The organism is Sporolactobacillus sp. PKPK-6, from assembly GCF_056678885.1.
In genome coordinates this window covers 2,016,680-2,074,350 of the sequence record NZ_JBWXPA010000001.1, presented here as the reverse complement: position 1 = coordinate 2,074,350, position 57,671 = coordinate 2,016,680, and the positions used below count along the sequence as shown (strand labels likewise).

Sequence of the window (57,671 nt, the reverse complement as noted above, 5' to 3'; positions counted from 1 at the left end):
CAGAGTCGGCAAAATGTACGGACCCATCACCAGAAATTCCGAACATCTCTGGAAAGTCATTTGGGATATCACTTCCGTTAAGGTGCCATTTGTTAATCATTTGATTGAGATGAAAATTCGAACCAAATTTCTTGCTCTACTTGACAAAGTTAAGCCTGATCTCATTCTGACCGTCCATCCGAATTTTAACGGTTCTATTCTCAATATTCTCGAAAAAAATGACATCCATATACCATTCGTCACACTGATCGCCGATTTGATCAGCATTACACCGCTTTGGGCGGATGCTCGTGCCGATTATGTGATCAGCCCGACACAAGAAGCCAAGGATAAATGTATTGAATTTGGTGTGCCGGCTGAAAAGATTAAAGTGTTTGGGTTCCCTGTGCGCGAACGCTTCTATAACCACGCTCAGAAAGATGCCGAACATTATGCACCGAACAAACCATTGAATTGCTTGCTCATGAGCGGCGGCGAAGGCGTTGGCAATATGGGCAAAATGGCCAAAACATTGATCGAAACTTTTGGTTTCAACATTACCATTGTTGCCGGAAGAAACGAAAAATTACAAGCACATCTCCAAAAAACTTTGGGTAAAAAATACGGTGACAAAGTCAAAATCTACGGATTCACACGAAATATCCAAGACTTGATTGCAAATTCCGATATCGCATTTATTCGGAGCAGCCCAAATGTCATGATGGAAGCTGTTTCCTGCAACACGCCAATCGTGATTACCGGAGCTCTTCCCGGACAAGAAGCAGGAAATCCAAGATTTGCTGAAAAATATCATTTGGCAATTACATGCGATTCAATGGGCAATCTTGTTCCGACAATTAATGAACTGTTGGATAACAACGTCGCGATGCTGAAAGAAATTAAGAAATCACAGCAGCAGTACGTTGATCCGCAAATTCCGGAAAACATCGTTAACTTTATTTTGAAGATCCCAAATAAAGAACTCCAGCCGGCCGGCGTGGCGCGCGATGTATCGTTTAATAACATTAATTACGAATCTTAACCTTTTTATACTAGCGATGGAAAACCCAAGCGGTTTTTTATCGCTTTTTTTATTTATTTCTTGCCAAAGCGCGTCAATGTAAAAAATTTCGCATTAGCTGTATAATAATGAAAGAAACTTTCTATTCTGTTAAGCGAATAAATTTTGAACATTGGGAGTGAGATCAACGAAAAAAATATTAGCTCCTGTCATTGGTACATTAGGCGCCGGCGTTATCATTGTTTCAGGCATGTCCCAATTTGCTCATGCTGATAACCCCTTTTCTTTGTCCCAGCCTTCTTCCGACAGCTCAACCTCATCTGTCTCGTCATCTGACACTTCTGCAGTCCATGTCCCTGATGTAAAAACGCTCGGTCTTGTCGCTATAAACTATCGACTGTTTCACTTGGATCAGTTGGCAAGCAATCAGATCGCCTTCTGGATCGAAGATGAAAAAGGCCATTATGTTAAAACGCTGCGTGCCTCAAGCTTCACAGCAGGCGGAGGCTATAAAATGCGGGCTGAGGCATTGCCGGAGTGGCGCAAGGCATCAAACTGGGCCCATGCGTCCAAATCCGAAGTCAATCAAGTCAAACTTCCGGAACAAGACGCCGGTAACCATACTGTATATTGGGATTGTACCGACGCCGCGGGAAAGGCGGTAAAACCCGGCACCTACGTCTACAAAGCTGAAGGCAACATTTACTGGCAGAACCGAGTCGTGTTCACCGGAAAAATTACCATTGGCAAAGACAACACACAATCGACCGCTCAGGCCGTTTACAAACCATCCGGCGCAAAATCACACGGTGTTCTCCTAGATCATGTACGTGCAGGATTTAATACTGGCAAAAGTATTGCTTCGGTCAAACAAGATCCAACGACAAGTACACAAGGATCGTAATTTTGCCTGAATTTCACAGTTTTCATATGAATACTCAGGTACATATCTCTGGATTAAACGCGCCGGACGCGTCTAGAGTTTTTAAACGAATGACCGAGACAGAAGAACAATTTTCCAGATTTCTAACGAACAGTGAGCTTTATCGGGTAAATCAGAGCGCTAATATGCCTGTAACCGTATCTCCGCGATTTGCCGAACTGCTATTTGAAGCACTGCGTTTCTATTCGGAAACAGATGGTATCTTTGATCCGTTTCTCGGCCGCCTTATCCAAGAACTTGGCTATGATCGTTCATTTGATGAAATCGATCGTTTACATGCTCAGCGTACCCGTCGTGTTATTTCTTCCCCAATCCAAGCAGCTTCTTTTGAATTTGATCTTGAACAGCGGAGCGTAACACCGCATTCAGGCTGTACTTTGGATTTCGGTGGTATTGCAAAAGGCTGGGCAGTACAAAAATCGGCCTTGGCTCTTATTCATGATGGTCGCTCGAAAGGATTAATCAATGCCGGCGGCGATATCATGGGCTGGTCCGACAAGCAACCATGGGTCATCAACATTGCCCACCCTTTTTCCGATGACCAAATCATTGGGAAACTTACTGTCAAAGACCGTCGCTTCGGCATCGCTACGAGCAGCAAAATCAAACGCAGTTGGAGCGACGGGAAGCACCGGCTTCATCATCTTATTGATCCACGAACCGACTTGCCCTCAGAATCGGATATTATTCAGGCAACCGTTGTGGGGCCGGAACTCCTGCCATGCGAAATCTATGCAAAATGCCTTCTGATTATGGACAGCCATAAAGGGCCCGCGTGGCTCAAGGCGAAGCGTCCGGATCTTGCCTACCTGTTCATTAAAAAGGATGGTCAATTGACCATCTCATCCAATTTGAAGAATTTGTGCAGCTATAAAAATTTCCCAGAAAAAATATCCTTTCCACCAAATAAGGAGAGATGAACTGTGGACCAAAAGCATAAGGTTTTAAAGTGGACCGTTGGATTTTCATTGATGATCATCATCAGCTTATTTATTGAATTCGAACGCCGGACAGGCTTTTTATCTGCGCATGCACCGACCTGGCTCATTGTCCGCGTGCTCGGCATCAGTGCGTACCTGCTCCTTTTCTGCGGCATATGCTTAGGTATTATGGCCGGCATGCCCATTTGGAGAGGAAGAAAAAAAGCTCGCGACCTGCTTTTAAGCATACATTTTTTCTTCAACACAACCGGCGTATTTGTTGCCATGCTGCATCCGCTGCTCCTTGTCATTGATCCCTATGTTCCTTTCTCTTGGATGCAGCTGCTTGTTCCTTTCACAGCACCGCGTGAGCCGTTTCTTTACGGACTCGGAACACTCACACTTTATGGATTGCTGTTCGTACTTCTGACGACTGACCTGAAAGAGAAAATGCCGAGAAAAATCTGGCATAGTTTCCATCTGATTGCGTATCTGCTTTTTCTGCTGGCGCTCACCCATGGCATCATGGGAGGAACGGATTCTAAAAACATACTGATCTTTTCCATGTACGTCCTCACGTTCTTAGTTGTTATGGTGCTCATGGTTGCGCAAATCCAGATGATGAGTGCTATAAAGAAAAGAGCCTTGCGAAAGCAACATGCCGCCCAAAGCAGCGTGCATCAATAATTGTTGGAGTGTGGTCTCTGGTGGAACATTATCTGCTTTTTATTATTGTCTCTATTTTTTTGATTCTGCTCCCCGGACCGGACATGGCGCTTGCCACACGGAATACACTGCTTTACGGTCGATCAGTCGGCTTAAGTACTATTACCGGGACGTCTCATGCACTTTTCATTCATACGACCGCGGCAGCACTCGGTCTGTCCGCCCTACTTGTCCAATCCGCTTTTTTCTTTTCCATTTTCAAATACATCGGCGCATTGTATTTGGCTTATCTTGGCATCCGAACATTATTTAGTCTTAGAAATCAGACCGCAACGCAAATGAATGGACAATCTGTGCTTTCGAAAAAATACCTTTCAAAAAAAATGGGCTACTTCCAAGGATTTCTCACCAATTTGACCAATCCTAAAGTCGTCGTTTTCTTTTTGACGTTTTTGCCTCAATTTGTTCGGCCGGACAATCACTCAATTGTCCCCTTTTTTATACTTGGAATAACGCACATCCTCATCAATTTTCTCTTGTTCAGTACCTATGTGTTCCTCATCGGAGCATTCAATCAATGGCTGCAGAAACCTTCAGTCCAATTTATGCTCCAAAGTGTGACCGGTTCAATCCTAATTGGGTTCGGCATCCATCTTGCACTGTGGGCTCAGAGATAAAATCGATAACAATTACTAACTTGAGAACGAATTGTCGTTCCATTCTTTCCATTTTGGAAGCTGAGAGTTACATAGAATTTATGTCTGAATAAGAAAAACCGGCAGAAAGGAAACGTCCTTTCTGCCGATTTAGTACTCTTTGAGCCTTATCGCTTAACCACGCGTTCTTTCTTGATCTGCTTACTGCGCAATTGACCGCAGGCGGCGTCAATGTCCGTACCGAATTCTTTACGAACAACGGCGTTTATGCCTCGCTTTTTCAACGTTTCATAGAAGGCAACCACAGCGTCTTTCTCACTCCGTTGGTATTCCGAATGTTCTTCGACCGGATTGTAGGGAATCAGGTTGACGTACGCCAGATGACGTTTCTTTTCGAGCAGTTTGGCAAGCTGCAGAGCTTCTTCTTTGTGATCATTAATGTCTTTAAGCATAATATATTCAAACGTGATACGCCTATTGGTTTTTTCTAAATAATAGTCGACAGCTTCCATCAACTTTTCAATCGGATAGGCACGATTAATTTTCATGATTCTACTGCGCAGTTCGTTATTTGGTGCATGCAGCGAAATGGCCAGATTAATTTGCCAGTCAATATCGGCAAATTCATAGATTTTCGGTACAATACCGCTGGTGGAAACGGTAATATGGCGCGCACCAATGGCGAGACCTTTGCCATCGTTAATAATCTTGAGGAAATCCATAACCGGTTCAAAATTATCAAATGGTTCACCTATGCCCATGACAACAATATGACTGACACGTTCATCTTTCTCACGTGCATCAAGGCTTTGCTGAATTTTAACCAACTGCTCCACCATTTCCCCGCTTGTAAGGTCACGGTTTTTCTTCAACAATCCGCTCGCACAAAAGCTGCACCCGATGTTGCAGCCCACCTGAGATGTGACACAGACGGATAGTCCATATTCATGCGGCATCAAAACGGTCTCAATTAAATTACCATCAGAAAGCTTGAACAGAAATTTTGTCGTTCCGTCCTTCGCTTTCTGCTCAATCTGCGTTTCCAGTGTTCCCATAACGAAATGGTTCTCAAGCAGCTGAATTGTCTTTTTGGAGAGATTGGTCATTTTCTCAAAATCATCGACACGTTTGACATAGATCCAATCCCAAATTTGTGCGGCTCTGAATTTTTTCTCGCCTTGACTCACCAGCCAGCCTGTTAATTTATCCAATGTTAATCCATAAATGGACGTTCTGCTCATATAAAATACCTCTTTTTAAAGATTGCGTGATGCTTCAATCATACTGAATTCGTGACGATCGTGCAAGGAGCGATACCTGTAAAAGAAAAGGCAGAGCGCTCCCGCCCTGCCTTATTGGGTCTATCATTTATTTTTTTGATCGGTTCAATGACAGTTTTTTGATTGGTTTTTTGTATTCAACACCGAGCACATCAATAAGAAAGACAAAGACCGGCAGACCGACAATAAGTCCCCAGATGCCAAAGAAATGTTCGGAAAAGATCAGGACAACAAACGTGTAGAAAACCGGGAGTTCCGTTTTCGCTGACATCAGCTTAGGATTCAGTACATAAGCTTCGACCGTATGCACAGCAAGAATCGTCAGCACCATATAAATAACATCCTGTATTCCACCGATCGTATAGCCAATCATACAAAGCGGAATCAGCGAGATGACAACGCCGGCAACCGGAATCAGACTCAGAACAAAAACCATCAGAATCAAACTGAACAGCTGCGGGAAATGCAGCAACGCAAGAATAATCGCTGTAATGGCCGTATTGACAAGTGCGATGACAAATTGAGCTTCAATCACCTTGCCGAAGGTCTGTACGAAACGAGACCCGAAGAAAGCAACCTCATCATATAGGAACCCGATTTTACTCGTTTTAAATCCTCTTGAGAACTTAAGCAGCCGCTCTTTTTCCAGAGAAAAGAACAGGCTGAGCAGCAATGCCAGAAACAGGTCGATCGTAAATGAACCAAAGGAAGAAAACGAATCAATCAGAAATTTGACACCCGATTTCAGATAGGATTCGACATTATACTTTTGCAGCTGATCCAAGAACGCATTGACCACGACGGATCCGCGAAATTCCTTAATTGTCTTCATGATCGAGTCAAACAGCTGTACCGTCTGATCGGCAATAATTGGTAAGTAAATGGTCAGTGCCGCATAGATGCCTAGCGCAATTAACAAATAAAGAACAATGACCACAAACCGTCTGGGCAATTTCAATTTTTGGTGGACAAAGGTTTCTAAACGGTCCACAAGAAAACAAAAGATAAATGTAAGCAAGAGCAAATCAATCAAACTTCGACACAGGTAAATAATAAATACCAGCAGAGCAAAAATAAGGACGCGTCTGACTGATTGTTTTTGCAAATAGCCGATCAGTAAATTCATAGTTTCTGTTTCCTTTTCTCCTTTTATTCCTGCCCCAAATGTATATCTAGTATTAGGAACAGATTATATTTTCATTTTAGTGTTTTTCTAGTGCAGATGCAAAGGATAATCTGTTTCAACCATATATTTACATCCGGCAAGAAAAAAAGTTTCAATAAAAAAGGTGTCCAAACAGCTGAAAAAGCCGTGGGCACCTGTCTCATCCTTTTATTTATTTTTCAATATACAAATGATGATCTGCAAATCCGATCACTAACTTACCGTCCATCATGGTCAATCCTTCACTCTCCTGAGGAGTTCCGCCATTCGGAATGGAGAAATGGAAACGATCCGCAATAGTCCAATTGTCATTAAGCACAGTCAAATAATTGTTTGCCAGGAAGTATAGTTTTCCATCCTCATACTGCATACCTTGAACAATACCCATTTTCTGCATGCTGTGTCGTTCAGAAAGTTTCCCTGTTTTCAGGTTATAAGTGAAGAAAGAATCATCACCAAACGATTCGGTCAGTAAAATCAGCGTATCCTGATCCCTCACTGCCATCATGGCAACATATGGAATACGATTTGTATCAAGAGATATACCAGTTTCCGATCCCTTTTTCGGTCCTGTCATTTCAAGAGAATCCGGATCAATCGTGTAAATTGTTGGTGCATCTCCCGCACTACTTACTTCATATAACTGATCATTATAAGGATTATAGCTGAGTGCACAGGCATGACCTAAAGTCATTGACCCTGATTCGTTCACTTTTTTCCCGCCGCGATCATAGGCTGCGATCTTACCCAATCCGTTTCCAAGGTCGTATCCGACATAGTAATAATCTCTCTTGGAGTCATAGGCAAGCCCTTGCTGTTTGCCGTCAGAGGCATTGCCTGTTTGCATATGATACTGAAAGTCGTCTGTTCGTGTCTGGAGTTCACCAAGACTTGCATTGTTAACCCAGCCGATGTCAATATCCTTATCCGCCTGTCCGAACCAATCGTTATATTTAATAAACGACCAATCATTCCATGTCTTCGTGACTTCCAACATGCGCCTGCTGTAATTGGATAAATTGCCGATGCGCGCATTACTGTCAGGAGCATCTCCATTACTTTGACCATTGTATATGCCGAATGTCGTATTTAGGTCACGCGCCTGCATATACGCTTTTGTTGGGTTCACAAGATTCATCGCATTGCTGCGCACCCAGCCAATGACATGATGATTGTACGAAATGCGGTACATTTCCTCATTCTCTACCTGCTTCTCTTCGTTAATTTGAACGACACGATTGTCCGCGTTGTACTGGCCGCTATACCCGACAAAGCTTGATTGATCATCAAAAATCGGTGCGGTACTGCTGGAGATGGTTGCGTTGTAATTCACATTGATTAATCCGGACGCATTGGCTTCCTGAATCGTCAAGTCATCACTCTTTACCCAACCGAGACTCGTACCTGCCGTATATTTCTTAATATGAACCCATCGGCCATTGTCCGCGATTTGATCGATTTTCAGCTTAAGGTTTGCATAGATGTTCAGAAATACCGGGAGCGGAGAATCATTCACCTTCGCATAGAGTTGTCCGTTTGTATTGTGTACATTGGCCACTGCCACATGCGGGATGCTGCCGTCCTCGGCTGCTTCAGAAGTCACTTGAACCGTATCCTTATGAATCCATCCCAATGTCTGTCCATCGACACCTATTTGGAACCATACTGTACTGCCTACCTTTGATTCTCGAAGAATATTAAGCGGCAGACGTTCATAGTCCGCAATTCTTCCAACAGATTTGGCTCCGGCAATTCCATACGGCTGATCCCAGATTCCATGATTTCCGCCGACTGAAACCACTCCATAAGTATTTGACGGAATAGAATTGTCATAGGAATAATTCAATGGTTGACTTGCTAAATTAGAAGCATATACGTAACAATTGACGCCATTATAGTTCACCCAGTAGAGTTTATTCGACTGAGGGCTCGTTGTCGTGAGCACAGTATTTACAGGTATGTTACCCTTATAATTTTTGGTATGCGCATAATTTTTATAACGTTTCGACGCCTTTATAACATATTTTGTGATCGGAGTTTTTTTAGTAGACAGATTAACGGCATAAACATAGCCGCGTTTTCCTTTATAATTCACATGATACATCTTATTGCCGAGACTGCTATCCGTTGTAAGGCTTTTGTTAATCGCAATTTTCTGCACACGTTGTTTTGCCGCATTTGAGCTTGTATACAAGTACGAGGTCTTTTTAATATATCGCGTTACCGTTGTTCGCCTAGTCCACAAATTCGACTTATATACATAACCCGTTTGGCCTGCATAGACTACCTTATACATTTTACTCTTCGTTTTACTGGCCGTTTTCAGCTGTGCATTAATTGGAATGAACCCCATCACCTGCTTCGATGAACCTGAAGTAGAATACAGCTTGGAGGTCTTATGTACATAATAAGTACGAGAGGCTTTTGCACTTGTCGGATAATAAGTCAATAAACTAAATATGAATACACATACAATTAATAAGGTGGTCGACCTTACTCGATTTTTCACTGTAAATTGTGCTCCCTTCCCGCCCTTTATCTAAATATAAAAATTCTCTATTCTCTGCATTCGCTAAAAATCATAGTTTGAGTATAGCCTCACTTCACGCGGCAAAACAATAGTTGATTCGTCATTTCAAAAAAAGATGCCCAAATGGCCGTATGAGCCACGGGCACCAGTGATTGTGTTTAATTTTGAATGTAGATAGTATGATCTGCGAATCCGATCGCTAACTTACCGTTAACCATCGTCAACCCTTCACTCTCTTGAGGCGTTCCGCCATTCGGAATGGAGAATTGGAAACGATCTTCAATGGCATAATTTCCGTTTAAAACAGTTAAATAGTTATTTGCTAAGAAATAGAGTTTTCCATTCTCATAATGCATGCCCTGAACAATACCCATTTTATTCATTTGCGCCGTCTGAGTCAGTTTTCCTGTGGAAATGGTGTATTCATAGAACGTATCTTTCCCGCCGACCGATTCAGTCAGTAGAATTAACGTGTTGCTGTCCTTCGCCGTCATCATCGCCACATAGTATGGAAAACTGGTAAGGGTCGTCGTCTTTGTAATGCTTAGATTATTTGGATCAGGGTTAATTTCATGAAGAATCGGCTTTTGTCCGGCACTGCTGACTTCATAGAGTTTACCGTCTATATAACTGAGTGCACAAGCATGACCAAATGTTGTCACTGCTGATGAACCTTTGTAGTTGCCGTTTTGATCATAAGCAACAATTTTTCCGGTCCCGTCTCCGGTATCATAACCAACATAGTACAGTCCCAAATCAGGATTGTACGCCAGTCCTTGCTGATTGCCTCCGCCAGCTGTAAATAAATGGCGAAAATCGGCGGTACCCGATCTAAGACCAGACAAATCGCTGCTGCGTACCCAGCCAAGGTCAATATCCTTGCCCATCTTTCCATACCAATCGTTGTACTTAATAAACGACCAATCACCAGATGTTTTAATGACTTCAAGCATGCGATTCGTGTATGCAGACAAGGAGCCGAGTGCCAATCCTGTATCAGGAGCATCCCCATTTGATTGTCCGTTGTATATTGCGCCTGTGTTCTTCACGATTTGATAACTCATGGTCGAGTTATTCAGATTCAACGCCGTGCTGACGACCCAACCGATCACATGGTTATTGTAAGAAATACGATATCTTTCTTCGTTCTCTACTTGTTTTTCCTGATTAATTTGAACATGTCTGCCGTCTGCATTAAACTGTCCGCTGTATCCGACAAAATGATCTTGATCATCAAAAATCGGCGCTTTGCTGCTGGCTATGGTCGCTCCGTAGTTGACGTTCAAGGCTTTACCGGCACTTGTCGACTGAATGGACAAATCACTTGCTCGGGCCCAGCCGAGCGATGTTCCTGCCGTATACTTCTTAATATGAACCCACTCGCCATTGTTCGCGATCATATCAATTTTGAGTCTCAGGTTAGCATAGATGTTAAGACTGGTAATAACCCCATTGCCCGGCGATTGATACAGGAATGAATTAGGCTTCGCCACACTTGCTACAGCCAAATGTGGAATGCTCCCGTCACTGGCCGTATTTGATGTCAATTGAACAATACTCTTATGGATCCAGCCAAGCGTCCGTCCGTCAACGCTGACCTGATACCAAACCACACCGCCGACTTCCGACTCGCGCAGTACATTCAGCGGCACACGCTCATAATCAGCTATGTTGCCGACTGATTTTGCATCCTTGATTCCGTAGGGTTGATCCCAAATTCCATGATTTCCGCCTGTCGAGACCACGCCATAGGTGTTAGCTGCAACAGGATTGTTATACGTGTAGCTTAATTCGGCATTAGTCAAATTGACCGCGTAAACATAACTCTTCCGTCCTTTATAAGAAACCCAAAACAGTTTATTTGACTGTGGGCTTTGCGTTTCCAAACGGGTTCCGAGCGGAATCGTTCCTGAATAACGTTTCGTCCGGCTGTAATTTTTGTATTGCTTAGACTTCTTTTTGACGTATTTAACAATGGTCGTCTTATACGGAGACAAATTCGACTTGTATACATAGCCGCGTTTGCCTTTGTAGTTTACATGATACATTTTATAGTTTAAATTGCTGTCCGTGGTCAGTTTCTTATTGATTGCTATTTTCCAGGTGCGTTGTTTCGATGCATCTCGGCTTGAGTAAAGATAAGATGTTTTATGAATATATCGGGTTTTCGTGGTTCGCTTTGTCCATAAATTCGACCGAAAAACATAGCCGCTCCTTCCGCCATAGGTCACCTTAACCATTTTACTTGTCTTCTTACTTGTGGTCTTCAGCTTGGCGTTAATTGGAACATAACGTATGAATTGTTTGGCACTATTCGAGCTTGTGTACAGTTTGGAAGTCTTATGAACATAGTATGTATAAGATTTCTTCGCTTGCGCAGGATAGTAGGATAATAGACTTAAAAACAAAACAGCAACAAGTATGATTGAAAATTGCGTGTACTTAATACGAGATTGACCGTTCACTGTGAAAAACTCCTTTCGAGGTAACTGCTCCATGACCTATGAGGCAAATAATTGAGGAAGAACATTAAATTTGTATCTCATCTATGTAAATCAAAATTTATTTTAAGCTTATGTCTAAGTATAACGCTATTCTTAGATTACGAACAATAGATTCGCAACAAACCGCCTGTTTTTTTTCTGCCTTTTGCCATCCAAAAGACCTCCGATTTGCTAAAAAAACAAAAACCGTTCTGAACGATCAGAACGGTTTTTTTAAAGTTCATATTGCATAGTCCTTATTGCATGATTGCAAGAGCACCCATCGGATCCCAAGGTTTCAGTTCAATTGGCTCTTGTTCAAAAGCGGACTTTAACTCATCGGAAAGATACTTCTTATTGATCACGACTTGATAAGTATATTCATCCATCCACGGATCACTCATGACAAAATAGCCTTTTGTGCCCCATTTCTCGCCCCAGCTGTTCTCCACTTTCCAGCGGTTTGGTTTACCATCAACAAGATTCACGCCAGTCAGTACCATCGCATGGGTTAGACAGCTGTGCTTGTAATCGAGCCGTTCCGCTTTCGTCATCTTGAACTCTGTACCGAATGCCGTATCAAAGTCATACAAAGCTGTATCCATAATGCCATGTGTATTGTCCGAATATTTGCCTACATCGCAGCCGAACCATACGGATTCATTATCCTTGATCTGGCTGACGGCGAGTGACTTCAGCGTCTCCATATCAACATTCAAATATTTAATCTTGTGACCGCCGACAACGGTACCGAGATATTGTACTGTATATGTTTTCTTGTAGGGTTTATCTTGTGTCGGTGCGTTGATAATTGCAACATAATCATTCAGATCAAGGCCGACATATTTTTTGAAAAAGTCTTGTGGTGTCATGCCAAGATCTCTGTGAAACTTCTTATCTTCATCCCTATATTCAAAATCAAAGGCTTTCGGCGGTTCACCTAGTGAGAATGCAAGAATACGATAGATATCGCCCAGCATTGCTGTTTTCGCTTCTTCAAGAGCATCCCTTGACTTTCCGTCCGCACTCATCGTGCGCAAGACACCGGCATCCTCGCGCAGCTTTGTATTCAATATGCCGTTCAGTTCAAGTGTCCGGCTGCTTTGGAACGTTTCCGGCATCGCTTGCTTCGGAACCACACCATATTTCTCAATAATGGCTACGAGCATATCCCATTGTCCGCCATCCTGCTGCGGCGTATCCATTAGCCACGAAACGAGCCGGCCATCTAGTGGTTCAGCAGCCGTATCCAAAATACTTTCGAGAAAATAATTGGATTTCTCAAACTTATCCCAGAAAAGCGTATAATTTTGTGAGAGTTCGAAGTCTTTAAGATTAAAAGCATCGCTGAATTTATGACGGAATGTATTCAAAGCAGCGAACATCCAGCATCTTCCGCTTTGCTTCTGGTCAGCAACTTTGCCCGTCTCAATTTCTTCTGAAAATACTGGATTCATTGATACAATTGCATTGCTGTTTAAAGTCGCCGCTTTAATTCCGCTTTTCATTACCGCGTCTTGAACAACCTTATTTTCAGCAACACTGTGGATTTTGTCTGAAAATGCGTCAATCATTGATGTCGAAATTTCCTTTGCCACTTCAATGTCCCCCTTATAAAAAGTAGGCTTTGTTAAAAAATTATGTTGTCTGTCACTGTTTATTGGCTCATTCGTGAAAAGCCCTGCATTTCACGCCTTCCAGCTTACTGAAAGATCCATCGATTTGATGAAATGATGTGTGAACGCTTGCTTTCACCCTCCCGACGTTCAATAAACCGGCGGTAGAGGAGCCACTAAACAACAACATTGTTTAACATCACCTATAAGTAAAACCGTAACAAAACCATTATAGGTCTTAAATGACGGTCCGCAAAGGTCTACGCATGGTAATGTTATTTTTTTTAACATGATTTTTGAACATTCATCGCGCAATCCTGTCTAATTGCATAGTAATTATGTTATGAAGTAATTCAAGATTTTTCACTTGCCGCACGAATTGTTTCTCCGCTTCCTTGTTCGAAATCAGCTGAAACCTCAACTTGCTGTTCGGCGGCAGTTGTGAAAGCAGCGGCACATCCACCGATGCTACCTGAGCAATTCTTGGATAGCCGCCGGTCGATTGGTGATCGGTCATCAAGATAATCGGCTGTCCGTCTCTTGGCACTTGAATAGAACCGTTTGTTACTGCTTCCGAAAAAAGCTCAATAGGTCTGTCAAGATCTAATCCCGCACCTTCCAGACGGTAGCCCATTCGATCTGAAGATGCAGTAATCTGATAGTCGGTGTTCAGGAACACCTGCCTGCTCGTTTCAGAAAAACGCGGCCATAATGTATCCGGGATGACGCGAATGGGCTGGACATCTCGATAAGTTCTTTGTATTGCAGCGAACCATCTGATCACAGATTTCTTTTCAGCCAATGACGCCATAACATGTTTTGCTCTTTTAGAAGGTTCACCGACCGGGATTCGGTCTTGCTCTTTCAGAAATCGCCCCATGAATCCTCCTTGTCCTGCCTTTTCAAAGGTGGACCGACTGCCAAACCACAAAGGTGTATTCACTCCGCCGGCCACAGCCAAATAGCCCCTGCTTCCGGAGACCAAACCGCCGATCGTTAGGATTTGCCCTTCACGTGCGAGGTATGGCTTTCCGGTGCCGATTTTCTGTCCGTCGAGGCTTGGATGGCAGACAGCCCCTGTTATAGCAAACAAGGCATCTTCGGGAAAAAGAATACTTGGTCCGAGAAAAGAATACTCAATGACCGCATCTGATTCATCATTACCAACCAGCCAGTTTGCCAGTTTTGCCGATGGCGGATCCATCACTCCACCGACAATCATGCCGAATTTCTGATATCCCAATCTCCCCAGGTCCTGCACAGCAGAGGCAAATCCTTTTCGAATTAAGATCAAACCCATGACTGCCCCTCCTTAATACCCATGTACTCTTGTCTCGATATCGGATCGAATTTCACGAGATCTCCGGCAGCAAGCAAAGTCGGCGGATCTGACTCCGGCATAAAAAGAGGCAGTGGTGTGCGCCCAATAATTTGCCATCCTCCAGGAGAATCAAGCGGGTAAGCTCCTGTCTGTTTTCCGGCAATACCGACCGATCCGGCAGCGATTTTCAATCGCGGAGTCGCCCTCCTTGGTGTGGCTAATTGTTCCGAAAGCCCACCCAAGAATGGAAAGCCCGGAGCGAAACCAAGCATGTAAACCAAATAGTCCGGAGCAGAATGCATGTCAATAACTTCACGGACACTCAAGCCGCGAAGTTCAGCCACTTCGTCCAAATCCGGCCCAAAGTCTCCCCCATAACATACCGGTATATGCACAGTACGTCTTTCCATTTTATGATTGACGCTGCCGCTCACACGTTTCGCCATGTTCGCTAAATAATTGATGACTTGCTGCTGCGCCGTGATCTCTTTTCTACCGCCACGCAGCACCTCTATTGGATTATAGAAAAACACGATATTCGTGTACGAAGGTACATATTCAATAAATCCAGCAAAAGGCGCCAGGTCAAATTGTTCCGTAAACCGTTTAATTTTCATTTGGATTTCAGGTGCTATTTGATCGCCGAAAATGACACGAACCGCTTGATCGCCAAATGGCTCGATTCTAAGCATAGGGCACCTCCGACCGTAATTTCTTTTGTCCTGTGAAGCGATTCAGGTCCAGGATTTAATCTTAACTCCACAATTCTGCAACTCTTTCCGTATGGTCGCAGCAAAAGCAAGCGCTGAAGTTCCGTCTCCATGAACGCAAAGGGTTTCAGCACGCACACTTACCTTGCCGCCATTCACCGCTGTCACTGTTCTGTCTTGAAGCATTTGCATCACTTGTCTCAGCGCCTGATCCGTTTCAGTAATGAGTGCCTTTGGTTCCGATCTTGGCGTCAGCGATCCATTGGGCTGGTAGGTACGATCCGCATAGGCTTCATAAATGACATGCAGCCCCACCTCCTCACCTGCAGATGCCAAAAAAGTTCCGTCCATAGCAAATAAAAGCAGATTCGGATCTACATCAGATACTGCCTGAACAACTGCTTTCGCATATTTTTCCTGATCTGATGCCATATGATACAGCGCGCCATGCGGCTTCACATGATTCACTCGAATATTTTGTGCTTTAGCTACCGCTTGGAGCGCGCCAATTTGATACACAACCATGTCATAGACTTCAGTAGGTGAAACGTGCATCTCTTTCCTTCCAAATCCTTTTAAGTCTGGAAGACCGGGATGTGCGCCGATGGCCACAGCATTCTTTTTTGCACGAGCGACTGTTCGGTGCATTTCAGAAAAATCCCCCGCATGAAAACCGCAGGCTACATTAGCCGATGAGATGAGCGGCAAAATTTTTTCATCATTTCCAATCACATAATGCCCGAAACTTTCTCCTAAATCACAGTTTAAGTCAATTTGATTCATCGAACGATCAACCCTTTTCCAAGGTCATGATGTGAACGTCAACAATGCAATTGCGTTCCTATATTTTAGAATAATCTAACAAATGAATTCAGGCAAGAAACAACCAAACCATAACTCTTCTAACTAAAAAAGCAAATCCAGATTTATCCTCCCAGATTTGCTTTAATATAAGTCCTATTAATTTTTAATTATGTGCGCTGCAAAATTCGGCTCAGAAACCGGCGTGTTCGTTCATGTTGCGGATGCTGAAACAGTTGATCAGGAGTCCCTTCTTCCGAAATGACTCCTTGATCAACAAAAATCACTTTATCGGCAACTTCCTGAGCAAACTTCAGCTCATGAGTAACGATAACCATCGTCCACCCTTTTGTCGCCAAATCTTTCATAACCTTCAGCACATCAGTTACAAGCTCAGGATCCAGTGCAGAGGTTGGCTCATCGAACAACAGCAGCTTCGGTTTCAGTGCAACGGCACGGGCAATGCCCACGCGCTGCTGCTGTCCGCCGGAAAGTTGGAAAGGGTATTGATTTTGATAATCGATGAGCCCGACCTGATCCAAGATTTCTCGTGCCTCATCAATCGCTCGGTCTTTGGGAATCTTTTGTACAATGACCGGGCCTTCAATCACATTTTCGAGCACGGTTTTGTGAGGAAACAAATTATGGCTCTGAAACACCATTGCTGACTGACTTCGAATATCGCGTGTTTCTTTTTTTGATAGTCTTTTGCTAAAATCCACGTGTTTTCCATTGATTTCAAGCGTTCCTTGTTCCGGAAGTTCAAGCAGATTCAAGCTGCGCAGCAGGGTCGTTTTACCGGAGCCCGAAGGTCCGATAATGACGAGGACCTTCCCTTCATCCAGAGTTAAATCAACGCCCTTTAAAATTCGGCTTTCGCCAAATGATTTGTGAATATCCATAGCTTGAAGCAACATCTACCTGCCTCCCTTCATTAATGAGTTGCCACATAACGATCAAGTCTGCTTTCAATGCGTCCCTGAATAATTGAAAGGATGAAACAGAAGACCCAATAAATGAATGCCGCTTCTGAGTAGAGCAGCAGAAAATCATAACTTGTGGCGGTAATTTCCTGTGCGCGCCGGAAAAGCTCCGTCACCGTAATCGTTGATGCCAATGACGTGTCCTTGACCAAGCTGATAAATGTGTTGGACAGCGGCGGCACCGAAACACGTGCGGCTTGCGGAAGAATGATCCGCCGCATGACCTGTGCATAGTTCATGCCAATTGTATAGCCCGCTTCCCACTGTCCCTTAGGAACAGAGAGGATTGATGCGCGAATCGTTTCCGCCGCATAACCGCCGACATTCATCGACAGCGCGACAACGGCTCCGGCAAACGGACTGACTTCAATACCGAGATCCGGCAGGCCATAAAAAATAATCGCCAATTGAACAAGCAGCGGCGTACCGCGAATAATCGAGATATAGACGCGAGCGATTCCTTGTGCCACCTGCACTCTCGACAAACGCAAGAGTGCCATCAGCATGGCAAGTGCAAGGCCAAAAATAAATGAAATGATGGCAAGCGGAATCGTGTAAATCAGACCGCCTTGGAGAATCGGCCAAAACGAATGAAATGCAAGCGGCCAGTCAATCGTGATTTCTCCTAATACAAAGGGTGCCATTTATTTACTGATGTCCTTTCCAAAGTATTTCTCAGATATTTTCTTTAGTGTACCGTCTTTCTTCATTGCCTTGAGCTGCTTCGTAAATTCTTTGTCCAAATCGCTTCCCTTAAGCACAGGAAAAGCGATGTCTGCCGCATTGGACTTAACGAGTGCCGCAATTTTGAGATTGCTGTCGTTCGTTTCTTTGAAATATTGCAGCACCGCTCCTTGGTCATTAACGGTTGCATCGACACGTCCCTGGCTCACAAGCTTCAAGGCTTTGGACAATTCGTCCTGACCCACAATGACCGCCCCTGCCTTTTTCGTCATTTCCCCATAGTTACTGGAGAGACCTTGGGCAACCTTAACTCCCTTCAAATCGCTCAGTGCTTTAATCTTATTATTATTCTTACGTGTGACAATGACGGACTGGGATGTTGAGTAGACACGTGAAAAATCATATTTCTTCACGCGCTCGGGTGTCACACCGACATCATTAGAAATCGTGTCAAATCGTTTCGCATTCAGGCCCGCAAACAGTGAATCCCAATTTGATTCCTTAAATTGTACTTTTACACCCATTCGTTTGCCCACTTCGCGAATCACATCAACATCGAAACCGACCAATTTATTTGTTTTGCTGTCATGATAGGTATAAGGTGCATAGGTACCTTCAGTTCCAACCTTCAGCACACCTTTTTCCTTAATCTGATCAACTGCGCTTTTGTTTTTGGATGAATGACCTGCCGCGCTGCATCCAATTAATGAAAATGCAAGTACCGCCATTAAAAAACCCATCAATAATTTCTTCATTGTTTTTCCTCCTGCTACGTATATCCTTGCTCGTTTCATCAAGCCGGATTTGTTTGTCTCCCGTTGCCTATTTTTATATCCGAGTAATTGAATATGTTTTAACGGAATTTCATTCTAACATTTTTCCGAAAAACAAACAACACAATTAAAATATGCTTCATTAAAGGTCTTTTATTCACTTCTGGTTGTCAGATCAAATCAGCACAATAATTTTTTCACTATTCTGCTTCTGCCGAGGACTATTGTTTGAACAGTACATTTAAGCATGGTATACTTAAGCCATTAAATAGCACATATTCTTTATATTCGCACATATGTGCGATCGGTGGTGATGAAAACGAGCGCTTTTGATATTAAGAAAGAATGTGCCAAAGAAGCTTTGGCGATCATTCCCAATCATTCGATCATTGGCTTAGGCGGAGGCAGTACGATCAGTCATCTGATTCATTTTATTAAAGAAAAAGATAATTTTGAGGTGCAAGTTGTCACGCCCTCAATGCAAACAAAGCTACTCTGCTTAGAGAATGGTCTGCAGGTACTCCATACAGAGTGCGTCGATCATATTGATTTGGCCTTTGACGGATGCGACCAAGTTGACCAGCAGCTTTTTGCCCTAAAAAGCGGCGGAGGGATTCATGCATTAGAGAAACTCATCGGTTCAATGGCTGATGAGTACATCCTTCTCGTTGATGAATCCAAATACGCACAGACATTAACCTTCGAAAAGCCAGTTGTCCTAGAACTTCTGACCGAGGCTATGGCCTACGTACGCAGCAAGGTTGAACAATTAGGTGGAAGACCGGAGATGCGCCGCAGTGCGGCAAAGGATGGATTCACGATCTCCGATAACGGCCATCTTTTAATGGATGTCTATTTTGATCAGGTTAGTGATATTCGAAAACTGGACGACGATTTACAAGCTATCCGCGGCGTCATTGATACATCTCTTTTCGTCGATGTTGCAACAAAGGCATTGATCGCCGGCGAAAACGGCATGCGCTGGCTAAGCAAGACATCTCGTGAGGTGAACCATTAATGAGTGATCGAAAATGGGCGATCATCGGTCCCGGAGCCATTGCTGCTGAATTTGCGCAGACGCTGCATGCGAGCGGCCGCAAAATATATGGGGTCGGTTCGCGAAGCTTGGAACGTGCCCAAGCCTTTGCCGACAAGAATCATATTGAGAAAGCTTACGGAAGTTACGATGAACTTTTAAGTGACCCTGCCATTGACATCGTTTACCTTTCAACACCTCATTCCAATCATTACAGCTACCTGCTTAAGTGTTTGGAATCAGGCAAACACGTCCTATGCGAAAAGGCAATTACAGTCAGCAGCAGGCAACTGGATCCTGTCATTCGTTACGCAAAGCAAAAGAATTTGATTGTTGCCGAGGCAATGACGATTTATCACATGCCACTTTATCAAAAGCTGAAGGAAGTCGTCGAGAGCGGAGCCATTGGCGAAGTCAAAATGGTGAACGTTACCTTCGGCAGCCTAAAACCATATGACGTAAACAATCGTTTCTTCAATATGAATCTCGCAGGAGGCGCACTTCTTGATATTGGTGCATACGCCCTGTCCTTTGCGCGTTTCTTTCTCAGCAGCCAGCCTAATGAAATCTTGACCACAGTCAAACAATTCGAGACCGGTGCCGATGAACAATCCGGCATTATTTTAAAAAATCCGGATGACCAAATGGCTGTTGTTACACTCACGATGAGAGCGAAATTGCCGAAACGGGGAATTGTCACCGGAGATAAAGCTTATATAACTGTGGACAATTTTCCGCGAGCTGATCAAGCGACCATTACCTATCCGGATGGTCGCACGGAAACACTTAAAGCCGGAAGCACTGATCAGGCAATGGTTTATGAATACGATTACATGAATGCTGCAGTAAACCGAGAAATTGATGAACAAACACTTCCGCTGACCGACAGTGTGATGAAAATTATGACCAACGTGCGTGATCAATGGGGCATCCGCTATCCATTTGAGTAACAGTCGCATCCGTTACAATTAGCATTTTGCATTTGTTTTAAAAATAGAGAGCGTTTTCTTTTTATTTTTTGAAACTCTGCATTACAATAGACATGTGATATTAATTACACTAAATTTTGAAGGGAAGATGTGCAATGAGTATTAAAGACACAGTCCTGGAACACGCAGTAGATACTGAATACAAACTATATATCGGCGGTAAATGGGTTGAAGGCTCTGAAGGTAAAAAAATAGCAAGCTACAATCCTAGCACCGGTGAAAAGCTGACTGAATTCACTGACGCGAGTCATGCCGATGTAGACGCAGCTGTGGAAGCAGCTACAAAAGCATTTGACACATGGAAGGATGTCAGCGTTCAAGAGAAAAGTACTCTGTTGCTTAAGATCGCTGATTTAATTGATGAAAACGCTGATCACCTGGCACTTGTTGAAACATTAGATAACGGCAAACCGCTTCGTGAAACAAAGGGAATTGACGTTCCGGCAAGTTCAGATCACTTCCGCTATTTTGCCGGTGTTATCCGTTCCGAAGAAGGCACGGCTAACGCACTTGACGAAAATACATTGACCATCAATCTAAAGGAACCTATTGGTGTCGTTGGGCAAATTGTTCCTTGGAACTTCCCATTGCTGATGGCCGCTTGGAAGATTGCTCCTGCAATTGCAGCAGGAAACACGGTTGTCATTCACCCATCTTCTTCAACATCACTGAGTCTGCTCGAATTGGCTAAAATTTTCGATCAGGCACTCCCAGCAGGAGTCGTGAATGTTATTACCGGACGCGGCTCTGATTCCGGCGATTATATGCTGCATCATCCCGGCTTTGCAAAGCTTGCGTTCACCGGCTCAACCCAAATCGGTTATGAAGTTGCCGCGGCAGCTGCAAAGCGCTTGATTCCGGCAACCCTTGAACTCGGCGGCAAATCGGCCAACATTTTCTTTGATGACGCTCCATGGGAACGTGCCATTGAAGGCGCACAGCTCGGCATTCTATTCAATCAAGGCCAAGTATGCTGTGCAGGTTCACGAATCTTCGTTCAAGAAGGCATCTATGATAAATTCGTTAGCGCACTAAAAGATGCATTCGAGAAAGTTAATGTCGGTTTGCCTTGGGAAGACGGCGTTCAAATGGGTGCTCAAGTCAACAAACGGCAACTGGAAAAGATCTTGGAATATGTTAAGATCGGCCAGGATGAAGGCGCAAAGCTTGTGACCGGCGGATGCCAGCTGACGGACAACAACCTCGATAAAGGTGTCTTCATGGCCCCAACGCTTCTTGCAGACGCAAATAACGACATGCGAATCGCTCAGGAAGAAATCTTCGGACCGGTTGCAACGGTTATCAAATTTAAAGATGCAGATGAAGCAATTAAACTCGCAAACCAATCGGATTACGGTCTTGGCGGTGCGGTATGGACACAAGATATCAACAAGGCACTCCGTGTCGCTCGCAGCGTACGTACCGGTCGTATGTGGGTCAACACCTACAACCAGCTTCCTGCAGGTGCTCCATTCGGCGGCTACAAGAAATCCGGTATCGGCCGTGAAACGTATAAGAGTATTCTTGATGCTTATACGCAAACGAAGAATATCTACATCAGCACAAAAGAAACAGTTGACGGTCTCTATTAATCAGGTCTGTCATTCTATCAGAAAGAGACGAATGCTTCACGCATTCGCCTTTTTCTTTATTTTTGATTAAACATATCAAATTACTTGTATTTATTGCTTGACAAATAAAACACAGCACGATAAACTGTACACAATTAAATAAATCTTATCAAGAGTGGCGGAGGGACTGGCCCGACGAAGCCCGACAACCAGCACGTTTGATGTGTATGGTGTTAATTCCAGCAGATTAAATTCTGGCAGATAAGAAAAGAACCGGCGAATAAGGCCGCTTCCCTATCTACTCTGCGGGAAGCGGTCTTTTAATCTGCGCACCCTTTTTTCTAAGATTTTATTTAATGTAAAACTTAAAGAACATAGGGAGAGATGAACATGGCAGAGGAAAGAAAATATGGTTTTGAGACTTTGCAGGTACACGCAGGTCAAGTGCCTGATCCTGCAACAGGTGCACGTGCCGTACCAATCTATCAGACTACTTCATTTGTATTCAAGGATGCAGACGAAGCAGCAGACTTCTTTCAATTGAAAAGGCCGGGCAATGTGTATGCACGCATTATGAACCCAACTGAAGATGTCTTTGAACAGCGCGTTGCTCAGCTTGAAGGCGGATCCGCAGCTCTTGCCACCTCTTCAGGACTTGCGGCGATTACGTACGCCATTTTGAATGTTGCAAATGCCGGTGATCATATTGTTGCTGCCTCTACCTTGTACGGTGGTACGTATGAATTGTTCAATGTCACTTTGAAAAAACTCGGTATTGATGTCACATTCGTTGATCCGGATGATCCGGAAAATTTCCGCGCAGCAATCCGTGATAATACAAAAGCACTCTACGGTGAAACGATTGGTAACCCGAAAATCAATATTCTCGATATCGAAGCCGTTGCCAATATCGCACACGAAAATAAAATTCCTCTCATTGTTGACAACACCTTCGGAACACCTTACCTCGTTCGTCCAATCGAATTCGACGCAGATGTCGTTGTCCATTCTGCTACGAAATTTATTGGTGGCCACGGAACTGCTATCGGAGGCATTCTCGTTGACGGAGGAAAATTTGACTGGCGGGCAAGTGGCAAATTCCCTGATTTCACGACACCGGACAAAAACTACGGCGGCTTGGTCTATGCTGATCTCGCACCTGCTTCATTCGCTGCAAAAGCACGTGTTCAGCTGCTGCGCAACACAGGCGCAACAGTCAGCCCGCAGAATGCATTCCTGTTCCTGCAAGGCTTGGAATCTCTTTCCCTGCGTGTGGAACGCCATGTTCAAAATGCACGCAAAGTTGCTGAGTTTTTAAACAATCATCCGAAAATCACATGGGTAAACTATCCTGAACTTGATGGCAACCCATACAAAGAACTGTCAAAAAAATACTTTCCAAAAGGTCCCGGATCCATTTTCACATTTGGCGTGAAAGGCGGACTACAAGCGGGTAAGACATTAATCAACAATGTAAAGCTGTTCTCATTGCTCGCCAATGTGGCCGATGCAAAATCGCTGATCATTCATCCGGCAAGCACGACACATGCTGAATTGACTGCGGAAGAACAGGCCTTTACCGGTGTAACACCCGAACTGATTCGTGTATCCATTGGTATCGAAAGCGTTGACGACATCATCTATGATCTGGAACAGGCATTGGCAAAAGTTCCGGACGCGGTCGCAGCTAAATAATAGAATAGACAAAGAGTAAAGCTATCGGGGGTTATTAACTAGAAGGAGCCTGCAAATGATTTAGTTTGCAGGCTCCTTATTATTTTTTATTTGTTCAGGCTGAATCTCCCTTTTTTTATCATGGTTTCAACACCGCCGATTTTTGCCAGCGATCGGTTTTCAATCACTTTTTTCATAATGGATGCCGGTCGGCCTTTGAGATTTCTGCCCATAATTTCTCCGACCGCATCATTGCGGCCAAGCGAACACACGGTGCCCATAAATTTAAAGACAAACGGCTTTGTCGACGCTTCCTCAATCCTTGCATTCAAGTTATATGCCGCACAATCCGCTTGCTGCATCGCAATTTGCGCGGTGGTCGGATAGGGACGACCATCTTCCGGATTAATGACAGCTGAACAATCGCCTATAATCAGAATTTCCGGATGATCAGGAACAGATAAGTCATCGTTAACAATCACGCGACCGCGGCGCTGCGCAAATCCCGATGCACTGACAACAGAACTTCCGCTGACTCCCCCGGTCCAAACAAATGTACCGGCCTGAAGCGTTTTGATTTGATCACCTGATTTGTAATAGATCCGTTCAGCATCAATACCGCTGACCCTGCCGATTATAAATTCAACACCGTTCTCGCTCAGCTTATGCGCGCCGTATTCCGCCAATTTTCGATTGAACATCGGAAGCGCATGAGGCGTTGGTTCAATACACAGGATACGTACTAAACTCCGATCCACTTGGAACTGTTCAATAAGTTTCGGAATGCGATGAGTCAGTTCTCCTAAAAATTCAAAACTTGTAAACCCTGCACCGCCGACTGCAATCACCAAATGCTCCGGACGGTGATCATTACTCCATTTTTCAAACTGATTTTCAATATGATCTTTTATTTTCGTTACAGAAGGAATATCTGCGATGGACAGACCATAGCGATTCATGCCTTTGATACCGAAATATTCCGGTTCAAAACCCAATCCAATCAGCAAATAGTCATAGGAAACAGGATCATGATCCTTCAGGAAGACCTGTCTTGCTTCCTTGTCCACATGCAGGACAGTACCCTGAATAAATGTTGTCTGCTTCTGATCAATAACAAGATTAAGTGAATAGCAAATTTCATCTGAATTCGATGTCCCGGCTGCAACCTCATGAAGTGAAGTCGTTTCACAATGGTAATTGTTCTTATCAATAAGAATAAGGTCTGCATTTGGTTTCATTTTTTGCAATTTCTTTAATGTGCGCAATCCTCCATAACCTGCTCCAAGAATGACAATTCGTTTTTTAGCCAAAATCATCACGTCCTTTCATTATTTTTTTATATGCTCAAAAATTACTCATTGCATCGTCACATTCTGTTCACATTTTCCTTCTTTATTGTAGCTCAATATGTAAACGCTTACAATAACGAAAGTAAAAATAAATGCCATCCGTCTTAACCGGATGGCTGCTTTTCGTTTATAGAGGGCGTACGGGAATTGAACCCGCGATCATGGAATGAGAATCCATTGGCTTAACCACTTGCCCAACGCCCTATAATCATCGTGCAACAGTTGAACGGGAACAATCCCACTCATTCGGCACGACAAAAAGTATACCACACTATACACAATTAATTCAAGTCTTTATTAAAGCGTATTCCCGTTTCCGTTTGCCTCAGCAATGATTTTAACCCCTGAGCTTGCACCAATCCGAGAAGCACCAGCAGCGATCATTGCTTCGGCATCTGCTTTCGAATGAATGCCGCCTGCCGCTTTGACGCCGACATTTTCACCCACCGTCTGACGCATGAGCGCAACATCTTCAACGGTTGCACCTCCGGTAGAAAATCCGGTTGATGTCTTCACATAATCCGCTCCCGCCTGAACAGCTAACTGACAAGCACGTGCCTTCTCATCATCGGTTAACAAACAGGCTTCGATGATTACTTTAACAAGCGCCTGTTTTTCGGCCGCTTGCACAACGGCATGAATGTCTGCCTGAACTTTTTCTTCTTTTCCGCTTTTCAAAGCGCCGATATTAATGACCATGTCTACTTCCTCAGCGCCTTTGGCGATCGCATCCCTTGTTTCAAATGCCTTTGCTTCGCTTGTTGCCGCTCCGAGCGGGAAACCGATAACCGTACATACCTTCACTTCAGAGTCTTTGAGTTGTTCTGCGGCGAGCGGAACCCAGCATGGGTTCACGCATACGGAGGCAAAATCGAATTTTTTTGCCTCCTCAGTCAGCTTCAGGATATCCTTCTCCGTTGCATCTGCTTTTAGTGCTGTATGATCAATATATTTTGCGAGCTGATTCATGTCTGTCTCTCCTTTTAGTGAATGATTCTGTGGATGAGCGCCGGCTTGTCTGCATGGCCGGCAATGGTTATATTTTGATTCAGTTTCTCTATAACTTGGTCGATACGCTTAGAATCCGAGTGAATGGTGAGCAGAGTTTCTCCCTCGGTCACAGAGTCGCCAACCTTTTTGTGCAGAACAATGCCTGTTGCATGGTTGATGGTATCTTCCTTCGTCGCTCTTCCGGCACCAAGCAGCATGGCCGCAAGACCGATCTGGTCCGCCTTCATTTCAGCGACCACCCCGGATGATTGGGCGGGAAGCCGGATCTGATATTCGGCCTTCGGCAATCGCTCCGGATAATCAGCGATGCTCGGATCCCCACCTTGATTTTTAATAAATTGTTTAAATTTATCAAATGCCTTGCCCTGTTCCAGCGCTTGTTCAAGCAGCTGTTTTGCTTCATCCGGATGCGATGCCTTGCCGGCAAACAGAACCATTCGGCTGCCTAGCTCAAGCACAAGCTCGCGCAAGTCACTGGGACCATGTCCTTGCAGCGTATCGATGGCTTCTTTCACTTCAAGCGCGTTGCCAATTGCAAAGCCTAGCGGCTGATCCATATCCGTAATCACAGCCGCCGTCCTTCTGCCAACATGCTTGCCGATCTGTACCATCGTTTCCGCAAGGCGGACGGCATCTCCCTCGCTTTTCATAAAAGCTCCGGAACCGCACGTCACTTCTAGAACGATCGCATCGGCACCTGCCGCGATTTTTTTGCTCATGATTGAGCTCGCAATCAGCGGAATGGATTCAACCGACCCGCTGACATCACGTAATGCATAAAGCTTCTTATCTGCCGGAACAAGGTCGCCGGTTTGACCAATAATCGCAATATGGTCACGGTTCACATGCATGACAAACTGCTCACCGCTCATCTCAACAGAAAAACCGGAGATCGATTCCAGCTTATCAATGGTTCCGCCGGTAAAGCCCAAACCGCGTCCGCTCATCTTGGCCACAGGAACTCCGACTGCGGCGACAAGCGGCGCCAGAACCAGCGTGGTTGTGTCGCCAACACCACCGGTCGAGTGTTTATCGACTTTTATTCCGGTAATCGCTGACAGATCTACAGTTTCTCCCGAGTCAACCATTGCCCGTGTCAGTTCAGCAATTTCCTGGTCGGTCATATCCTTGAAATAAATAGCCATAGCCAGCGCACTCGCCTGATAATCAGGAATGCTGCCATTGACATAACCATCGATAAAAAAACGGATTTCTTCCGGGGACAGCGCAAATCCGTCCCGCTTTTTCGTAATGATGTCGACCATTCTCATTCCGCTCACCCCGGATTCATTTTAGATCATTTAAAAAGCTTGCTCCTACTTTTGGTTTCTCCGTATTAAAGTTATCAGCGATTGTTGCGCCAAGATCCGCAAAGGTTTTGCGAACCGGGAGTGCCTTGCCTGCTGCGAAGGAAGGTGAGTACACCAACAGCGGAACGAACTCGCGTGTATGGTCTGTTCCTCGGAACCCGGGATCGTTGCCATGATCTGCGGTGATCATAAGCAGATCGTCATCTTTCAATTTATCAAGTGCCTGGCCAAGCTGCCGATCAAAGGTTTCGAGTGCTTTGCCAAAGAGCACCGGTTCGCGGCGATGACCATATTTCGCGTCAAAGTCGACAAGGTTGGTAAAGCTTAGGCCATGAAAATCTTGATCTAAAAGAGCAATGAACCGTTCCATGCCGTCCTCGTTGCTGACCGTATGCCAGCCATCCTTAATTCCTTTTCCACTGAAAATATCATTGATTTTGCCAATTGCTAATGTATCAATACCTGCATCCTGCAAGAGATTAAGCACAGTTTTTTCCGGCGGTACGAGTGTGAGGTCGCGTCGATTAGCCGTACGCTCAAAATTATCGGCATTATCGCCAACATAAGGGCGAGCGATCACGCGTCCGAGATGATATGGCTCAGGAATCGTCAGTTCACGTGCATATTCACAAATTTTGTACAGTTCATCAAGCGGTATGATTCCTTCATGAGCGGCAATCTGCAGCACGGAATCACCGGAAGTATACACGATCAGTTCTCCCGTCTTCATCTGGCGCTCACCGAGTTTTTTGAGAATCTCCGTACCGCTCGCCGGTTTGTTCCAGATCACCTTTCGGCCGCTGAATGCTTCAATTTTATGAATCAGTTCATCGGGAAATCCGTTTGGAAAGGTATGAAGCGGTGTACGCACGGGAAGACCCATCATTTCCCAATGCCCGTCCATACTGTCTTTCCCAGCTGAAATTTCGTGCATCTTCGTATAATAGGCCAGCGGTTTTTCCTGAACCTGCACACCTTGAATGGGTTGTTCGGGCCGAATATTAGCTAAGCCTAACTTTTCCAAATTCGGAACAGCTAAACCGTTCATCGCCGCTGCCGTATGTCCGATTGTATCGCAGCCCTCATCATTATACTTTGCTGCATCGGTTGCTTCGCCAATGCCCACCGAATCGAGCACAATTATATGAACACGCTTAAATTTTTCAGTCATTTTATCCTCCTATGAAATCAAGTGATTGTTCCGCTCATTTTTATACGCACAAAATCTATAGTCCATTTTACCCCAACTGATAAAAAGCCGCAAAAAACTCCGGCGCATGCACAAAATAGCATCATATCCCGGAGTTTTTATCTTATATTTATAATTTATCGATGCAAAGAATCAAGAAATGGATCAGATTTTTAATTATTCTTCGTTATATTTTCTCGATTCTTCTTTCAGATGCACAAGGTCAACGAGTATTGAGTGGTACGGAGCCTCCAGTCCGTTCTTCTCAGCAAGACGGACAATGGCGCCGTTGATGTAATCAACCTCTGTAGGACGGTTCGTACTCATATCCTGATGCATTGAAGGATAGTGCAGCGGATTGCTGACTTCGGAAACGTACATGACTTGATCGACAAGTTCATCACGAGAGACTTCCAGTTCAAACCCTTCCGCGTCAATTGCATCATAAGCTTCATAGATCAGCTTGCGTGACATTTCCTTTGCATTCTTATAAGCCGCAAATTGACCCATCTTCATATTCATGAGTGTACATAACGTGTTGACAACAGAGTTGAACACGAGCTTCGTCCAAACAGTACCCATATAATCCTTCTGAACAGTCGGGTGCATCAGTGCCTTTTCCATTTCATCAGCGACTTTATAAATAAAGTCATTAGGTTCACCCGCTACGCGGACGATATGCACATGACCTGCGCCACGCTTACCGATAAAGTCGACTTTTCCAGGCCCTTTCATGACGGTTGCAATCATTGCGGTACCTGCGATAATACGCTCACGAGGAACAAACTGAGCAATGTATTCAGCGCCGCCGAAGCCGTTTTGATTAGTCATGACATAGGTGTTCTTGCCGATGAAATGCTTACACCTTTCCATCGTCTCAACCGTATGCATGTCTTTAACAAACACAATCGCAAGGTCAGGTTCTTCATGATAGTCTTCAGGATAGCTGCAAGAGACTTCAGCAAACCGTTCATCCTTACCGTCACGCCATACGTGGACACCGCCGTTTTTTTTGATCTCTTCAACGTTTGGTTCCCACGTGTCTACAAAATGAACGTCATTCCCTGCTTCCTGCAGCAGCACCCCATATCTCAGACCCATAGCTCCTGCTCCGATAACAACAATCTTCATCCTTCTCGTCTCCTTTTTCTGTACATCTGTCTCATTCTTTGTCTTCCATGCCTTTTTTCTGATACGCAGCATGCTCGCTTCTCACCTAAACGAAAAGCCCCATCCAGATGATTCTGAATGGGGCCAGCTCCGGTCCCGATCAGAACGAAGAGGACTCGAAGCACATACGATCGATTGAACGATTGATGCACCTGAGTCCTAGCTAATCAAAATGACGACTACTTCGTACGCTTTTGAACGGAACATTATATTTACCTTCTTGGAAGACTTTTTTTTAGTGAGTGATGTCAGTTTACACGATCAATTTATCAGTGTCAATAGAATGTTGCGAATATTTATATTAGACACAGTAGAATTAATATTTTGTTCACATCTGGCAAAACAACTATGCGCGTATAAGAAAAACCGAGTAAAAAGCGCCCGGTCCTTAATCTCCAGTCATGTGTGATTGGTTTGTGTCTTTACAGTGTTGAATCATCGCTTCGGTTGCTCGCATCAACAGAGCACGACCGCGGGCGCACCGCGAGCCTCCTCAGACAAGCAGAAATCTGCGGGGTCTCGCTGGCACCTGATCCCGCAGGCGTCTCGCACCTCCGCTTTGATTCTCGGTCAAGACACTGGTTTATTCGTTTAAATATGGGGTAAAATCTTATACTTTCTTTACTTGTAAGAAAAACCGGACAAAAAGCGCCCGGTCCTTAAATCATGCCGGATTTTGATTACGCTCCGGTTGCTCGCATCAACTGAGCGCGACCGCGGGCAGTCCGGGAGCCTCCTCAAGCAAACTAATACCTGCGGGGTCTCCCCTGGCCTGCGATCAACAGAACCGCTCCGCAGGAGTCTCGCACCTGCGCATTTGGCTCACAACCTTTGGCTTTGGCGAAAATTATATGCTTTCTTTCCTTGTAAAAAAGACGCCTGCTCAAATACGAGCAGGCGCGTTTTTTGAATCAGTCTTTTAAGTCGTCAATTGAATCGATCTTTACATAGGACGGAACGACAAGTCCAAGCTTTGTACCTTTTAAATTAGGACCAAGATCGGTCACTTTATTTTTAAATTGTTTCATATAATCAGCGTGTGTGGAAGGAAGCCATGCAGCAACAATAGCATCATCGCTACCCTTTGCCAGTCCGGCCCACATTTGTCCGGCACCGAGCTGCTCAAGCGTTACGTTGTAACCAAGATCCTCAAGCACCGTTGCCACAACATTGGTACTGGCAATTTCAGAAGCCCACGCGACATAACCGAGCTTAATTGTTTTGCCGCTGACTTTGTCGGCACCTTTTGTCCATGCACTGACCTTGTCCTTATTATCCTTCACCCATTGCGCGGCCGCCTTTTTCGCGTCGGTACCGCCTTGAATCGACAGCATCACTTTTCCCATATCATCGGCAGTCCAAGAGAATTGATCCAGAACCTTAGTTGCATTCGGGTCTTTCTTTTCAAATCCCTTATGAACCACTGTATGAATGTTCTCCGCCGCTCCATAAGAGCCCTTTGGATCCTTCAGATACTTCAAATCATACTTTTGGAACATCCAATGCGGTGTCCAACCTGTGACCACGATGGGTTCTTTTTTCTTTATCGCCTTATCAAGTGCAGCAATCATCGTCGATTCCGAACCGGACTGTACGGTCCAATTGTTCAGCTTATAATCCTTAATCGCTGTATCGGTCAGCTTCATTAGGCCTGCACCCGGATCAATTCCAATAATCCTGTGATCGACTTGATTGCCGAACGAATCGGCATTTCCTGAACTCTGACTTTGGCATCCCGCCAGCGTCAAGGCAGCTAATAGAAACATACTCATAATAATACGGTTAATTTTCTTCAAGTTAGGATCCCCCCGTTTTTTTATTTCGTGTATTTTGTGAAATACGATCCAACATGATCGCAATGATAACGATCGCCAGACCCGCTTCAACACCAATATCTGTGCGCAACGATGTTACCGCAAGATAGACATCGGCACCGAGTCCCGGCGCACCAACCAGTGACGCAACGACAACCATTGACAGCGAAAGCATGATGCTTTGGTTAACACCGGCCATGACCGTCGGCGCTGCTATTGGAATCTGCACTTTAAAAAGTTTTTGCCAAGTTGTCGAACCAAATGCATCCGAAGCCTCGATTAGATCCGATGGAACCTGACGAATGCCTAGTCCAGTCATGCGAATTGTTGGCGGCATGGCGAAGACAATCGTCGCCACAACACCTGGAGGCATGCCGGTACCAAACAGAAAAATGGCCGGAATCAAGTAAACAAATGAAGGCATGGTCTGCATAAAATCAAGAATCGGCGTTGTAATGCGATGAAATGTCTTATTGATTCCAGCTAGAATTCCAAGCGGAAATCCAATTACGATCGACAACACAACTGAGGTTAAGACAAGTGCGAACGTCTGCATGGCGTGTGCCCAATAACCTAAATCATAAATTAAAACCAAACCGATCAATGTGAATAAAGCGACTCCGATACCGCGGCGCCAAAAAGCGATCGCCGCTAAAAGAAGAATAAAGACAACCGGCGTCATAAAAGCAAACAGCCAAACCAAACTATCGACAAAACTTTGTATTCCGGCAGCAATATAGCCAAAAAAGCCTTCAAAATGATTGGTAATAAATTGAACAAGCAAATCCGCCCAATGCCCGATCGGTATCTTTGGCATAAAAGTCTCACTCATGGGTTCTGCACCTCCGTTGTTCTCGTTAATGGTGTGTTCCCTGCGAGCGCATTAATGATTGCCCCGCGACGAACCAGCCCGAGCAGTCTGCCTTGTTCGTCGACAACAGCCAGCGGAAGCGGTGATTTTGAGATATCGTCAAACAAATCACTCAGATGTGTATCCACTTGTACCGATTGCACTTTTTTAATAATTTCGCCCAAAGGTGTCTCCGCCTTAATTGCTGCTGCCGCATCATCTGCATCAACCACTCCAAGCAGCTTTTTAGTACGATCAACCACGAAAATACTGGAGATGTCATTATCATTCATCAGCTGCAATGCAACACGTGCTCCGCGATTATTGCTGACAGCCTCAGCACGTGTCATAATATGACCTGCAGTAATAACCTTGCTCAGATCGACATCTTCAACGAAGTGCTCTACATAATCATTGGCAGGATTCATCAGTATTTCTTCAGGAGTGCCGATTTGAACAATTTGTCCGTCTTTCATCAACGCAATACGATCACCAATGCGCAACGCTTCATCTAAATCATGGGTTATGAACACGATCGTTTTTTTCATATCACTCTGCAAATCCAGCAATTGATCTTGCATTTCTCTGCGGATCAAAGGATCAAGCGCACTGAAAGCTTCGTCCATGAGCAGGATGTCTGTATCACTAGCTAGAGCACGTGCCAAACCAACACGCTGCCGCATCCCCCCGGATAACTGGTTCGGATAGCTGTCCTCGTATCCTTTAAGCCCGACACGTGTAAGTGAATAACGTGCACGTTCGATTTGCTCCTTTTTACCAACTCCTTGAATTTCAAGACCAAAGAACGTGTTCTCGAGAATGGTTCGATGCGGAAATAATGCGAATCCCTGAAAGACCATACTAATTTTTTTACGGCGTACCTCGCGTAGGTGCTCGACATTCATTTGCGTAATGTCTTCTCCATCGATCAGTATCGTTCCGGATGTCGGATTGATTAGACGGTTTAAGAGTCGAACCAATGTCGATTTTCCACTGCCTGACAAACCCATAATCACAAAAATTTCATTAGATTCCACGTGAAAGCTTGCTTCAGAAACACCGACATTCAAATCTGTCTTTTTCTTAATCTCTTTTTTGTTTAGCCCTTTTCTCAAAAGCTCCAAACCGCGTTTCGGGTTTTTTCCAAATATTTTTGTCGCTTGTTTCACTTCAATTTTTTTCATTGAAACACCTCGCTCGTTTCTTTTTATAAAAGCTCTTAAAAGCAAAAAAAATCAGAGCTTCCTCAGTTCCTCAAAGATCCATGCATCTATTTGTACTCGGTACGCCGCAAGGGCAGGCAGTGCACCGCAATCAGAACAGCCTTGATAACCCGCACCTTTTCATGTGATGCCTTCAGTACTATCATGTTAGCATAATCGTTTATACAGTTCAAACTGTACAAACAGATAAAACTCTGTATACTGAATAAATAGATGCTCAATGAATTCCTTCTTTTCAGAGAGAATAGCAAAAGGTACAATGAACTATAGTTAATTTTACAATGAAGTTGGTGAATGAAATGGAGCACTCTGAGATCGTTGATACTATAAGGGAACGCGTCATTGAGTCGGTGTCGCAGAATATGTATCTTTACGGTGTTTCGCCCTCTATTGGACGGTTGTACGGCACTTTGTTCTTTAACGGCAAACCCATGACTTTGGACGATATGAAAGAAGAATTAAAGATGAGTAAGACTAGTATGAGTACATCCGTTCGCACCCTTATGGAACTGAATATGGTTGAACGTGTCTGGAGAAAAGGCATTCGAAAGGATCTTTATGAAGCACAGGGTGACTGGTATCAGATCTTCACTGATTTTTTCTCAAATCAATGGCGAAAAGTGACTGCGATGAATACAAAAGCTGTACAACAATCCTTGAACGAACTAACCCAGCTTATGAGAAACCCTGAGCTGTCAGAAACCGAGCGCGAACTAATCCAGGCGGACATGGACAAGTACCGCTATATAATAGACTATTACAACTGGCTGAATCACCTTTTTGATTTCCTTGAAAGCGATGAATTGTTCCAAATTGTAAAGAAAAAAATGGACCAGGGAAAAAGCGAACCGCCTGCAGATCTTGGCAGCTAATCTCTATTTTCAAAGAATTTAGAAGAGGGTATCTCAGAGTCAAAGATAGACTTTCTGAGATACCCTCTTCTTGCTTGTGTACATACATAACGATCACCCTAATTGATGACACCGTCAACATGCGCGTTATTTCAAAAAAACAGCCCCGCTCATGAGCGGGGCTGCCTTATTGAAATCAATTATTATTTTGCAGCTGGTTGCGGAAGTTCAACTTCAGCGCGGCCGAGGCTTTCGCCTTTGACTGCAGCATTGAAGTTATCATAGCTTGTTGAAATCATGTTTGAAACGGCTACGTCCGTCATTGCAGCAACGTGAGGTGTGATCAATACCTTAGGATAGAGTTCAACCAATTCTTTGATCGTAGCATCTGGGAATTCAGTGCCGTCAGAGAAGTCTTTGCCGAAGAAACGTGCTTCGTCAGTCAATACATCGGCACCGAAGCCTTCGAGTTTACCACTCTTGATTGCTTTAACGACAGCAGCTTCGTCAACAATTTCGCCACGTGCAGTGTTGACCAGAATGGCGCCCTTTTTCATTTTGCCGATGAAGTCTTCGCCGACAAAGTTTTCGTTCTTGCCAGGGAAGTATGGAAGGTGCAGGCTGACAATATCAGATTCAGCAAGCAGTTCATCCAATTCCTTGAATTCAACCAATTTCTTAGCGAAGTCGCTTTGGAAAATATCGTAACCGAGCAATTTCGCGCCGAGACCTTTATACAATTCTGCTTCAACGCAGCCGATATGGCCTGTTCCGACAATACCAACAGTAACTTTATGAACTTCGTGGCTGAAATTCGTTTCCGTTACAGTAAAGTTCAGTTTCGAAGTGCGGGCAGTTGTATAAACTGTGTGGCGAAGAAGTGCTGTTCCAAGATAAACAGCCAGTTCTGCAATTGCGTTCGGTGAATAAGCAGGAACACGAGCAACTTTCAATCCAAGATCAGAAGCTGCTTGCAGGTCGATATGGTTAAAGCCGGCGGTACGTGTAAATACGTATTTGATGCCGTATTCACTGAATTTTTCAAGGTTTGCACGGTCTGCGAGACAGTTAACGAAAAGCAGTACGCCGTCGTGACCCTTTGCAAGATCACCGTTGTCGGCAGTCAGCAAGTCATTAACCAAAGTCAATTCATAACCGTATTTGTTCAATTCACTGTACAAATGTTCTTCGTAAGGTTCTACACCATACGCAATGATTTTAAAAGCCATGCTTAAACATCCTCCTAAAGAAAGTTTATTCTACACCCGATGTTTCTGAACAGCGGGAGTTGTAACCTGAACAGCTTGATTCGTGATTCCTTTCACAATAAAGAAAAAAGTTTTCTACCTACTCATCACATACTATTCCAAGAATCTTAGTTTAACCACTTTTATGTGAATGATTAGGAAATCTTATTTCACGTTAAAAGTATAACATTGCCTCGTTAATGTCACAATTAGAAAAAAATGATTTTTTTGTGAAAACTGCACTTGTTTATCTTTACCGGCTCATTTTCAATATCATCGTTACCTTAAGCTACCCCAAAAAGCATAGTTACAAACAATTGTATGCTTTAACCGACACAAGGTGCGGCGAATCGATTAAAATTTATTTTCAGCTTCCTTCCTTTATCCACCTTGAATTATTGCACGATTAAATAAAAGAACCCACAAGCAACGCTTATGGGTCAAAACAGTATGATCAATACCGATCAATTTTAAGAATTAATTCATTTAATTTCCTTGTACGTATTACTGAGCAGATCAAGCTGAGTGACCTTTCCCGAACTTTTATAGTATCTGAAAAATCCTGCGGACGGAGCAGTATTGGGATCCGCCGCACTGTCATTCGTATGGTTTTCGCGCAGCTCCATTGAATAATAAGCCCCATTGTCAGTCGTATCGACGTAAACTTCATCCGGCGTATAGCCTGCTGCCTTAATCACAGCCGCTTCCGCTTGCTTCTGCGTCACCGTTTCACCAGAACTATTTGAAGTATTGCTCGATGAACTGCCCGATGATGCAGAAGATGACGACGATGATGAACCATCTGTACTGCTCGACGAAGCAGCCGTCGAGCTGCTTTCTGACGAGGTTGACGATGAGCTCTGGGAAGCTTGACTCGATGAAGTTCCCTCAGCATTCTGTTGTTTTGCCGCCATCACTTTGTCTCTTAACTCCCTTGCATCTTTTCTCAATGCACCTGATCCATTTTTTTGAAGAATGACTGCATTTAATGACGTAATCGCTTGATCCGGATGATCCATCATTGACTTTGCAACCAGAAAATTATTGGTTTGAGCGGATAATATGGTTGCCTTTTGATCTTTTTTCTTATAGCTTAATGCCTTTTTAAAATAGCCTGCCGCAGCATCATAATCCTTTGAAACAAGAGCAGCCTGTCCTTTTTTCATTGCCTGATCATAGGCTTGATCTTCCTGATTGGCGCAGCCGCTCAGAACAAGGGCTACAATCATCGTTATAACTAACAGTGTCTTTTTCATGTCTGCCTCCAGCTCAAATGACGTTGTGTCTTCTATATAGTATCATTTTTCTCTCGTTATTTGACCTCTTTCTCTGATTATCGGCAGATTTCGGGAATTTATCAGCCGCTCAATAATAATAGGCACTTACCCCATTCATTTGCATATACTGTGTGAAATCAATAGGGAGATGATTTGAATGATGAAACCTGTCATTCCATATTATGGTTCAATGACTGATTGCAAAGAAGTCCCGATTACCTTTCCACCGCAGCATCAGGACCGGCAGCCCGGACTAGAATATCTCATGAATCCGCAGCCGATTTTTGACAATCCAAATTATATTGGTACTGGAAAATTAACAGGTAAAATTGCCATCATTACCGGAGGGGACAGCGGTATTGGTCGTGCCGCTGCCGTCGCTTTTGCAAAAGAAGGTGCCGATTTGGTTCTGGTTTACCTAAACGAAAATCAAGATGCAAAAACAGTTCAGGATGCGGTGCAAAAAATTGGTCGGAGATGCCTCCTTCTTCCAATTGATTTGCGTGAACGAAATGCCGGCGAACAAATTGTCACCCGAACACTGGAAACATATGGGCATATAAATATTTTAATTAACAATGCAGGTGTTCAGTTTCCCCAGCCTTCACTTGAGGCAATTACAGATCAGCAGCTTGAAACAACCTTTAATGTTAACATTGAATCGTTCTTTCGGCTCTCGCGAGCAGTTGTGCCGCATCTTCACAGCGGAGACAGTATTGTCAACACAACTTCCGTGCAAGCGAATATCGGAAGCAGCCAGTTAATTGACTATGCCTCGACAAAAGGCGCGATTGTCAGCTTTACACGGGCACTTGCCCACAATCTTGCCGACAAAGGCATTCGCGTGAACGCTGTCGCTCCGGGACCGATCTGGACTCCGCTTCAACCTGCTTCATGGTCGGCGGACGTCGTTAAGACTTTAGGCGCAGATACACCAATGAAACGTGCCGGTCAGCCCTACGAACTTGCACCTGTTTATGTTTTACTCGCTTCCGATGACGGATCCTATATTACCGGACAGACCATCCATGTGAACGGCGGACAGACGATGGCTTCATAACTTAATTTTCACCGCTGTTTTCTCTAGACAACAAAAAAACTCTCCCAGTGAACACTCAACACGCGTAAGAGAGTTTATTTTTTGATATCTTGCCTATCTTCTAGACACTACTCATTTGATGGACTTCAGCACCTTCCGTATGAGGTTGCTGAAGCTTCGTTAAACCAGCCCCCTACCTTCTCTTGATAAACGTTTAAGCTGTTCCATGTTCCACGATTATAACGTAGTTTAAGCATTGAAGGAACCGAACGCTCCATGCAAAGGCAATGAATTACTGATAATCCTTTGCCAGCTTTTCAAATGCAGCAAGCGAGCGTTCCACTTTTTCCGTTGGAATGCAATAAGCCATACGGAAGTAACCCGGGCAGCCGAAGCTGTCTGCCGGTACAAGAATCAAATCGTATTTTAATGCACGCTTGCAGAAGGCGACCGCATCCTCTTCCAAGGCCTTCGGAAAGATATAGAAGGTACCGCCCGGTTTCACGCATGAGAAGCCGAGCTTCGTAAGCCCTTCATAGAGAATGTTCATATTTGTTTCGTAAACCGACAGATCGGCAGTCATATCGAGCACTTCAGCAACTGCCAGCTGAATCAGCGAAGGCGGACAATTGTGGCCAATGCCGCGCGAGATTTGGCCGCACATGTTCACGATCAGCGCCGCATCCGGACCATTCGGATTGACGGCTACATAGCCAATGCGTTCTCCCGGTAGCGACAGTGATTTACTGAATGAATAGCAAGTGATTGTATGTGTATAGTATTTGGCCGTGTAAGGTGCATCCACATGCTCAAAAACAATTTCACGATAAGGCTCGTCCGAAATGATATAAATATCGTGACCGTATTCCTTTTCTTTCTGTGACAAAAAGGACGCGAGTTTCTTGATCGTTTCCGTCGAATAAACTGCTCCTGATGGATTGTTAGGTGTATTGATTAATACGGCAGAAACCTTCGGCGAGAGCATTTTTTCAAATGCTTCAAAGTTAACTTGCATTGTTTCCGTATCCGGCGGAACAACCTTCAAGACGGCACCAAGTCCATGCACGTAAGGTGTATATTCCGGGAAAAACGGTGCAAATGTGATCACTTCATCGCCTGAGGTCGCAACCGCACGCAATGCGTGAGCAAGCGCGCCTGCCGCGCCGGACGTCATGAAAATATGCTCTTTTTTGTAATTCAGGCCGAATCGTCGGGAAAGCGAAGCCGCGACCTTCTCACGAACAGAGGTGATCCCAAGACTCGGACTGTATCCATGGACAGCCATAGAATCCTTGCTTGATGCGAGTTCTACCAGCTTATCGGTAAATGCTTGAGGAACCGGTACCGACGGATTGCCTAAGCTATAATCAAAGACATTTTCATAACCTATTTGTTTCGCTCGTTCCGTGGCATATTCCGCAAGTTCACGAATCACCGACTTCTGACTGAGCATCTGCTTAAATTCTTCAGCAATCATGTATGAATCCCTCACTTTTTTACAGTAGCATTTCTATTGCGGCCGGCACAAAAGCCGTCTTACTCTTTACCCAGTACTGTTATTATACCGATCTTAACAGACGATTTCTATCAAATCCCAAGAAATAGTTTCGCAAATTGACGCGATAAAGCGTTCGGCATCATGTTTGAGGTTGTGCATCAGCGCCTTTTCCCGTATGTTTAACTTAAAACGAATGGTGGACAACATTCAAGTGAGGTGCCGCAAATTGAAACTATGGATGAACGGAACATTCTACATGATGAACAAGCCTGGGCAGACTGTGACCCGTGTGCTTACCGATAAGGGCAAAATAATTGCTTTAGAGGAACAAGCAGCCGCTATGGCTCAAGAGTGGGGTGCAGAAAGGATTGATCTTCACGGTGGGATCGTTTTTCCCGGCTTCGTTGACAGTCATCTGCACTTGCTCTGGTACGGCCAGGCATTAGATCGCCTGAATCTTTACGGCTATTCAACGAAGAAGGCATGCATGGAGGCAATTACCGAACGCGCAGCTCAGTTAAAGGACGGGGAGTGGCTGTTTGTCGAAGGTTATGATGACAACAATTTAAGCGACAGCTCGCAGCTGCTGACACGGCGCGACCTTGATAGGATCAGCGATGTGCATCCGATTCTCGTGCGCCGGATTGACTACCACACGGTCAGCATCAATACTCCATTTATTAAAAAAATCGGTCTCAAGCGCGGCCAAGTATTTGAAGGCGGCGGAAAGATTGACTTGGATGGAAAGGGAGTGCCAACCGGTGTTTTGCGCGATGAAGCTTCGATGCTTGCCATCGATCGATTCCCGTCCGAAAGCCAAAAAGAGCTGGAGCGGCTGATTAAACTAGCCGTCAATGATTTGTGGAAAAAGGGGCTTGTCGGCGCACACTCTGAAGATCTTCACTATTTTAATGGCTTTGAAGGTACCGTTTGCGCATTCCGCAGCACCCTCAACGAGAATTACCCGTTTCGAGCACATCTGCTTGTTCATCATAGAGAATTAAATGCTTACCTTCAGGCCCCGGAAGCGCTCAAAACATCCGATCCATTTGTTGCGCTCGGCGCTATGAAAATCTTTTATGACGGTACGGTCGGTTCTCATACTGCCTTCATGACTGAGCCATATGCTGGGGAACCGCACAACCTCGGTTTAAAATTTCATCAGGATGATGCATTTGAACTGCTTGTGCGTCAGGCGCGCGCCGCGCAGCTGCCTGTCGCCATTCACATTATTGGCGACCGCGCCTTCGAACAGGTGATTCGCGTTCTAAAAAAATATCCACCGCTTCCGGGTCAAAAAGATCGCATGATTCATACGCCGTGGCTCCGTCCGCATATGCTGAACGCGGCCAAAGGCATGCCGCTTGTTTTTGACATTCAGCCCCAATTCATGAGCAGCGATATGCCATGGGCGCTGGACGTCCTCGGGCCGGCTTTCCCGCCGCTCGCTTTTGCATGGAAATCCATTCAGAAAAGAGGATTCACGATTGCCGGCGGCAGCGATGCGCCGATCGAAGTGCCAAATCCCTTTTTGGCCATTCACTCAGCAGTAACGCGTACATGTAATACAGACTTAAATGGAAAACGCTATTTTCCCAACGAAGCATTAAGTGTTTTTGAAGCGATCGCACTTTACACAACAGGAAGCGCCGCCGCATGTGGTCAGGAAGAGGCGCGCGGTACAATAGAGATTGGCAAAACAGCTGACTTCACAGTTCTCGATCAAGATCCCTTTTCGCTTGATCCCGCCGACCTGCGCAGCATTTCCGTGAGCAAAACGATTGTTAACGAGCGCATTGTCTTTGAAAAATAGGCATCCTTATTTATATTTTCTTATCCCGTAGAGGTGTTCCTTATGAAAATAATTCTATTTTCATTGTTGGTTTCATTCTTTTCACGATCGATATGCTTGTGGAGCACTACCTAAAGAAAAAGTATAGCATCGTGAAAAGCAAGGGCTGGATCTATCACACGTTTAATAGAATTCATTCCGGTTTGAAAGCTATTTTGTTCATTCTACTCATCGTTGCTCTTTTTTTCTTCAATGCTGCGGCGATCGGCATCATCGTCTATGTAACATTGATTAATGCGCTGCGTGCCTTGATGGAGTGGAGATATGAGCATGAGAAAAAACACTATCTGCTTTCGCTGTCTTCGACGGTTTTTCTGACTATTTTTTGTGGCGTGGTTGTTGCGATGCGCATCCTTCCGATCTAAGAGCGTTCACAAGTAATTTTTAATCGTCGACCATTCTTCGATCTTCTCGTCCAGTGTTTTCGGATATCGAGAAGGCGTCGGACTGGTCGACGGCATCTTAATTAAGTCTATGCCGGTTGGGATCAACGCTTTAAAATGCTTTTTAAATACGGAAAATGACTTACTTCCGTTAAAAGCGATCGCTCGGATGTCCGGATATGCGCGAAGCAAGCCGGGAATATTGTTAGGCTCTTCGTCTTTAATTGCAGAGTCAAGGCTTCCTTGGCGCTTGCAATAGTGAATGGAATCCCACAGTGCAATCTGATGTTTCTTAACAAAATTCGTTTTCTGAGCATAGGACGGGTTCAAGTATTCTTGGTTAAAAAGTGCGTACATGATCCGCCAAAATTGGTTGCGCGAATTGGCATAGTATTGCTGCTTCGTCAAAGATTCAACGCCGGGCATCGACCCTAAAATCAGAACACGCGCATCTTTTCCAATAATTTTCGGCATCGAATAGATCGGCTCATTCGTGTTCATCAACTTTCCCCCCCTCTGATTCCCGTTATTCTTTCACCGCAGATTGCACTGTAGCTTTATCATCTTTTTTATAGTCACTCTTATAATACACTCGTCCAATGGAACAGCCTGCGCCAATGGACACGTGATTACCTCTTACGACTTTCGCTTCGGTATCCTCAAGAACAATATTGTCGCCTTCAATCGTATCGGCAATCAGTTTTCTTTTGCTGAACGCATTCAAAAGCTGGCCGAACAGAGCGGATGTAAAACGAGAATGGACGTTTAGCGTCCCACATCCGATCTCCTTAATATGAGAAGCCATGCCGGACAAGGCAATATCAATACGCTCTGCGCTGCATAATCCACCGATTTTCACCGGCCCCTCCGCAATAAATTCCTCAGCCTCTAAATCGCCGTCGACCGACAAAATGCCTGAAACACGTACATTTTCACCATGAATGGAACCAAGCACCTTGCCCCTGCCGTTAATTTGAATGCGTTCGCCCGAGACATCTTCCTCTGTTTTGCATGAGCCATTGATGATGATTGACTCAGCAATTAGTCGTTTTTCAACGACTGCCGAACCGCTGATCACAACGTTCGATGCCTTTGCGTCACCAGTGATGCGGCCTGAACCATTAATATTAATACTGTTGCAAATCAAGTCGCCTTGAATCTTGCCGCTGCCGCTGATCTTTACATCCTCATAACAGCCGCCTGGCGCGCTTCCGGAACCGGAGATTGATAAATTTTTCTTTTCCTCAGTCATTCTCATTTTCCCTCATTTCGAAATTAAATTAATTCGTCTGATTGTCTAAACGGACGACCTTTCCAACATCAAAATGGCCGCTAGTCTTATAGGAACCGGAATACTCAACACGGTCAATCGCGCAACCGTCCGCAATTTCTACATCAACACCGCGGACAATTTTGGCTTCGGTAAATTCCAAAGAGACATGATCGCCTTCAATTGTTTCCGCACGAAACCGCTTTGTAGGCGCGGCACTGAAAATCGCATGTTTTCGTTTCACCGAGACACGTCCGGCACCGATTTCGTTCACATAATTATCTGTATTTATTTTGAGCGTAATGTCGATATCATCACAATTCAGCATGCCGTCGACGTTTATTCCACCGCGCATATCAAGCGTTTCCAAAGACACATCGCCCGCTGCATGAAGCATTCCGCGTATTGTCAGGTCTTCGCCTGTGAGATTCCGCTCGGCAAATAATTCCCCATATATAGATGCCTGCTTTAACGCGCAATCACCCTTAACGCGCGTCTCACCCATAAACCGAGATTCTGCTGCAGCCAGCCTGCCGCCAATGGTTACTTCACCCATATTACGAAAATAATCGCTGCTAAGATCGCCTGACACCATGCACTCGCCCATCACTTTACAAGAATTCGCCTCAACGGAACCGTTAATGGTGCATTCACCCATTATGCTCACCTTATCAAACACACCGCCGCTTGATTGTGTCTCTCCCATTACCTTTAAATTCTGCTTGTGTTCCTGATTCATGACTGCACGTCCTCCTTTGAAATTTCGTCTCGACTGGATTTTTCAATACATGCTTTGAGTGCCTCAACACCAGCAGAAATTAACTGTTTGTCAATAACCTTCACGCCGTCATCAAAATAAAGTGCGACATCATCTGCGGCAATGAAAACCATGGAAACGCCCATTTTTCGAATGAAATAGAGACAGCTGTTCTTATCATAAATTTTATGGCTGCTCTCTTTGAGCACGTTCAGCAAATCGTTTGCCTCAGCGCGATTCATTTGACCCGCTTTCAGCATGTGATCAAGAAAGAACATCGCCAGCAAATCATGAAAGTCAAAACGATGCTGCACGGACCCGAATTCCTTGAAAATAGTGAGCGTAGCATTCGAAACAATGTTTCGATCAAGCAGTTCAGTCTCAGATAATACAATTTTTGTTACCGACTGCGGTGAAAACCGTTCAGCAAGCTCATCCAGCGACAGTGTATCTTTCATCTCGGAAATGGATTGAACACGTTTTAGAATCTTAACTTTCGGGAAAAAGGTTTCCTGACCGGTAAATGTTGCTTTTCGAATGAACCATGCCTCTGGAATAAGCTGTTTTCTTTTCCAACGATACAGCTGTCCATAAGAAATCCCGGTCATTTCCAGTAAATCTTTCTTGGCAATCAATTCATCTTCCATATACAACCCCACTTTCTTAGCACTTCCAACAATATAACATAACACTGTTACGTTGTAAAATATTTCTTTATACTTAAACTTCAATCAATTTTTTCATTCAATTTGCTATAATGAAAAAACGCTGTCTTTACACATATTTCTTTAAAGACACACAAAAAATAGAGACTGTAAACAGGAAGGAAATGAAGAAGTGACACAACAACTAGAAAGAAAGCTGAAAAATCGCCACATTCAGTTGATTGCAATCGGTGGCGCCATTGGTACCGGGTTATTTCTCGGATCGGGAAAAGCAATCCATTTGGCCGGACCATCCATTTTGTTTGCCTACTTGATCATTGGCGTTGCATTATTTTTCGTCATGCGCTCGCTAGGTGAACTGCTGCTGTCAAATACAGGTTACTCATCGTTCACAGACTTTGCTGTAGAGTATCTTGGCCCGTGGGCTGGTTTTGTAACCGGTTGGACCTACTGGTTTTGCTGGATTATGACAGCCATGGCTGATATTACTGCCGTCGGTAAGTACATACAATTTTGGTTTAACGTGCCCCAGTGGCTCCCAGCCTTTCTATGCCTCATCGTTCTGACCATTTTGAATTTGCTCACGGTGAAAATGTTCGGCGAAATCGAATTCTGGTTCGCCATTATAAAGGTTATTACAATTATCGCCCTTATTGTTCTTGGTTTGATTATGATCATTACCGGATTCAAAACAGATACCGGACATGCGTCTATTCAAAATCTTTGGTCGTACGGTGGATTGTTCCCGCATGGCATTAACGGATTCTTTCTCGGCTTCCAGATGGCGGTCTTTTCCTTTGTGGGCATTGAACTTGTCGGTGTTACCGCTGCTGAAACCGCAGACCCGGAGAAAAATCTGCCGCGCGCGATTAACAGCCTGCCGGTTCGTGTCCTACTCTTCTATATTGGTGCACTATTTGTCATGCTCTGCATTATTCCATGGACACAGCTGAATGCAGACAACAGTCCCTTTGTTAAGGTCTTTACGCTTGTGGGTATTCCCGCCGCAGCCGGAATCATTAATTTCGTTGTTCTGACTTCAGCGGCTTCGGCATGCAACAGCGGTCTGTTCTCAACGAGCCGCATGCTCTACTCACTCGGCCGTGAAGGCAGCGCACCGAAGAGCTTCTCCGTCTTGGGCAAGAGCGCCGTGCCTAGCACGGCGCTCATCAGCTCAACGCTCGCGCTCTCAGTAGGTGTTGTTCTGAACTACTTCCTGCCTGATATTGTGTTCACACTCGTAACCAGCATTAGTGCCATCTGTTTCATCTGGGTGTGGGGCGTTATCTTGGTGTCCCACATCATTTATTTGAAAAAGCGTCCTGATCTTGCAGCTGCTTCCAAATTCAAGGCGCCGCTTGCACCGTTCATCAACTGGGTCATTCTCGTTTTCTTTGTCTTCCTGCTTGTCTTGATCGGCATGGCTTCCGACACGCGCGTCGCACTCTTTGTGACTCCGGTCTGGTTTTTGATTCTTGCCATCGCCTACTTGCTTCATCGCAAAAAAATGATCAATTAACACGAAAGATCATTATGAAAAAGTTTCTGTCTGAACCGGCAGGGACTTTTTTATTTTGTTATCCCTTTCATTAATGGAAAGTCAATGACAATTCCTTTTTTACCGGTAAATTAAGTTATACTAGTAAAAGGTGGAATTTCATCCATTTATTTAAAAAGATCAGCAGGACACTCGCGCCAATGAGGAGGATTTCGATTGTGACAGAAAAACCAAAACTAGAAGATGTGGCGAAACTTGCCGGCGTCTCACCGACAACCGTTTCACGTGTGCTCAACAACCGAGGTGCAATCAGTGATAAAACGAGGCGGCGCGTGAATAATGCGATCGAGCAGCTGAACTATCACCCAAATGAAATCGCACGGTCGCTCTTTGTCAGTAAGACACATTTCATAGGGCTCATTTTTCCGACAACCGGACATCCCTTTTATGGTGAACTTGTCTTTCAAATTGAATCTATTTTATCCGACAAAAATTATAAAGTGCTGATTTGCAATACAATGGATCAGGCCGAAAAAGAGAATAAATACTTAAATATGCTTCTCGCCAATCAAGTAGACGGCATGATTGTCGGTGCACATAATATCGGCATTGAAACCTATCAACGTGCGCATCTGCCCATTGTCGCGATTGACCGCAAGGTCTCCGATACGATTACGGTTGTCAGCAGCGATAATTATCAAGGCGGCCGAATGGCTGCGGAGGAACTGCTCCGCCAGGGCCGGACCAAGATTATTCACATTAACAGTGTGATGCAGCGTGAAGCACTGTCCAGCTATCAGCGACGAAAAGGCTACGAAGATGTAATGACGGAGCACGGACTGCCTTTTAAAACGTATACAATGGATCTACCTTTTGATACAGAAGTAAAGAAGCAGATTCTCTCATCAATTTTAGACAAACATCCCGACCTTGACGGCATGTTTCTTGGTGACGATATAACTGCGGCTATTGCATTGAGCATGGTCAGAAAACGGGAAAAAGATATTTTCATTGTCGGGTATGACGGAACGGAAACGATCACGACCTGTCTGCCTGAACTGACAACCATCGTTCAACCCATTCGATCCATGGCTCAATTAGCCGTCGATCTGCTCTTAAAAGAAATCAATGACGATTTCAATGATATTAAGAAAAATTACGTTTTGCCGGTGACTCTTAAGCGAGGGGAATAGCACTGATCACCTCACTATCTGTACTTGTTAACAAATTTCAACCGTTTTTTTGGGATATATCCCAAAAAACGGTTTTTGTTTTTTGGTGAATTTTCTGTATAATTCGTATTTTTACTCATCTATAATTTAGATATCAAATTTTTATAGAGGTGGCGTTTAACTCAATGAAGAAGTTGTCGTTCTTAATGTGTTTCTTGCTTTTATTCGGTATCTTAACCGCATGTTCCTCAAGCAATACGTCCAGCGGCGGTACAAGCACATCCAAGTCTGATCAAAAACCCGTATATGGCGGAACACTGACTATTGCCGATCTTAATGACGCAAAAGGGCTCGATCCGCATAAAGAAACCAACGCTCAATCATTTCATTATATTGAAAATATGTATGACACACTCTTTCAATACAAGAAAGGCAAATACGGTGTGATTGAAAAAGATCTTGTGAAGGATTACAAAATTTCGAAAGATGGAAAGATCTACACGCTGCATCTTTATAACAATGTTAAGTTCCACAACGGCGATCCGCTGACATCAAAGGATGTTAAGTATTCGATTAATCGAATTAAAAAAATGGGTGTACGCGCGCAGCAATTTGAGGCTGTAAGCTCCATCCAAACACCGGACAAAACAACCGTAGTCATCACATTGAAACAAGCGGTAGCCCCATTCCTGACATTTCTGGCTAATCCGATGAACGCAATCGTTAACCAAAAAGTGGTTGACGCACACGGAGGAAAGCTTGATCAGACTGACGCTGGAAGCGGTCCTTTTAAACTGGTTTCATGGAAGAAAGATCAAGAAATGGTCCTTGAAAAGAATAAATCCTACTTTAAAAAGGGACTGCCTTATTTGAACAAAGTTGTTTTCAAAGCTATTCCCGATGATACCGGCCGTACAACAGCCATTCGAAACAAGGAATTGAACATTGATCTCCAACTGTCGTCCAAGGACAAGCTGCTACTTCAGAAATCTCCAGGCATTAATGTGAAATCTGTAACCGGAACCTACTGGGAATACATTGGCTTAAACGTTACAAAAGGACCGTTAAAAAATAAGGATGTACGCGACGCAATCGCTTGGGCTGTTGACCGGGACGCACTGAACAAACAAGTGAAATTCGGTCAAGCAACACCGCTTACAGGTGGACCTATTCCTCCGGGACACGCTTATTATGCCAACTTGAATACGTACAACAAACGAGATGTCTCAAAGGCTAAACATCTGCTTGCCGATGCAGGTTATCCGAAAGGGTTCTCGGTCACATTGAAAGTCGGTCAAACTCAGGATCAAATCGACGCTGCGCAAGTCGTAAAGGCCCAACTGAAAGATGTTGGCATCAAGGTTAAAATTCAGCAGCAGGAAGACAGTGTATTCTTCAATGCTTTAGGTAAGAAACAATTTGAAATGACGATTGTAGGCTGGGTTGGGTTTGTAGATCCGGATGAATTTTTCTACAATATTTTCCATACAGGCGGCGCTTACAATCAACAAGGCTACTCAAATAAGAAGGTTGATCAGCTGCTTGATGAAGGACGCGTGACCATGGATCAGACAAAACGCAAACAAATTTATGAACAAGCACAAAAATTGATCGTGGAAGATGCGCCAATGGTATTCCTTTATGCCAACAATCAGTCTTCTGCCATGACAGATAATGTTCATGGATTCGATGTGAATCCAACCGTTACAACAAAGTCGCTTGAAAGTACTTGGTTGAGCAAATAATTATAATTTCCACCTGGAAAAGACAAGAAATCAACTTGTCTTTTTCATACATAAAAAAATCAGAGGCGGGCTTATGGGTAGATATATACTTCATCGATTGATTATCGCTGTTCCTATATTAATTGGCATTTCGATTCTGACCTTCTTTCTTATTCGTCTGGTTCCGGGAGATACAGTCACAGCCATGCTTGGAACGAATTATAACCCTGAACAGGCGGCTCGGCTTCGAGCACAAATGGGACTGGATAAGCCGGTCATTATCCAATACTTTATTTGGATCGGCCATGTGCTTTGTGGTAATCTCGGTTATTCTTCATTTACCGATCAGCCGGTGTTGACTGCTCTGCTGCAGCGTCTGCCTGTAACATTGGAGCTTGCCCTGCTCAGCGTTCTTGCCGCCCTGCTTATTTCCATACCGCTAGGCATCTGCGCCGCGTCCAAAAGAGGTACAGCCGCCGATTATGGTTCCGGTATTCTGGGTATGTTCGGCATTTCAGTCCCTAACTTTTGGCTCGGTACATTGCTTATCCTAATCTTTTCATTACATCTGCACCTGCTTCCATCCAGCGGTTTTCAATCGCTGAGTAAAAGCGTGCCTGGAAACCTTCTTTCCATGATCATGCCGGTGATTGCACTGGGAACAGCGGTCGGAGCAGTTACAATGCGATCGACGCGATCAGCAATGCTCGATGTCCTTGAAGAGGACTACATCAAGATGGCAAAAGCGAAGGGCGCGGGGAACTTAAGAATCATCTGGAAGCATGCACTGCGAAATGCCATGGTCCCGGTCGCAACGATCGTCGGCATTCAAATCGGTTACCTGCTCGGCGGCTCAGTGATCATTGAACAGATTTTCGGCTTACCGGGAATCGGTCAGCTTGCACTTCAGGCGATTTCCAACCGCGACTACAGTCTGCTCCAAGGAACAATCCTGTTTGTCGCGCTTACGTTCATTGTGATCAATCTTGCTATCGATGTCATCTACGGGTTGATAAACCCAAGAATTCGTTATAAATAAATGCAAAAAATAAGTCCTTCCAGACGGACGACTTGCAGTTAATGCTAAATCAGCACTATGTAAGTGAAATGGGGTAATGATGCATGATAAAAATTTGGGATCGATTTCGACATAATCCGGCGGCAGTAGGCGGTCTGCTGTTTATTCTTTTGTTGATCGCCTCCGCTCTATTAGCAAAACAAGTGGCCCCGCAAAGCCCGTACGCAATGAGTACAACAGCTCGTTTGACCGGCCCCAGTGCCGTGCATTGGTTCGGTACCGATCAATTTGGCCGAGACATTTTCAGCAGAATAATTTACGGATCGCGCATTTCCCTTCAAGTGGGCATCATCGCCGTTGGTTTTTCTTTTGTGTTAGGCACGCTCATGGGCGTTATTGCCGGGTATGCAGGCGGATGGATTGATCAGATCATTTCACGAATTACTGATATACTCTTTGCCTTGCCTGATATTCTTCTTGCGCTGGTCATCATGGCTATTCTTGGTCCAAGTCTGAATAATCTAATGCTTGCCATCGGTATTGTCTATACACCGATCTTTTCCCGTATTGCGCGAGGAGCTGTTTTAAACATCAGGGACTCTTTGTTCATCGAGGCAGCCTATTCAATGGGGGTCAAGCAGTATAAAATCCTGCTGCGGCACCTGCTTCCGAACATCTTATCCCCGCTGATCGTACAAATTACGCTTTCCTTTGCTTTTGCAATATTAGCTGAAGCTTCACTGAGCTTTCTTGGACTCGGCGTCTCTCCGGATACCCCATCATGGGGAATCATGCTGAGCAGCGCCAAGGATTGGATGGAATTGTCATGGTGGACCGCAGTCTTCCCAGGGCTCGCGATCACACTCGCTGTCCTGAGTTTCAACGTCGTCGGGGACGGCTTACGTGATGCACTTGACCCGAGAATCAACAATGGACAATGACAGATTGGAGGAAACAGAAATGGATGATCTGCTTCTTGATGTACGGCATCTCAAGGCATATTTCAAAACAAACAAGCGAACCGTCAAGGCAGTCGATGACCTTTCCTTCACCTTAAAAAGAGGAGAGATTCTCGGGTTGGTTGGAGAATCAGGTTGCGGAAAAAGCACGACGACGCAAGCGCTCCTCAGACTAATCGGCTATCGAAAAAATGAACATTTGGAAGGCGAAGCTTTTTTTGAAGGTGAGGATCTTATTCAGAAAAGCGATAAACAAATGCAGAAAATCCGCGGAAATAAAATCGGCTTTATTGCCCAAAATCCAATGTCATCACTGAATCCGGTCTATACAATCGGCAATCAAATTGCAGAGATACCACAGATACATCAGCGCACCTCGAAAAATAAAGCATGGTCAATTGCTTTAAAAATGCTGCAAAAGGTGGGCATTCCGGATTATGAGACGCGCGCCAAGCAATTTTCACATCAATTCAGCGGTGGCATGAAGCAACGGGCCGTGATTGCCATGGCGCTAGCCGGCAATCCTTCATTGCTTATTGCCGATGAACCGACTACAGCGCTTGACGTAACCATACAAGCACAGATTCTTGATTTAATGGTCAAGCTCAGAGATGATACTCAGGCCGGCATTTTATTGATTACCCATGACCTTGGCGTTGTTGCAGAAATCTGTGACCGCGTTGCTGTTATGTATGCGGGGAAAATTGTGGAACAGGCGCCTGTGGCTGCACTTTTCAATAATCCCCTGCATCCTTATACGAAGGGATTGCTGGCATCCATTCCGAAAATTGGTTCAAGAAAAAAGCTAATCCCAATCAGCGGCCATCCGCCTAACTTGTATGAGCAGAATGCAGGCTGTCTGTTTAAAGACCGATGCCCCTTTGCATTTGATAGATGTCAGCAGGTATACCCCGATCTGCATAGATCAGCGGAGGATCATCACGTAGCATGCCATCTACACAGTGAGGGGATGAATTCCATTTGAATTCACAAAAAAAAGAGTTAATCAGAGTCAGCAATCTAAAAAAGTCTTTCGCAATTAATAAAGGTTGGCGGCGGAAGAACGCGCAAGAAGTCAAAGCAGTTGATGACGTTTCATTTTCTATTTTCGAGGGTGAAACGCTTGGCCTCGTCGGAGAATCAGGTTGCGGAAAATCAACGACCGGCCGCTTAATCTTGCAGCTTCTCGCGCCTACCGCGGGCACGGTCTCCTTTGACGGCCATGATTTGACTAAACTGTCAAAACATGACCTATGGAGACGGCGACGAGATTTACAGCTTATCTTCCAGGATCCTTATTCTGCATTGAATCCAAGAATGACCATTAATGACAGTCTTAATGAACCGCTCAAAGCGTATGGTGAAAACAGCAAGAATAGAAAGAAGACTATTAATCAATTAATAGATGCAGTTGGGATTCCTTCACAGTATCTGAACCGATATCCACATGAATTTTCTGGTGGGCAGCTTCAGCGAATCGGCATCGCACGCGCACTTGCATTAAAACCTAAATTCGTTGTTGCCGATGAACCGGTCGCCTCGCTGGACATGAGTATTCAAGCACAAATTCTGAACCTCATGACGGATCTTCAAAAAGAATTTAATTATACTTATTTATTTATTTCGCATGATTTAAGTGTCATCGACTACATGAGCAACCATATCGGCGTCATGTATCTTGGAAAAATGGTAGAATTAGCAGATCGGGATTCACTTTATCGAACACCGCTTCATCCTTATACTCAGGCTTTACTTTCGGCAATTCCAATCGCAGATCCAAACCGGGCAAAAAATAAAATCATGCTTAAAGGAGAAATTCCAAGTCCTGTTGATCCGCCATCCGGATGCCGTTTTCGAACACGATGTCCCTTTGCTAAAGATATTTGTGCAACAAAGAATCCCGAATGGGTTGAACTAGAGAAAGATCATTATGTTGCATGTCACATTGTACAGGAGGCGCGACAATGACTTATTCCATTGTGGCGAAGTGTAAAGAAACAGGATTATTCGGAGCGGCAGTGACTTCATGCTTTCCCGGGATTGGCGCCTATTCGCCGACGATAAAAGCCAACATCGGTATTATCGCTTCGCAAGGCTGGGTCAACCCTGCTCTCGGTCCGATTGGAATGACCTATTTGGAGGAAGGAAAGACCGCCAACGAAACGTTAAATACACTGCTGATGAAAGATCCGGGAAGAGAGCTGCGTCAGCTCATCGTTATGGATCATTTCGGTAATAGTGCCGTCTATACCGGTGTTGAAAACGATGATGCCAAGGGCCATATCATCGGGGATCAATTTGCTGTTCAAGGAAATATTCTTACCAGCCTTGATGTTCTTTACGCCGTGGCGGAAACCTTTGAAAATACAAAAGGTCCGATTCAGGAACGTTTACTTGCCGCTATGCTCGCAGGAGACAAAATTGGCGGTGACTCACGTGGAAAACAAGCAGCGGCGATAAAAGTTGCTGCCGAAGAAGGGTTCCCATACGTGGACTTTCGCGTCGATGATTCTCCGGAACCTGTTCAAGAACTGTACTCAATTTATAAAAATAATAAGCATGTCTTAATTGACCAATATTATGAGTGGGTCAATGCAGTAAAGGCAGGGATTAAGCTTGAGGATCACCAGGCATCCATGAACAAAGAAAGAGGAATATAAATTTGACGTTCAAACACAGCAACTCAGAACAACAGCATAGCCGCCACTATTTCAATGAGCTGCTTAGAGAGTGGTCTGTTCATTTTCAATTGGAACACCTTTCACTATGGGAATGCCTAAACAAACAAAGTTATTGCATCTGGGTTGTTGATTCAAAATTTTTCAAAAAGACAGACACAGAAAGAGCAAGCCATTTTTCTGTAACTGAAAATTATGTTGTTACCTTTATTGCCGACAAACCGGAAGCTTTCCTCGCTCATTTGCGTAAACAAAGGCACTGGTTGCCGATTTTGTTTGAATCCGCACTTGCCTCACAGCAATATGCTATTAATCGGACACTATGGCGCGAACTGACAGATGATCTGGTCTCTGTTTTCGATGGTTCCTTTTATGAGAAACTATTAAACATACTGATTGATAGCATTCCAAGTGCCGATTCCGGCTTGTTCCTGCTCTATAATCAACGGACACGCAAACTCGCCGTCCGATCAGGAATTGGTTTTGATCAAGAATATTACCAGAAGATCCAGATTGCTCCAACCGAATCGATTGCGGGTACGACGTTCACCAAACAAGAGTTACTTGTCTTCAATGATGAAGGTGCGCTGTGCAAAGGGATGGAATCACTTTCTCCGGATAATAAACGCTTGCTGATACAAGCGAACAAAATGAGCCAGCCTCCTCATGCCGTGCTCTCTTTTCCGATCATTAATGATGGCCGGACACTCGGTGTCGTCGTCCTCCAAGGATCCAGCGACAAGGCTTGTTTCCCACATGAAGTCGCGACAACCATGTACCACATTATGGATTATGTATCCCTTTTGTTTGGCCGTTATCAGAATCACCGTGACACCCAAAAAACGAAACGTGAACTTGAGATTACCTACCGGGCGCTCCGAACTGAGCATAAGCAACTGCAGAAAACTCTTGATTTGTATAATATCTTGACAACACTAATCCGTAATAACAAAGGGATTAAAGAAATTATGCGCGCCATGTACGAAATGACGCTTACGCCCATCACTTATTATGATGAGTTGCTTCTCCCGATCGCTTCATGTGGGACGAATAATAGCCATGTACTGCCGGAAAACTTTCTGAAAACAAGAGAAGCACGCTACTCCATCCGTGTAAAAAAATGGCAGCTTCTCAAATTGGACCACGAAAACCTTCTTCTGATTATTCCTGTCGTTGGTGCAGAGAAAGTAATTGGCTTTCTCTGTGCCTGGATTAATGTACAGACATTCAATGACAGTGATCGAACCCTTTTGGAATACAGCGCGTCCATTCTTGGGCTGGAATCGATGAAAAGACAGGCCATTGATAATACGAAACGACAATTGTTCGGTGATATTTTCGAGCAAATAATTTCGAATAATTTTAATGAAACGATGCTTCAGCAAGCTAAAAATCTGGATTTAAACGAAAAAGATTTTTACACCGTTTTGGTCTGCGAATACGGACATGATGTTTCGTCAAGCATTAATGAAAAGTTTGCGAGCGAAGCCTGCATGAAGTGGCTTGAGCAAGCAATGAGAGAAATGAGCATCAAGGGGCTGGTTACTCACCGGAGAGGCAACATAGTCGCCTTTCTTTCATTTCCATCGGAGTCCGATAAACGCGCCATCGATCAGAAATTGACACGTTTCTGCGCACGCATGAATCAATTTCCGTCCCATATAAAAGTCGGAATTGGCCGTCTTGAACTGGGCTTTATTCGGATTAATCAATCCTATAATGATGCGAAGCAGTGCATCCGTCTGCTCCACAAAAAGAAAAGCGGAAAAATTTATCGCTTCTCAAGCGGCGGCATTGATCATTTGCTGATGAACCACGATTCTGATGAACTGCATTTATTTGTTGATGATCATCTTGGGTTGCTTCTGGAATACGATGTGCAAAAAAACAAAGACTTGCTTCACACACTCTTTGTCTATTTGGAAAACAATCGTAACCTGCAAAAAACAACAGAAGCGCTTTCAATTCATCACAATACCCTCTACTACCGAATCAGTCAAATCGAGCAGATTTTGTCCGTCAAGCTCTCCAGCACAGAGGATTGGATGAATTTGGCGATGGCTTGGAAAATCTATCAATTTTTGCATGACTGAGTACAAAAAAGAAGCTGTTAAATCCCCTTGTTTCTCATTTCTGCAGCTCCGCCAATCTGCGTCTCAGCCCTGGATCGCTTGCATAGATGTACAAGCCGTGGACAGCCCGCGTCATCAGGACATTTATGGAGTTCAGTATGATTTTTTCTTTAATGCCATCAAGATTTTTCAGATCGTCTCGTTTTACAAACGCAGCGCCGTCCTCATAGTTTTCGGTACGAATTTCGATTCGATCTTCGTGTTCGTCATAGGACACCGATGGACCGAGGATGACACCGGCATAGTTCAGGTCGAAACCTTGAATGGTATATACCGAGCCAACCTCATCAATCGTATCGGCGCGTTCCGCCCATGCCTGCTTTTCTGTCGGCTTCGAACGGTCCCACCGCACATGAAAATTCGGTTCGTCGATATAATAATCGCTGCCGTCTAAGGCATACGGATAGTCATAGGTTGCGATCAATCGTGAAAGATGGTACTGACTGTTTCGTGCCTTGATGATCTGGTACAGTTCGCCGGCATCCTGAAAAATGCGAAAATCAAAGTCTTGCTTCTTAGGAAGCGGTAAAACTTCTTTATGTACAAATGCATGAATCCAGTTAAGAACATCCTTATCGGCGCGCATGCGGAACTGATCAGTCAAATAGAAAATTTCGTGCGGAACACGCCTCATGAATTCCTGAACCCTGCTTTCATCCCAATAGCTTTTCAGTTTCAGTACTTGTTTTTCATCGAAGACCATGATCACTGTGCGGCTGCACTTTAAAATCTCTTCAAGCTGATTGTCCTGATTAAACCGGTTGTAGCGATCACTCTTGGTCAGGAGAAGGTGAGTCTCGTCAATCAGCACCACATCCGCGCGTTTACCGGATTTCTGCATTTGATTAATAAATGATGTAGGCCTTATAAAGTCTTTTTTTCGAACACTCGGAAGTTGCTCGGCGATTTCCTTGTACAATTTGATCATTTCCGAATGATTGACAATCAAGTAATTATTGGTATGCGTGAGCGAATCATCGGCACCTCCTGCTCGTGCCGCCGTCTGGATTTCATTGAACACCGAATTGAGCACGACGCTCTTTCCAGTTCCCGCATCCCCCTGTATTATAAACAAGGCGGTTTGGTCATTGGATACATGTGCTCTGCAGAAGTCCATAATCCTTTGTTTCAGCTCCAGTTGCTGTTCCGAAAGTTTTTTAAATGGCGAAAGCTTAAATACCGCCTGGTTATGATCCTGTTGGTTCTTGTTCCTCTGCAGCATTGATTAAACGCCCCTTTTTTCCAATACTTTTCAGTGTAGACGTTTTTTCATCAGAAAAAAAGAGCAGCCTCAAGACCACTCATTGCGCATCATTCTATTTAAAAAACGCTAAATATTCACCGTAACCTTCCACCTCCAAGTCTTCTTTTGGAATAAATCGCAACGCGGCGGAATTAATGCAAAAACGATGTTTCGTCGAAACAGACGGCTCAGGGAACACATGCCCTAAATGCGAATCGCCAAGTTTGCTACGTACTTCATTGCGATGCATGAGAAAGCTGTTGTCCGGAACCGTTACGATACGGTGCGTGCTGATTGGTCGGGTGAAGCTCGGCCAACCGCAGCCGGCATCATATTGATCGGTGGTTGAAAATAATGGTTCGCCGGAAACAAGATCCACATAGATTCCGGGACTTTTATTGTCCCAAAATTCATTGTGAAACGGCGGTTCCGTTCCTTTTTTCTGTGTCACTTTATACTGAAGCGGCGTCAGCTTTTCCTGTAACTGTTTACGATCTTTTTTTACGCTCCAGTGCTTCGCAATAAAATCCTCCCGCCCGGAGTTCTGGCGATAAAGCTTATAGCTCATCGGATCCTTGCGATAATAATTTTGATGAACGTCCTCTGCTGGATAAAAAGGTTCTGCCGGAACAATTTCGGTCACAATCGGTTTCCGAAAGCGCCCGCTTTCCTCAAGTGCTTTTTTGGACGC

General features: G+C 44.5%; 50 protein-coding genes, 1 tRNA gene and 1 riboswitch (2 of these 52 running past the window's edge). Of the genes, 22 read left to right on the top strand and 29 right to left on the bottom strand.

What is annotated here, in order from left to right; all coding sequences use genetic code 11:
• From AC1MBV_RS10155 to AC1MBV_RS10135, 5 genes are all read left to right on the top strand, one after another.
• Window positions 1–1,021 carry the 3' portion of an MGDG synthase family glycosyltransferase gene (locus AC1MBV_RS10155; protein ID WP_255747832.1) on the top strand. The gene continues 149 nt to the left of window position 1, outside the view, so only the last 1,021 of its 1,170 coding nucleotides appear in the window; its start codon lies off the left edge, out of view; it ends in the stop codon at window positions 1,019–1,021.
• 157 nt (window positions 1,022–1,178) lie between these two features.
• Entirely contained in the window at window positions 1,179–1,904 is a 726-nt protein-coding gene (locus AC1MBV_RS10150) for a DUF2271 domain-containing protein (protein ID WP_255747833.1), read from the top strand.
• A gap of 26 nt (window positions 1,905–1,930) precedes the next feature.
• On the top strand, window positions 1,931–2,863 hold the full coding sequence (locus AC1MBV_RS10145) for an FAD:protein FMN transferase (protein WP_480948282.1): 933 nt from the start codon (window positions 1,931–1,933) through the stop codon (window positions 2,861–2,863).
• 3 nt (window positions 2,864–2,866) lie between these two features.
• Window positions 2,867–3,550, top strand: coding sequence for a hypothetical protein (locus AC1MBV_RS10140; RefSeq protein ID WP_480948187.1), 684 nt, complete (start codon window positions 2,867–2,869; stop codon window positions 3,548–3,550).
• 17 nt (window positions 3,551–3,567) lie between these two features.
• On the top strand, window positions 3,568–4,206 hold the full coding sequence (locus AC1MBV_RS10135) for a LysE family translocator (protein WP_255747938.1): 639 nt from the start codon (window positions 3,568–3,570) through the stop codon (window positions 4,204–4,206).
• A gap of 146 nt (window positions 4,207–4,352) precedes the next feature.
• Here AC1MBV_RS10135 and rlmN read toward each other — a convergent pair whose 3' ends face one another.
• From rlmN to AC1MBV_RS10080, 11 genes are all read right to left on the bottom strand, one after another.
• Window positions 4,353–5,426, bottom strand: coding sequence for a dual-specificity RNA methyltransferase RlmN (gene rlmN / locus AC1MBV_RS10130; protein WP_480948186.1), 1,074 nt, complete (start codon window positions 5,424–5,426; stop codon window positions 4,353–4,355).
• A gap of 127 nt (window positions 5,427–5,553) precedes the next feature.
• Entirely contained in the window at window positions 5,554–6,591 is a 1,038-nt protein-coding gene (locus tag AC1MBV_RS10125) for an AI-2E family transporter (RefSeq protein ID WP_255747838.1), read from the bottom strand.
• Window positions 6,592–6,802: 211 nt separating this feature from the next.
• Window positions 6,803–9,139: a GW domain-containing glycosaminoglycan-binding protein gene (locus tag AC1MBV_RS10120; protein WP_480948185.1), complete on the bottom strand. Its 2,337-nt coding sequence runs from the start codon at window positions 9,137–9,139 to the stop codon at window positions 6,803–6,805.
• 179 nt (window positions 9,140–9,318) lie between these two features.
• Entirely contained in the window at window positions 9,319–11,625 is a 2,307-nt protein-coding gene (locus AC1MBV_RS10115) for a GW domain-containing glycosaminoglycan-binding protein (protein ID WP_255747841.1), read from the bottom strand.
• 275 nt (window positions 11,626–11,900) lie between these two features.
• On the bottom strand, window positions 11,901–13,241 hold the full coding sequence (locus AC1MBV_RS10110) for a C1 family peptidase (RefSeq protein ID WP_480948184.1): 1,341 nt from the start codon (window positions 13,239–13,241) through the stop codon (window positions 11,901–11,903).
• Window positions 13,242–13,563: 322 nt separating this feature from the next.
• Complete coding sequence (locus AC1MBV_RS10105; protein WP_480948183.1) at window positions 13,564–14,559, bottom strand: 5-oxoprolinase subunit C family protein; 996 nt, start codon at window positions 14,557–14,559, stop codon at window positions 13,564–13,566.
• Window positions 14,550–15,272: a 5-oxoprolinase subunit PxpB gene (pxpB, locus tag AC1MBV_RS10100; protein WP_480948182.1), complete on the bottom strand. Its 723-nt coding sequence runs from the start codon at window positions 15,270–15,272 to the stop codon at window positions 14,550–14,552. Before pxpB ends, AC1MBV_RS10105 begins: the two co-directional genes overlap by 10 nt.
• Before the next feature lie 42 nt (window positions 15,273–15,314).
• A complete protein-coding gene (locus AC1MBV_RS10095) occupies window positions 15,315–16,073 on the bottom strand; it encodes a LamB/YcsF family protein (protein WP_480948181.1) in 759 nt (252 codons plus the stop codon).
• Window positions 16,074–16,261: 188 nt separating this feature from the next.
• On the bottom strand, window positions 16,262–17,005 hold the full coding sequence (locus tag AC1MBV_RS10090) for an amino acid ABC transporter ATP-binding protein (protein WP_480948281.1): 744 nt from the start codon (window positions 17,003–17,005) through the stop codon (window positions 16,262–16,264).
• A 20-nt stretch (window positions 17,006–17,025) separates the two neighbouring features.
• Window positions 17,026–17,718, bottom strand: a complete 693-nt coding sequence (locus tag AC1MBV_RS10085) for an amino acid ABC transporter permease (RefSeq protein WP_255747849.1) — start codon at window positions 17,716–17,718, stop codon at window positions 17,026–17,028.
• The gene (locus AC1MBV_RS10080) at window positions 17,719–18,513 is read right to left on the bottom strand and encodes a transporter substrate-binding domain-containing protein (protein ID WP_255747850.1); all 795 of its coding nucleotides are present in this window, start codon (window positions 18,511–18,513) and stop codon (window positions 17,719–17,721) included.
• Between the two features lie 331 nt (window positions 18,514–18,844).
• Between AC1MBV_RS10080 and rpiA the strand changes: the two genes are divergently transcribed.
• The 4 genes from rpiA to AC1MBV_RS10060 all read left to right on the top strand — a co-directional run bounded on the left by rpiA (window position 18,845) and on the right by AC1MBV_RS10060 (window position 23,822).
• Complete coding sequence (gene rpiA / locus AC1MBV_RS10075; RefSeq protein ID WP_255747851.1) at window positions 18,845–19,549, top strand: ribose 5-phosphate isomerase A; 705 nt, start codon at window positions 18,845–18,847, stop codon at window positions 19,547–19,549.
• Window positions 19,549–20,517 carry a Gfo/Idh/MocA family protein gene (locus AC1MBV_RS10070; protein WP_480948180.1) on the top strand — a complete coding sequence of 323 codons (969 nt, stop codon included), beginning with the start codon at window positions 19,549–19,551 and terminating at the stop codon, window positions 20,515–20,517. The genes rpiA and AC1MBV_RS10070 overlap by 1 nt, the downstream gene beginning before the upstream one ends.
• Before the next feature lie 134 nt (window positions 20,518–20,651).
• Complete coding sequence (locus AC1MBV_RS10065; RefSeq protein ID WP_255747854.1) at window positions 20,652–22,148, top strand: aldehyde dehydrogenase family protein; 1,497 nt, start codon at window positions 20,652–20,654, stop codon at window positions 22,146–22,148.
• 142 nt (window positions 22,149–22,290) lie between these two features.
• A riboswitch (SAM riboswitch) is annotated at window positions 22,291–22,395 on the top strand.
• Between the two features lie 122 nt (window positions 22,396–22,517).
• Window positions 22,518–23,822 carry an O-acetylhomoserine aminocarboxypropyltransferase/cysteine synthase family protein gene (locus AC1MBV_RS10060; protein WP_480948179.1) on the top strand — a complete coding sequence of 435 codons (1,305 nt, stop codon included), beginning with the start codon at window positions 22,518–22,520 and terminating at the stop codon, window positions 23,820–23,822.
• 86 nt (window positions 23,823–23,908) lie between these two features.
• Here the strand turns inward: AC1MBV_RS10060 and AC1MBV_RS10055 are convergent, their stop codons facing one another.
• The 9 genes from AC1MBV_RS10055 to AC1MBV_RS10015 form a co-directional block, all read right to left on the bottom strand.
• The gene (locus tag AC1MBV_RS10055; protein WP_255747856.1) at window positions 23,909–25,111 is read right to left on the bottom strand and encodes an NAD(P)/FAD-dependent oxidoreductase; all 1,203 of its coding nucleotides are present in this window, start codon (window positions 25,109–25,111) and stop codon (window positions 23,909–23,911) included.
• 171 nt (window positions 25,112–25,282) lie between these two features.
• Window positions 25,283–25,354, bottom strand: a tRNA-Glu gene (locus AC1MBV_RS10050).
• A gap of 93 nt (window positions 25,355–25,447) precedes the next feature.
• Entirely contained in the window at window positions 25,448–26,119 is a 672-nt protein-coding gene (deoC, locus tag AC1MBV_RS10045; protein WP_255747857.1) for a deoxyribose-phosphate aldolase, read from the bottom strand.
• 14 nt (window positions 26,120–26,133) lie between these two features.
• A complete protein-coding gene (locus tag AC1MBV_RS10040; RefSeq protein ID WP_480948178.1) occupies window positions 26,134–27,432 on the bottom strand; it encodes a pyrimidine-nucleoside phosphorylase in 1,299 nt (432 codons plus the stop codon).
• A gap of 16 nt (window positions 27,433–27,448) precedes the next feature.
• Window positions 27,449–28,642, bottom strand: coding sequence for a phosphopentomutase (locus AC1MBV_RS10035; protein WP_480948177.1), 1,194 nt, complete (start codon window positions 28,640–28,642; stop codon window positions 27,449–27,451).
• 195 nt (window positions 28,643–28,837) lie between these two features.
• Entirely contained in the window at window positions 28,838–29,863 is a 1,026-nt protein-coding gene (locus AC1MBV_RS10030) for a ketopantoate reductase family protein (RefSeq protein ID WP_255747863.1), read from the bottom strand.
• A gap of 878 nt (window positions 29,864–30,741) precedes the next feature.
• Complete coding sequence (locus tag AC1MBV_RS10025) at window positions 30,742–31,626, bottom strand: glycine betaine ABC transporter substrate-binding protein (protein WP_304654813.1); 885 nt, start codon at window positions 31,624–31,626, stop codon at window positions 30,742–30,744.
• 1 nt (window position 31,627) lies between these two features.
• Entirely contained in the window at window positions 31,628–32,476 is an 849-nt protein-coding gene (locus AC1MBV_RS10020; protein WP_255747865.1) for an ABC transporter permease, read from the bottom strand.
• Entirely contained in the window at window positions 32,473–33,678 is a 1,206-nt protein-coding gene (locus AC1MBV_RS10015) for a quaternary amine ABC transporter ATP-binding protein (RefSeq protein ID WP_255747867.1), read from the bottom strand. The genes AC1MBV_RS10020 and AC1MBV_RS10015 overlap by 4 nt, the downstream gene beginning before the upstream one ends.
• A gap of 320 nt (window positions 33,679–33,998) precedes the next feature.
• Here AC1MBV_RS10015 and AC1MBV_RS10010 point away from each other — a divergent pair, with 320 nt between their 5' ends.
• Window positions 33,999–34,589, top strand: coding sequence for a GbsR/MarR family transcriptional regulator (locus AC1MBV_RS10010; protein ID WP_480948176.1), 591 nt, complete (start codon window positions 33,999–34,001; stop codon window positions 34,587–34,589).
• A gap of 182 nt (window positions 34,590–34,771) precedes the next feature.
• Here AC1MBV_RS10010 and AC1MBV_RS10005 read toward each other — a convergent pair whose 3' ends face one another.
• Complete coding sequence (locus tag AC1MBV_RS10005) at window positions 34,772–35,797, bottom strand: NAD(P)-dependent oxidoreductase (protein ID WP_255747871.1); 1,026 nt, start codon at window positions 35,795–35,797, stop codon at window positions 34,772–34,774.
• A 500-nt stretch (window positions 35,798–36,297) separates the two neighbouring features.
• Window positions 36,298–37,071: an outer membrane protein assembly factor BamD gene (locus AC1MBV_RS10000; protein ID WP_255747873.1), complete on the bottom strand. Its 774-nt coding sequence runs from the start codon at window positions 37,069–37,071 to the stop codon at window positions 36,298–36,300.
• A gap of 181 nt (window positions 37,072–37,252) precedes the next feature.
• On the opposite strand from AC1MBV_RS10000, the gene AC1MBV_RS09995 reads away from it, so the two are divergent.
• Complete coding sequence (locus AC1MBV_RS09995; protein WP_255747943.1) at window positions 37,253–38,152, top strand: SDR family oxidoreductase; 900 nt, start codon at window positions 37,253–37,255, stop codon at window positions 38,150–38,152.
• Window positions 38,153–38,423: 271 nt separating this feature from the next.
• On the opposite strand, the gene AC1MBV_RS09990 is transcribed toward AC1MBV_RS09995, so the two are convergent.
• Window positions 38,424–39,608, bottom strand: coding sequence for a pyridoxal phosphate-dependent aminotransferase (locus AC1MBV_RS09990; protein ID WP_255747875.1), 1,185 nt, complete (start codon window positions 39,606–39,608; stop codon window positions 38,424–38,426).
• A 247-nt stretch (window positions 39,609–39,855) separates the two neighbouring features.
• On the opposite strand from AC1MBV_RS09990, the gene AC1MBV_RS09985 reads away from it, so the two are divergent.
• Together AC1MBV_RS09985 and AC1MBV_RS09980 are read left to right on the top strand one after the other, a co-directional pair.
• Complete coding sequence (locus AC1MBV_RS09985) at window positions 39,856–41,442, top strand: amidohydrolase (protein ID WP_480948175.1); 1,587 nt, start codon at window positions 39,856–39,858, stop codon at window positions 41,440–41,442.
• 92 nt (window positions 41,443–41,534) lie between these two features.
• Complete coding sequence (locus AC1MBV_RS09980) at window positions 41,535–41,846, top strand: DUF4181 domain-containing protein (RefSeq protein WP_480948174.1); 312 nt, start codon at window positions 41,535–41,537, stop codon at window positions 41,844–41,846.
• Window positions 41,847–41,852: 6 nt separating this feature from the next.
• On the opposite strand, the gene AC1MBV_RS09975 is transcribed toward AC1MBV_RS09980, so the two are convergent.
• The 4 genes from AC1MBV_RS09975 to AC1MBV_RS09960 are packed head-to-tail and all read right to left on the bottom strand — an operon-like array spanning window position 41,853 to window position 44,538.
• The gene (locus AC1MBV_RS09975) at window positions 41,853–42,365 is read right to left on the bottom strand and encodes a DNA-deoxyinosine glycosylase (RefSeq protein WP_480948173.1); all 513 of its coding nucleotides are present in this window, start codon (window positions 42,363–42,365) and stop codon (window positions 41,853–41,855) included.
• Window positions 42,366–42,390: 25 nt separating this feature from the next.
• On the bottom strand, window positions 42,391–43,116 hold the full coding sequence (locus tag AC1MBV_RS09970; protein WP_480948172.1) for a bactofilin family protein: 726 nt from the start codon (window positions 43,114–43,116) through the stop codon (window positions 42,391–42,393).
• A 28-nt stretch (window positions 43,117–43,144) separates the two neighbouring features.
• On the bottom strand, window positions 43,145–43,873 hold the full coding sequence (locus AC1MBV_RS09965; protein WP_255747884.1) for a hypothetical protein: 729 nt from the start codon (window positions 43,871–43,873) through the stop codon (window positions 43,145–43,147).
• On the bottom strand, window positions 43,870–44,538 hold the full coding sequence (locus AC1MBV_RS09960; protein ID WP_255747885.1) for a YhbD family protein: 669 nt from the start codon (window positions 44,536–44,538) through the stop codon (window positions 43,870–43,872). The genes AC1MBV_RS09965 and AC1MBV_RS09960 overlap by 4 nt, the downstream gene beginning before the upstream one ends.
• A gap of 190 nt (window positions 44,539–44,728) precedes the next feature.
• Between AC1MBV_RS09960 and AC1MBV_RS09955 the strand changes: the two genes are divergently transcribed.
• From AC1MBV_RS09955 to AC1MBV_RS09915, 9 genes are all read left to right on the top strand, one after another.
• Window positions 44,729–46,075, top strand: a complete 1,347-nt coding sequence (locus tag AC1MBV_RS09955) for an amino acid permease (RefSeq protein WP_480948171.1) — start codon at window positions 44,729–44,731, stop codon at window positions 46,073–46,075.
• Between the two features lie 197 nt (window positions 46,076–46,272).
• Entirely contained in the window at window positions 46,273–47,247 is a 975-nt protein-coding gene (locus tag AC1MBV_RS09950) for a LacI family DNA-binding transcriptional regulator (RefSeq protein WP_255747888.1), read from the top strand.
• Between the two features lie 164 nt (window positions 47,248–47,411).
• On the top strand, window positions 47,412–48,971 hold the full coding sequence (locus AC1MBV_RS09945) for an ABC transporter substrate-binding protein (RefSeq protein WP_255747890.1): 1,560 nt from the start codon (window positions 47,412–47,414) through the stop codon (window positions 48,969–48,971).
• A 73-nt stretch (window positions 48,972–49,044) separates the two neighbouring features.
• A complete protein-coding gene (locus AC1MBV_RS09940) occupies window positions 49,045–49,989 on the top strand; it encodes an ABC transporter permease (RefSeq protein WP_255747892.1) in 945 nt (314 codons plus the stop codon).
• Between the two features lie 83 nt (window positions 49,990–50,072).
• Window positions 50,073–50,909: an ABC transporter permease gene (locus tag AC1MBV_RS09935; protein ID WP_255747894.1), complete on the top strand. Its 837-nt coding sequence runs from the start codon at window positions 50,073–50,075 to the stop codon at window positions 50,907–50,909.
• Window positions 50,910–50,928: 19 nt separating this feature from the next.
• Complete coding sequence (locus AC1MBV_RS09930; protein WP_480948170.1) at window positions 50,929–51,912, top strand: ABC transporter ATP-binding protein; 984 nt, start codon at window positions 50,929–50,931, stop codon at window positions 51,910–51,912.
• Window positions 51,909–52,895 (top strand): ABC transporter ATP-binding protein, encoded by a 987-nt coding sequence (locus tag AC1MBV_RS09925; protein ID WP_255747896.1) that lies wholly within the window; start codon window positions 51,909–51,911, stop codon window positions 52,893–52,895. The genes AC1MBV_RS09930 and AC1MBV_RS09925 overlap by 4 nt, the downstream gene beginning before the upstream one ends.
• Window positions 52,892–53,587, top strand: coding sequence for a DUF1028 domain-containing protein (locus tag AC1MBV_RS09920; protein WP_255747898.1), 696 nt, complete (start codon window positions 52,892–52,894; stop codon window positions 53,585–53,587). Before AC1MBV_RS09925 ends, AC1MBV_RS09920 begins: the two co-directional genes overlap by 4 nt.
• A gap of 2 nt (window positions 53,588–53,589) precedes the next feature.
• Window positions 53,590–55,698, top strand: coding sequence for a helix-turn-helix domain-containing protein (locus AC1MBV_RS09915; protein ID WP_255747900.1), 2,109 nt, complete (start codon window positions 53,590–53,592; stop codon window positions 55,696–55,698).
• Window positions 55,699–55,732: 34 nt separating this feature from the next.
• Here AC1MBV_RS09915 and AC1MBV_RS09910 read toward each other — a convergent pair whose 3' ends face one another.
• Together AC1MBV_RS09910 and msrA are read right to left on the bottom strand one after the other, a co-directional pair.
• Window positions 55,733–56,959 carry a DUF2075 domain-containing protein gene (locus tag AC1MBV_RS09910; protein ID WP_255747902.1) on the bottom strand — a complete coding sequence of 409 codons (1,227 nt, stop codon included), beginning with the start codon at window positions 56,957–56,959 and terminating at the stop codon, window positions 55,733–55,735.
• A 94-nt stretch (window positions 56,960–57,053) separates the two neighbouring features.
• A protein-coding gene (gene msrA, locus AC1MBV_RS09905; protein ID WP_255747903.1) for a peptide-methionine (S)-S-oxide reductase MsrA crosses the window boundary here: on the bottom strand, window positions 57,054–57,671 show its 3' portion. It continues 336 nt past the right edge of the window; the window shows 618 of its 954 coding nt (coding positions 337–954); its start codon lies beyond the right edge, outside the window — the gene reads right to left on this strand; it ends in the stop codon at window positions 57,054–57,056.

What these genes read in the sequence shown, in the direction of transcription:
- AC1MBV_RS10145 (WP_480948282.1), top strand. Translation starts at nt 1,931, where the DNA reads ATGAATACTCAGGTACATATCTCTGGATTAAACGCGCCGGACGCGTCT.
- rlmN (WP_480948186.1), bottom strand. Translation starts at nt 5,426, where the DNA reads ATGAGCAGAACGTCCATTTATGGATTAACATTGGATAAATTAACAGGC.
- AC1MBV_RS10125 (WP_255747838.1), bottom strand. Translation starts at nt 6,591, where the DNA reads ATGAATTTACTGATCGGCTATTTGCAAAAACAATCAGTCAGACGCGTC.
- AC1MBV_RS10105 (WP_480948183.1), bottom strand. Translation starts at nt 14,559, where the DNA reads ATGGGTTTGATCTTAATTCGAAAAGGATTTGCCTCTGCTGTGCAGGAC.
- pxpB (WP_480948182.1), bottom strand. Translation starts at nt 15,272, where the DNA reads ATGCTTAGAATCGAGCCATTTGGCGATCAAGCGGTTCGTGTCATTTTC.
- AC1MBV_RS10095 (WP_480948181.1), bottom strand. Translation starts at nt 16,073, where the DNA reads ATGAATCAAATTGACTTAAACTGTGATTTAGGAGAAAGTTTCGGGCAT.
- AC1MBV_RS10085 (WP_255747849.1), bottom strand. Translation starts at nt 17,718, where the DNA reads ATGGCACCCTTTGTATTAGGAGAAATCACGATTGACTGGCCGCTTGCA.
- AC1MBV_RS10080 (WP_255747850.1), bottom strand. Translation starts at nt 18,513, where the DNA reads ATGAAGAAATTATTGATGGGTTTTTTAATGGCGGTACTTGCATTTTCA.
- rpiA (WP_255747851.1), top strand. Translation starts at nt 18,845, where the DNA reads ATGAAAACGAGCGCTTTTGATATTAAGAAAGAATGTGCCAAAGAAGCT.
- AC1MBV_RS10070 (WP_480948180.1), top strand. Translation starts at nt 19,549, where the DNA reads ATGAGTGATCGAAAATGGGCGATCATCGGTCCCGGAGCCATTGCTGCT.
- AC1MBV_RS10065 (WP_255747854.1), top strand. Translation starts at nt 20,652, where the DNA reads ATGAGTATTAAAGACACAGTCCTGGAACACGCAGTAGATACTGAATAC.
- AC1MBV_RS10060 (WP_480948179.1), top strand. Translation starts at nt 22,518, where the DNA reads ATGGCAGAGGAAAGAAAATATGGTTTTGAGACTTTGCAGGTACACGCA.
- deoC (WP_255747857.1), bottom strand. Translation starts at nt 26,119, where the DNA reads ATGAATCAGCTCGCAAAATATATTGATCATACAGCACTAAAAGCAGAT.
- AC1MBV_RS10040 (WP_480948178.1), bottom strand. Translation starts at nt 27,432, where the DNA reads ATGAGAATGGTCGACATCATTACGAAAAAGCGGGACGGATTTGCGCTG.
- AC1MBV_RS10035 (WP_480948177.1), bottom strand. Translation starts at nt 28,642, where the DNA reads ATGACTGAAAAATTTAAGCGTGTTCATATAATTGTGCTCGATTCGGTG.
- AC1MBV_RS10030 (WP_255747863.1), bottom strand. Translation starts at nt 29,863, where the DNA reads ATGCTGCGTATCAGAAAAAAGGCATGGAAGACAAAGAATGAGACAGAT.
- AC1MBV_RS10020 (WP_255747865.1), bottom strand. Translation starts at nt 32,476, where the DNA reads ATGAGTGAGACTTTTATGCCAAAGATACCGATCGGGCATTGGGCGGAT.
- AC1MBV_RS10015 (WP_255747867.1), bottom strand. Translation starts at nt 33,678, where the DNA reads ATGAAAAAAATTGAAGTGAAACAAGCGACAAAAATATTTGGAAAAAAC.
- AC1MBV_RS10010 (WP_480948176.1), top strand. Translation starts at nt 33,999, where the DNA reads ATGAAGTTGGTGAATGAAATGGAGCACTCTGAGATCGTTGATACTATA.
- AC1MBV_RS10005 (WP_255747871.1), bottom strand. Translation starts at nt 35,797, where the DNA reads ATGGCTTTTAAAATCATTGCGTATGGTGTAGAACCTTACGAAGAACAT.
- AC1MBV_RS10000 (WP_255747873.1), bottom strand. Translation starts at nt 37,071, where the DNA reads ATGAAAAAGACACTGTTAGTTATAACGATGATTGTAGCCCTTGTTCTG.
- AC1MBV_RS09995 (WP_255747943.1), top strand. Translation starts at nt 37,253, where the DNA reads ATGAAACCTGTCATTCCATATTATGGTTCAATGACTGATTGCAAAGAA.
- AC1MBV_RS09990 (WP_255747875.1), bottom strand. Translation starts at nt 39,608, where the DNA reads ATGATTGCTGAAGAATTTAAGCAGATGCTCAGTCAGAAGTCGGTGATT.
- AC1MBV_RS09980 (WP_480948174.1), top strand. Translation starts at nt 41,535, where the DNA reads ATGCTTGTGGAGCACTACCTAAAGAAAAAGTATAGCATCGTGAAAAGC.
- AC1MBV_RS09975 (WP_480948173.1), bottom strand. Translation starts at nt 42,365, where the DNA reads ATGAACACGAATGAGCCGATCTATTCGATGCCGAAAATTATTGGAAAA.
- AC1MBV_RS09970 (WP_480948172.1), bottom strand. Translation starts at nt 43,116, where the DNA reads ATGACTGAGGAAAAGAAAAATTTATCAATCTCCGGTTCCGGAAGCGCG.
- AC1MBV_RS09965 (WP_255747884.1), bottom strand. Translation starts at nt 43,873, where the DNA reads ATGAATCAGGAACACAAGCAGAATTTAAAGGTAATGGGAGAGACACAA.
- AC1MBV_RS09960 (WP_255747885.1), bottom strand. Translation starts at nt 44,538, where the DNA reads ATGGAAGATGAATTGATTGCCAAGAAAGATTTACTGGAAATGACCGGG.
- AC1MBV_RS09945 (WP_255747890.1), top strand. Translation starts at nt 47,412, where the DNA reads ATGAAGAAGTTGTCGTTCTTAATGTGTTTCTTGCTTTTATTCGGTATC.
- AC1MBV_RS09940 (WP_255747892.1), top strand. Translation starts at nt 49,045, where the DNA reads ATGGGTAGATATATACTTCATCGATTGATTATCGCTGTTCCTATATTA.
- AC1MBV_RS09935 (WP_255747894.1), top strand. Translation starts at nt 50,073, where the DNA reads ATGATAAAAATTTGGGATCGATTTCGACATAATCCGGCGGCAGTAGGC.
- AC1MBV_RS09930 (WP_480948170.1), top strand. Translation starts at nt 50,929, where the DNA reads ATGGATGATCTGCTTCTTGATGTACGGCATCTCAAGGCATATTTCAAA.
- AC1MBV_RS09920 (WP_255747898.1), top strand. Translation starts at nt 52,892, where the DNA reads ATGACTTATTCCATTGTGGCGAAGTGTAAAGAAACAGGATTATTCGGA.
- AC1MBV_RS09910 (WP_255747902.1), bottom strand. Translation starts at nt 56,959, where the DNA reads ATGCTGCAGAGGAACAAGAACCAACAGGATCATAACCAGGCGGTATTT.